Origin of the sequence: Bacillus cereus group sp. BfR-BA-01310, assembly GCF_022664325.1 — a bacterium.
GTDB classification, from domain to species: domain Bacteria; phylum Bacillota; class Bacilli; order Bacillales; family Bacillaceae_G; genus Bacillus_A; species Bacillus_A paramycoides.
Window position 1 is genome coordinate 56,380 of the sequence record NZ_JAKUHD010000003.1, and the last position, 57,671, is coordinate 114,050.

The following is a 57,671-nucleotide window of genomic DNA, read 5'->3' on the forward strand; positions in this document are numbered from 1 at the left end:
CGGAAACGAAAGGGAAAACATTGTTTAATATTTGGTTTTTCTTATTACGTTATATAATTCCAGTAACTGTAATTATCGTATTTTTAAATGCGATAGGCGTATTTAAAATGTTTGCATAATAAAAAGACGGAGAAATCTCCGTCTTTTTATTATGTTGTAGGTGTATTTAATAAACGATTATATGCTTTATAAGCTGTGACAACCGCGATAAATGATCCAATTAAAAATAATACTGAGCCGCCGAATGTAAATAGTCGGCCGATGTATGTTTCTCTAGCTTCTTCTATTTCTTCTTGTAATTGTGTATTCATATTTATCCCCCCGCAAAATATAGGCATTTAGTTGTAGTCTATGTGAAATGCCTATAAAGTGTGAAGTGGTAGTAAAAAAACTCGGTATGCACCGAGTTTTTTATAATCCAATATAAGGAGATGGATCAACTGCATTTGTTTTACCGACATTCCATTCTCCAAGGTGAAGTTCGAAGTGTAAATGCTGTCCGTATGATTGACCGGTATTCCCCATAAATCCAAGTTGATCGCCTTGTTTTACAGTTTGTCCATTCGATACGGAACGGCTACTCATATGTGCATATACTGTCGTATATGTTTTTCCGTTTATACGGTGAGATAAGTACACAACGTTTCCGTAACTAGATGATAATTCTGAACGGATAACGACACCATCTGCAGCGGCAATAATTGGAACCGTTCCCGAAGCAGCGATGTCAATTCCTTTATGGTTATCTAAAGAACGTGCGCCAAATCCAGAAGTTTTCGATCCAGCCGCTGGTTTAATAAATCCACCGACATTTGTATCGTGTGGTGTTGGGGCAGCTTGAGCAGATGTAGTAGCTTGTTTCTGAGCTTCTTCAGCCTTACGTGCCTCTTCAGCCTTACGAGCTTCTTCTGCACGTTTTTCTTCTTCAATTGCTTTTTGAACAGCTTGACGCTGGTTTTCTAAAATACCTTTTGACTCTTCTAATCCTTCAATCTCGGAATCTACTTTTGCTACTTTCGTATGTAGATCGTTAATAAGAGTTTGTTGCTGTTGTTGGTTATTTTGTAACTCTTGTTGTTTATGCTCTAATTTTTGTTCAGCTTCTTTCAGTTGTTGCTCTTTTTTCTCAACAGCCTCTTTTTCTGTTGTCACAGCATTTTGATCAGTTGTTTGTTTTTTCACAATATCTGTATCGTTGTTTAAAATTAAACTTACGGAGTACATATTATCAATTAAATCAGCAATATTTGCAGAACTTGTTAATACTTCTGTAATGATATTTGTGCGAGGTTTTTCTTGCATAGATTGTAGTCGTTGTTTAATAACTTCCTGACGTGTATCTATGTTCGTTTGTAATTGCTCTATATGTTTCTTTTTTTCAATAATAACTTGCTGTGTTTTGCTAATTTCTTTTTTTGTATCGTTTAATTCAGCTTCGTTTTTATTAATAGAAGTAGTTAATTCATCGATTTTCTTTTGTAATTCCTGGATTTCTTTTTCTATTTGTTCTTTCTCAGCTGATTTATTTTGTAAGTCATTTTGTTTGCCTTCTAATTCAGATTGAATATTAGATAATTTATTTTCATTCGTTTCAGCGTATACGGGTGAAAGTAACGGGGAAACGAAAATCGTTCCAGCTGCTAAAACACTAAATGCTGCAAATTTCTTTTTCATTGTTGTCTTGCTCCTTTCCCTATGAATGTATATATCATAAGAAGAAGAAAGGTGTCTATCGTTGTAATCATAATGTAAAGAAAACTTTATAAAATTGCTAAGTTTTGTCGGAATTTAGTATTGTTTGTCGTGGTGCTTTAATATTTTTATGAATGCAAAAGATGAGGTGCGCTCTATTTTTTAGTGGGAAATAAAGGATATAATATTGGTTTTTTACATAGTGAAATATTATTTTAAAAGTCCATAAAACACTGGTGAGGAATCGTTCTCATGTGAGGTTTTCTGACATGGGTTTTGTTTTTGTCAAGAAAATTATTTGTATTCGTGCAAACTTATTTTGTTGTCAGATTTTAATTTTTGATTTATGATTTTTAACAGGGACAAAATGTAGTGAATTGTCGAATAATATGTAATACTCTTAATTTCTTAGTTTCATAGAACAAGAGAAGGGTAGAGTGAATGCATCAAAGAGGGGGTTGCGGCAAGTATGAAAAGGATAGGACTTGCATGGCAAATTTTAATAGGACTTGCGCTTGGTATTGCAGTTGGGGCGATTTTCTTTGGCAATCCGGCAGTGGTAGATTATTTAAAACCAATTGGTGATATTTTCATCCGATTAATTAAGATGATTGTTGTACCGATTGTTGTAGCAAGTATTGTTGTTGGGGTTGCTGGTGTTGGCGATGTTAAGAAGTTAGGCCGACTAGGCGGAAAAACACTTATTTACTTTGAAGTTATTACAACAATTGCAATTGCTGTTGGTCTATTAATAGCGAACATTTTCCAACCTGGAAAAGGCGTTGATATGGATAAATTGACGAAAACAGATATTTCCAAATATACAGCTACAACAGAACAAGTACAAAGTCATTCGTTTGCGGATACGTTTGTAAATATTGTTCCAACAAATATTATGAAATCATTAGCTGAAGGTGATATGCTTGCTATTATCTTCTTCTCAGTATTATTTGGTTTAGGTGTAGCAGCAATTGGTGAACGTGGTAAACCAGTTCTACAATTTTTCCAAGGTGTAGCAGACGCAATGTTTTACGTAACGAACCAAGTTATGAAGTTTGCACCATTTGGTGTATTCGCATTAATTGGTGTTACAGTTTCTACATTCGGTTTAGCTTCATTAATTCCATTAGGAAAATTACTAATTGTAGTATACGGAGCAATGATCTTCTTCGTTGTAGTTGTATTAGGACTTACAGCGAAAATATTCGGTATTAATATTTTCCAATTCTTTAAAATTTTAAAAGACGAGCTTATTCTTGCGTATTCTACTGCGAGCTCAGAAACGGTTTTACCTAAAATTATGGAAAAAATGGAGAAATTCGGTTGTCCGAAAGCAATTACATCTTTCGTTATTCCGACAGGTTATTCATTTAACTTAGATGGATCAACTTTATATCAAGCAATTGCGGCAATTTTCTTAGCGCAAATGTACGGTATTGATTTATCCATTACACAACAAATTACATTATTACTTGTACTAATGGTTACATCAAAAGGTATCGCGGGTGTACCAGGCGTATCATTCGTTGTATTATTAGCGACACTTGGTACAGTAGGTATTCCAGCTGAAGGTTTAGCATTTATTGCAGGTATTGACCGTATTCTAGATATGGCTCGTACAGCAGTTAACGTTGTAGGTAACTCTTTAGCAGCTGTAGTTATGTCTAAATGGGAAGGCCAATATGACGCTGAAAAAGGACAAGCTTATTTAAAAGAGATTTCTGAAAAGGGTCAAGCGGCTTAATTATGATTTATAAAGCTCTCACATAATATGTGAGAGCTTTTCTGTATATAGACGAGGTGAGGGAGTTATGAAACGCAAGTACGGTGATGGTTCTACGTGGAAGCGATTAATAGAGAAGACATACACAGTAAAACAAGTTGAAGCAGGTATATTAGGTATACTAGACATAAAAAAGGTGAGAGAGCCTAGTTATAAAGAATACAATAGTAAAGAACTTTGCATTGCAGGTGATGAGTATACATGGATGCAATATTTTATAAACGGGAAAAACTTTGCAATTACAGCTATGTTAGACGATCAAAAAAAATTAGTGCAGTATTATATCGACGTGACGAAAGAATATAAAATAGACGAGCGTGGTTTACCTTATTTTGATGATTTATATTTAGATGTAGTATTGTTACCGAACGGTGAGATTTATGTATTGGATGAAGACGAGTTAGAGGATGCCTATAGTATGGGTGATATTACTAAGGAAGAATATGAATTAGCTTGGCATATAACAAAATGGATTGTAGCAGCGATAAAAAAGGGAGAATTTTATTGGATTTCAATAATAGATAAAGAGATTGAAAAGTTAAAATGATTGATGTATTCACGTTTTTGTATAATTACCAAAAAAATCTATACAAAAAATAATTGACTTTTGTTTTGTAAGCGAGTAAAGTTAGGAAAGAAATTATTATTAAAAAATAAATATGAAACCTTCTTATAAAGAGAGGCGGAGGGACTGGCCCTACGATGCCTCGGCAGCGGACTCGATTTTAGAGTGCTGTGCCAAATCCAGCAAGCATGTGCTTGAAAGATGAGAAGAGTGTTTCTTATAGATGTATAAGACCTCTTCTCGTTGGAAGAGGTCTTTTGTTGTTCATTAGAAAAGGTTGAAAACTAGGGAGAGATGATACTTTGAAAGAAACGAGAGGAAATGGTTTAGCATTATTACCACTTGGAATATTTTTGGCGCTATTTATTGGTTCTGGAATTATTACAGGTGATTTCTATAAATTGCCGATACTTGTAGTGATTTCAATTGCTGTAGGAATTGCTTTAGCGATGAATCGTAAAGAAAGCTTTAATGTGAAAGTGGAACGATTTGCAAAAGGTGCAGGAAATCCGGATATTATGATTATGGTATTAATCTTTGTACTTGCAGGGGCGTTTTCTGAAACAGCAAAAGGAATGGGCGGAGTTGATTCTACAGTTAACTTAGCGTTATCTATTTTACCGCAAGGGTTTATCGTTGCTGGAATTTTTGTTATAGGGGCATTTATTTCATTAGCGATGGGAACTTCAATGGGAACTATTGCCGCATTAGCGCCAATTGCTGTAGGTATTAGTGGGCAAACTGATATCTCAATTGCACTAACGATGGCGACTGTTGTTGGTGGTGCGATGTTTGGTGATAATTTATCATTTATTTCTGATACAACAATTGCAGCTGTAAGGTCGCAAGGAACAGAAATGAAAGATAAGTTTAAAACGAACTTTTTAATTGTATTGCCAGCTGCAATCATTACAATTGTACTATTAGTAATGATTACTTTAGGAAGTGATACAGAAATTAAAGCTCATACATTTGATTGGGTGAAGATTTTACCATATGCAGGTGTACTTGTTACAGCATTACTTGGCTGGAATGTACTTATCGTGTTAACAGGCGGAACTGTACTATCTGGTGTTATCGGTCTCATAGATGGAAGTTATACGTTAGAGAGTTTCTTTAAAAGTGTAACGACTGGAATGGGCAGTATGATGGAATTAGTATTACTTGCAATTTTAATCGGTGGTATGGTTGAACTTATCCAGTATAATGGTGGTATTCAATATTTAATGAATCTTTTAACGCGTAATATTCGTTCGAAAAAAGGAGCAGAGTTTGGAATTGCTGGTTTAGTGAGTATGACAAATATGTGTACAGCAAATAATACAATCTCTATCATTTTTACAGGTCCGCTTGCGAAGAACATTGCGGATCAATATGAAATTGATCCACGTAAATCAGCGAGTGTATTAGATCTTTTCTCCTGCTGTGTACAAGGATTAATTCCGTACGGTGCTCAAATGTTAACAGCGGCAGGATTTGCTGCATTATCTCCAATTGAATTGTTACCTTATGCATTTTATCCAATATTAGTTGGAGTATGTGGCATCATTTCGATTTTAATTGGTTTCCCGCGTTTTTCGAAGGGTGCGGAGAAAAAAGAGTATCATAAAACAGCGTAATTAACTATGAATTTTATTAGTAGCAACTGAAGCCGTTCAGAGAGCATTCTCTGAACGGCTTTTTATGTGTAATAAAGTGAAGTTTTAATTGGTGGTGGGGATTCAGCACCTATATCTACTGATTATTAGTCCTCATCAATCGGGCATTAACGGGATAAAAGTGTTTATCAACTTGTCTTATGTTGTTGAGAGGAATATCTATTTTACAAAAGGCTGAATTCAACTCGGTCTTAAGTCTGAGTCGAAAACAGTTCTTAAGCTCGTTATGGAAAAATGAAAAAATAGTTAAGATAAGAGTATCAAATCGAAGGGAGGCAAGCACAAGATGAAACAATTTCTAGCGTTTATCGCGGCCGGCATTTTGGCTTTAATTGCTCTTGGTAGTCTTGCTGGTATTGTAGGATTCGCAATCGGAGCAGGAGTTGTGTACTGGAGCTATAAATCATTTGTGCGAGCACAATCATTTTTTGGAAAGTTAGCTTGGGGTATTGTTGGTTTAATCGGCTTGTCCATCGCCCTTTCTCATTCCCCAGCATTAATCGGTATCGTAGCATTAGTAGTTTTATACTACGGATACCGTGAGTGGAAAAAAGAAAAAAATGTAGTTGTTGATTCTGCTCCAGAAAGTTCTAAACCATATAGCAACTTTGAAGATGAGTGGAACAAGTTAATGAAAAACTAATACAAAATAAATCAAATTATAAAGTAGAAGAGAGGAAGATTATAATGAAACAATCTTTATTCGGACGTGTACGCGATGCAATTTTAGCTGATTTTCATAATGTGCTAGATGAGAAAGAAAGAAAAAATCCAATTGCTATGTTAAACCAATATTTACGCGATAGTGAGCGTGAAATAACGAAAATTGAGAAGTTAATTCAGCGTCATAAAACATTAAAATCTAACTTTGCTCGTGAGCTTGAGCAAGCACGTTATTTCGTTAATAAAAGATCAAAGCAAGCTATCATCGCACAAGAAGCAGGAGAATTACAATTACATGAACGTGCACTAGAAGAAGTTGCTTATTATGAAGGGCAAGTAACTCGCTTAGAAGAAATGTATGCAGGTGTTGTAGAACAAATTGATGAATTAGAACGCCGTCTTGCTGACATGAAAAATAAATTAAAAGAAATGAACGCAAAACGTATGGAACTCATGGCACGTGAAAATATGGCACATGCAAACCGCCGTATGAATACTGCTATGCATAAAATGGATGAAAATAATCCGTTCTTACGATTTGAAGAAATTGAAGATCACATTCGTGACTTAGAGATTCGTATAAATGAAGAGCATGAGCGCGACACATTTGATATGAAAATTGCAAAACTTGAGCGTGAAATGAAAGAAAAAAGTGAAGTATCGTTAACGAAAGAAGTAACAAAATAATTGTAGTATATAATAAAACAGGCTTATGATATAGTGATAGGAGAAAAGGTGTTGGAAAGCAATGCCTTTTCTTCTATGTATATGTGACAAGGAGGGGGGGAGCTGAAATGAAGAAGCAATTTTCAAAAACACAATTAATGGGGATGCTCCTCATCATATTTGGATTCGGTCTATTTCTTGATATGGTACTTGGACATTTTGAACCAGGTGGTCTAATTTTTGCATTTATTATGATTATGTTTGGAAGACATTATCGAAAGAAGAATCGTTATGTAAGAGGAAATGTATTTTTATTTGTCGGCGGTATTGTATTTTTATTCTTCTTATTTTCATCAGCAGCATTCGTACTTGTTGTATTTGCTTGTTTAGCTTTAATTGGTTATCAACTGATTCAACAAGGACATCGGCAAAAAGCAATGAAAGTTGAAATTAAAGAAAAGGGATATATAGATGAAGAAAAACAAATATATCGTACAGAACCGTATATAAAAAATATGTTCGTAGGTAATGTACGAATGATGGATCATATTTATGAACTTGAGGATATTAACGTCCAATATGGTGCTTGTGATGTCGAGATTGATTTAACAACCGCGATGGTTCCAGAGGGAGAAACGGTAATTGTTATTCGGGGAGTCATTGGTAACATTCGTTTATATGTTCCGTATGACATTGAATTGTCTTTAAATCATTCTGTTATTGTTGGGCGAGTGCTCCTGCCAGGGCACGAAGAAACAGGATTTAACCGTACTGTTACGTTTAGAACGGAACAGTATAAAGAAGCTCCTCGCCGTATCAAAATTATTTCTTCGCTTGTCGTAGGCGATACGGAAGTGAGGAAAGTATAATGAAAAAACAAAAGAATATTTCGTGGATGTATATTCGTTATTCTATGTTGTCCTCTGTGAGTATCGCACTCATCTGTACAATTGTATATGTATGGAAAAGCGAGCAACAAGTTTATGATTTACTATGGAAAGAATCCATTGCTTCTGTTCCAATTGGCTTGTTTATTATGAGTACTAGTCTTCTTATCGGAGGAATTATAGGCTATGCAATCGGTTATTATATAGAGCAGCGTATACAAGGATTAAATACTTTTCTATTTGAGGTAGAGCGAGGGAATTTTCCGAGTGATGTTTCGTTTACTGCGGATGATGAATTTCATGAAGTGGAACGAAAAGTAATCGGTCTTGCTCGTCGATTAGAGGAGCAAGCTGGGCTATTTCAAAAAGTAACGAATGAACGAGCTCATTGGAATGAAGAGATGAGACAAGAAGCGATTTCCCAAGAAAGGCATCGATTGGCGAGGGAGCTACATGATTCTGTAAGTCAGCAGCTTTTTGCAATGTCGATGATGATGTCAGCCATTAATGAACAAGTAGCTGAAATTCCAGACACGACGAAAAAGCAGTTGCAACTTGTTGAGAATATGGTTGTAAATGCACAATCAGAAATGAGAGCATTGCTCCTTCATTTACGCCCAGTGCAGTTAGAAGGTAAGAAACTAACAGAGGGTATAGAAGAATTATTAACAGAACTGTCTAGAAAGCAGCATATGAAAATTGAATGGTTAATTGAACCGATTCAATTAAAAAAAGGTGTAGAAGATCATTTATTCCGTATTGTACAAGAGGCTCTGTCTAATACTTTACGGCATGCAAAGGCAAAGAAAACCGAAGTACGCCTACGCAAAATTGATCAATATGCGATTTTGAAAATTATTGATGATGGTGTTGGTTTTAAAGTTGGGGTTAATAAGGCAGGTTCATACGGTTTAAGATCAATGCAAGAACGAGTTCATGAAATTGGTGGTACATTAAAGGTTCTTAGTTTTCCAAATAAAGGTACGCAAATAGAAGTGAAAGTACCGATTATGATTGAGAGAGGGGGAGAATCATGATAAAAGTATTACTAGTTGATGATCATGAAATGGTTCGAATGGGTGTATCGGCATATTTATCAACGCAGCCAGATATTGAAGTAGTTGGAGAAGCTGAAAATGGAAGAAAAGGTTCAGAGTTAGCTTTGCAATTAAGACCGGATATTATTTTAATGGACCTTGTCATGGATGAGATGGACGGGGTTGAAGCAACGCGTGCAATTATTCAAGAATGGCCAGAAGCGAAAATTGTAGTTGTAACGAGTTTTTTAGATGATGAAAAGTTGTACCCTGTTATTGAGGCGGGAGCGACAAGTTATTTATTAAAAACATCAAGAGCGAGTGATATTGCAGACGCTGTACGAGCTACTTATGATGGGGAAACGGTATTAGAGCCGAAAGTTACTGGCAAAATGATGTCTCGTATGCGTCAAAAGAAAGAACAACCTTTGCATGAAGAGTTAACAGAAAGAGAGTTTGAAATTTTGTTATTAATTGCAGAGGGGAAAAGTAACCAAGAGATTGCAGATGAGTTGTTTATTGCCCTCAAAACAGTAAAGACACATGTGAGTAATATATTAAATAAGCTAAATGTAAGTGACCGTACACAGGCGGTTATTTATGCATTTAGACATCAATTGACGAAATAAGAAGGAGGCTTTGACTATATATGGTCAAAGCTTTTTGTTGACGGTTAATTATGTAAGCGTTATCATTAAGGTGTTAACAGTACATACAAAGGGGAGAGAGTGTATGTTAGTTCAAACGATATTTGGAATGGATAAAACGAAAAAATTAGGTAACTATGTGAATGCGTTGCAAGCACTTTGTGAACAATATGATATTGAAACAGATCGTATTGCAATTATCGAGGCGACGGAAGAATATTATTTATTTCTAGTAAAGCAAGAAGATTGCTATGATGTTGTAAAAGTAGAAACAGTGGATACGAATATTGATTACTATACGAAAGCTTGCAAAGTAAGTAGCTTTAATCATATTTCTTATCAAATGTAAAAAACTCCCGAAACAGGAGTTTTTTTATGATGCTTTCGATTCAGATGAATGATCCGTTAATGGTACTGCTTTTGCACCACTTAGCTTTGCGATAGCAAGACCGATAATAGCCCCAACTAATGCTGGTATTAACCAGCCGATACCTTCATTATATAATGGAATAAACTCGAAATAAGATGTGATAAATGAAACAGGAATATTCCCTTGTTTTAATCCATCAAATACGCTCACAACTGCGGCTCCAATTAAAGCACCTACATAAACAAATCGATATCCACCGAAATATTTATGAAGTAACGATAGTAACACGAGTACAATTGCAATTGGATATACAACAAGTAAAATAGGAACGGAGATTGCGATAATTTTTGTTAAGCCTAAGTTGGCAACTAATAATCCTAACGCGCAAATGATACTTGCTAATGTTTTGTATGAAAATTTTGTTAATAATGTTGAGAAATATTGACTGCATGCAGATACAAGTCCAACACATGTTGTTAAGCAAGCGAGTGAAACGATAAGAGATAGTAGGATCAGACCGTATGGACCGAATAATTGCTGTACGATAACAGTAAGTAGCTGTCCGCCATTTTTTGCGTATCCGAGAGAGATGCTTGTAGCACCGAGCCAGCCAAGTGCACCGTATACAAGTACGAGACCAGTAGCGGCAATAAGTCCCGCTTTTGCTGTTGCAATGGCAATTGACTTACGGTCATTCACACCTTTTGAGCGAATAGCATTTACAACGATAATTCCAAATGCAAGTGCTGAAATGGTATCCATCGTTAAGTATCCTTCCATAAAACCTTTGAAAATTGGAGAAGTTTGATACTCTTGCATTGCTGGTCCTGATTGCCCAAGTGGTGAAAATACACTTTTGACAAATAACAAGAAAATAGAGAATAGTAAAATAGGTGTTAATATATTTCCGATACGATCGACGAGCTTAGAAGGATTTAAACTAAGCCAAAATACGATAGCAAAGAAGATGACCGTGTATAAAAATAGTGCTAGGCTGCTAGAGCGAATAGTTTCTGGTAAGAAAGAACTAACTCCCATTTCATAAGCGACGTTAGCGACACGTGGAATTCCCATAGATGGACCGATTGCAATGTATACAACTACAGTAAAGAAAATTCCGAATAATGGGTGAACATGACTTGCAAGTTGTTGCATTCCATTTCCTGATAAAGAAATAGCGATAACAGTTAGTAACGGCAAACCGACCCCTGTTAGTAAAAAGCCAAACATTGCTGGCCAAAAGTTTTCACCAGCATTTTGTCCAAGCATAGGAGGGAAAATTAAATTTCCTGCCCCAAAAAATAAAGAAAATAGCATAAGACCTGTGAAAAAAATATGTTTTTTTGATACAGTGTTCATTGTTTTTCCTCCTTTTTGTAAATTCATTGTAAGAACACAAAAAACTCGTCCCTGAAGAAAGGGACGAGTTATATTTACCCGCGATACCACCCTAATTTATACATGTAGAAATATATCTATATGTATACGGCTTTGCAACGTACAACATGATACGTGTTCCTTGTAACGGGGGACGGCCGGTAAGAACTTACTTCAGCATTCGGTTCTACTTCTCGGAGATGATTTTCGGTTACGAACTGAGCATTGGCTTTCAGCAAAATGCCAACTCTCTGGGGAACAGCCCTATAACGTACTCGTTCTCGTCAATGAATTTTTATTCAAGTATTCTGACAGTATTTTCACATGTTTTTTTTAGAAAGTCAACATATTTTTTGGGAAATATATTTTCATGTAGAAATATAGCGGATAATATAAGGTTTAATGTTATTTGTAAAAATGGTGTAAAACATTATAGAGAATTGTAAAGTTTATGGAGAAAATCGATATTTATAGGAGTAAAGAAGGAATCATTTGAATTTGCAGAGAATAATACAACAATCCACTTGCTGGAAAGAACAAACCAAAAGAGGTGACTGAAATGTTTGCGATGGGAGTATTATTTGGCATTATTGCTATATGTGGTTTTATATGGTTATATTATTCGCGTTCGTTTAAACAAGCAGAAGTTTTACTCTTTCAAAAAGGTAGTTTGTTGACAAATCAGTCTAGATATTTAGTATGTCCGAAGTGTGGAAGTGCACAGGCCAGAAGTGGAGGATATCAAGAGTGTTGCAAAATTAGATTATGAAAGAAGGAAGCCTCACATTATTTTTGTGAGGCTTCCTTCCTTACAATTTCAAAGCACTCCAAATTGTCCAACGATCTCTTTCGATAATAGGAGAGCGGTTTTGTAATGCTGTTTGAATATGATGTAGAAGTCGAGAAAGTTCATTATCCGTTAATTCGTGCAGTATGGATCGACCTGTTCGAGGGGATAAATCTTGTAGTAATGCTTCTACAGAATCGTGAATTTTTCGTACTTCCCATTGTGTTTGAATGGGGAACGATTGAAGAGAATGCTTTTGTAATAAGTGCTGAATAGTAGTGGTTTTTGGTCTTCTTTTCGCTTCTGTTTCAATGAGTTTTGGGAAGACGGAGAAAAAATATCCACGAATGTGTTCAGGGCTTCCTGGAATTATGCAATCTTCAATGGTTCGATCTTGTAGAATAAGCATACCGTCTTTTTTTAATATGCGAGAAGCTGCGCTTAAAAATGTAGGAATGTCTTGTAAATGATGGATCACTGCACGTGAAATGACAATATCGAATGTTTCATCAGGGAACGGGATATTATGTGCATCACCGTGAATAAATGAAATGTTTGGGAAGCTGCTACAATTCTCCTTTGCGGCTTGTAATATTTCTTTTGAAAAATCAAGTCCAATTACGTTTGTAGCCCCCATAAGTGCAAGTTCTTTTGTATAAATACCACCGCCACACCCTATATCAATTATTCGTTTGTTTTGTACATCTACAATATTGTTTATCGCTTCCCGCCATGAAATATGTGCGTTACGATTTGCATATGTGTAGTTATTATTTGCATCATGAAAATTAATGGACATTGTAAAATCCTCCCTTCAGTGTATAGTATAGCTCATTTTATATCATGTCACGTTTTTGTTTCTTATATGAAGGTTATAAGGGTTTCTTATTAGAAAAGAGGGATCGATTTGAAAGGGAATTATCTAATGGTTTTATGTGTAATTTTACTCGCATCGTGTGGTCAAGCCGAGCAAAAGAAAGAAACAAAACAAGTAGAGGAGACAGTGAATGAAGTGAAAGAACCATTACAGGTAACTGTTATACAAAAAGGTAAAGAAGAAAAAAATTTAAAGAAAATGGATGCGGAGTTAGTGGTAGACATTATAACCAAAGCAGAAAAACAAGAAATAACAGGTAGCTTTGGCGACCCGGAATATGAAATACAAATTAGTAGAAATGGGAAAATAGAAACATATTATGCATGGTTAAGAGGAGAAGATCGCCGGGGATGGATTCAATATAAGAAAGATATGTACATGCTTACCGAAAAAGAAACGCAACAGCTTTTATCTTTATTCCCAAATGTTTCAGATCAAAAAGAAGATGATACGAAGATAGATAATTTAACGGAAGTGACCAAAAAAGATATGCAGATTACCGCATTCCATATTAAAGCAGATGAGCAGAAAATGAATTATAAGGTCCGGTATACAATTTCGCAATCACTATACAATAAGCTGGAGAAGGAACAAGAATATTATTTGCAATTAATCTTCCCGGAAAAAGTTCAAAAATTAGTTGGAGCAAAAGAGAGTAAAATCATTTCAGCTGAAAAAGTAAAAGAAGGATATAAGCAGTATGAAGTGAATATTACTGTTCCAATAAAAGAAGCTTCATTATCACAATTAAAATCATTAGAAACATATTATGATAATTATGATTTACAAATATTAAATAGTAAAAAAGAAAAACTAGGGGTGTTTCAAAATATCATCCAAATTGTAAAAGATTATGGTGAAAAAATGAATTTACAAAGATAAAGTGAAACTGTAATCAGTGGGAGTCTTACTGTCTGTTTATGCGGGGGAAATTAGAAATTTTATTAGTTTGTAAATAATACAAGCAATATGGACTTTCCTAGGAAATGATAATAGAGGGGGCAAAGGCCCCCTCTATTATTTTGCTTTTGCAGATGGCTCATTCATTGATTTTCGGGTAATAAGAAAAGAAATCATAAGAGCGGAAAGAATAATAAGAGCTATAAATAAGTGATTTGGCAACCAATCTAATAATAATAAGTAGCTAACTGTATAAAAAATAAGAGTTGAAGCTAAGAAAGAAAGGGCACCTATTATGAGAGATTGTAATTTCATTTGTTTCTACCTCCTTTCACTTATATTTTCGGCTAAAAATGGATGATATAAACATTATTTCTAAGAAAAGAGAAAAATATGTCATAATAGAGAAAAGGATAGACTTTGATGAGAGTGTATGACTCATTAAGGTGATGTAAAGGAGAGGAATATGAAAAATAATAAAAAAGGATTATGGGGAATTATCGTCGCAATAGGGTTATTTTTACTATCAAAGTTAAAATGGATATTTGCGATTTTTAAGCTAGCAAAATTTTCAACCGTATTTAGTATGTTCTTATCACTTGGTGCATACGCAGTTATATATGGTTGGAAGTTTGGAGTAGCGCTCGTTTATTTGTTGTTTGTTCATGAGATGGGGCATTTATGGGCAGCGAGAAGAAAAGGAATCCCTACATCACCAGCGATCTTCATTCCATTTATGGGAGCTCTTATTGGGATGAAAGAGATGCCGAAAAATGCAAAAGATGAAGCTTATATTGCATATATGGGACCTCTTTTCGGATTGCTTTCATTTTTACCGGCCATTCCACTTTATATGGTAACGAAAGAGCCGTTTTGGGCGCTAATTATTTTACTTGGAAGTATGATTAATTTCTTTAACTTAATTCCAGTTTCCCCACTAGATGGCGGACGAATTATTTCAGTTGTAAGTACGAAAATTTGGGGAGCAGGGCTTGTTTTACTACTCGGCTATTCTATTTACTTCAAAAGTATTTTTGGGGGATTTATTTTTATTATCGGCTGTATGGAACTATATAGAGTAATAAAGAGAGATGAGCCGATTAAGGAATTAGGATATAAAATAGATGGAATGAAGGAATATGTTGCTAGGCTTGAAGAGGAACTAAAGGAAACTGGTGCGGTACATCGAACGATTTATATGATTCACCATGAGATGAATGTATTAAGACAAAGAGAGAAAGAATTAAAAACGGGAGAATTTCAAAAAATCGAAGTGTTAGAGTACCTTTTACCAAAGTTTGAGCCACTTGATTATGTCCCATATGAAGATGAAAAAGATGAGTATACAATTCGTATAAGAGAAGCATTTGAAGTGTCGGAAAGAAAATTAAATGAATGGGAAATAGAAAAGAGACAACAAGAAAATTATTATAAAGTCGATACGAAAACGAAATGGACAGTATTTGCTTGTTATATCGGATTAATGGCTATACTTGGTTATACAGCTTATGAAGGGTATGTTGTTTTACAAGAGCACTTGCCAAGGAGAAGTGTGTAGAAAATAGTGTCGAAATGATAGGAAGAATTTATAAAGGAATATGCATTGTTCATATATTTTTCACAAAAACACCATGTTAATAGTGATTAAAATCACAATATGTATTATACAATTCAGTTAAACTAAAAACAGTTAAGGAAATAGAGGAGAGGGATACAATGTTAAGTGCAAAAACAATTGAAATCGTAAAGTCAACAGTACCATTATTACAAGAAAAAGGCGTTGAAATTACAACGAGATTTTATCAAATTTTATTCTCGGAACATCCGGAGTTATTAAATATTTTCAACCATACAAATCAGAAAAAGGGAAGACAACAACAAGCGTTGGCAAATGCTGTTTATGCAGCTGCGATGTACATTGATAATTTAGAAGCTATTATTCCAGTTGTAAAACAAATCGGTCATAAACATAGAAGTTTAGGCATTAAAGCGGAGCATTATCCGATTGTAGGTACATGCTTACTACAAGCGATTAAAGAGGTTGCAGGCGCGCCAGACGAAGTTTTAAATGCATGGGGAGAAGCATATGGTGTCATCGCTGACGCATTCATTAGCATTGAAGCTGGGATGTATGAAGAAGCTGCACATAAAGAAGGTGGATGGAAAGATTTCCGCAACTTTGTGATTGTTAAAAAAGTGAAGGAAAGCGATGTTATTACGTCATTTTATTTAAAACCTGAAGATGGAGGGAAAGTTTCTTCATTCATCCCAGGACAATATGTAACGATTCAAATAAATATTAAAGGTGAAACATATACACATAATCGTCAATATAGCTTGTCTGACGCTCCTGGAAAAGAATATTATCGTATTAGTGTAAAGAAAGAAAAAGGTGTAGATACACCAGACGGTAAAGTATCTAATTACTTACATGATCATGTAGGAGAAGGGGATATTTTACCAGTAAGTGCACCAGCGGGAGATTTCGTATTAAATATGGATTCAACTGTACCTGTTGTACTAATTAGTGGTGGAGTAGGTATTACACCGATGATGAGTATGTTAAATACGTTAATTGAACAAGACTCAAAACGTAAAGTATGTTTTGTTCATGCAGCGATAAATAGTAACACACATGCAATGAAAGAACACGTTAAGGCAGTAGACAATGAATACGAACAAGTTAAAGCATATACTTGCTATTCTGCACCAACTGAAAAAGATTTAGAAATGAAGAACTTTGATAAAGAAGGCTTTATCGAAAGTGCATGGTTACAGTCTATTATTCCAACAACAGAAGCAGAATTTTATTTCTGTGGTCCAGTGCCATTCATGAAACATATTAATGCTGTATTAATCGAGTTAGGCGTTAAACCAGAGAACATTCATTATGAATTTTTCGGTCCAGCAGCAAGCTTACAATAGGTGAAATTTGAACAAACAAAAAACGAGGCGTTACTTTGCCTCGTTTTTTGTTTGTTCTCTTAATAATCGATTTACTGTTTCACGGCGTATTCCTATTAGTTGACCAATTTCAGTTTGCGTTAATATTTCATATATAGGAATGTCACCTAAATATAGTGTGAACCACTCTTGTAAACGATGAAGACGTTCTTTCGGAGAGACGGTTGTCAATTGATCAATACGTTGTTGCATCATTCTTAATTTTGATTGCAATTGCATAGCGATGTCAGCATAGGATTCAGGATTCGCCTGAAGTTTATCGTACCATTCACCACTAATAATAGGTTCAACTTCTGTTTTTATTAAAGCGATAGCTGTACCGTGATATTCCTTCGGTGAAATTAAAGAATGGTGAGGTATCGTTTCACCCGGAACGATAATGTTGAACAAAAATGGTGTTCCGTCTTCTTGTAGCCTTACCACTTTTAATAAACCTGTTTTTATAAAATATAAAGGACCGTCCTCGCCTTGACGGAATAGTACATCTCCTTTGTGTAAAATCAATGTTAGCCCCCCATTTAAACATTTCTATATCTTCTATTTTAGCGTATATGTATAAAGACAATATGCTTTTTAAACAGCAATTTCATTGACGAAATGTATGCTATTACAGTAGTATACTATTTAGTGTGTAATAGTACTAGCAATGAATACGCTGTAGGGGGTTTAGTATATTGTTAGATGCGATGAAGATGACGGATATGAAAATTCCGGCGAATGCCATCATTCATGTAGAAGAGATGAAAGGTGGAGTCGTTTTATCCGTTGAAATAGACGGCCAAATTATTTATACGATGGCTTATGATGAAGAAACAGATAGTTATGCTGAACTATATGATCGAAACGATAAGAGGGCGTGCCAAGTACATGAAGACTTTATGGGATGGTCACTTCTTCACTAAAAAGGTGTCAATATGACATCTTTTTTTATTGAATCGATAGAATATACAAAGAAATGAAATATAAGGATAAAATTTGTAATAAATGATTTTGCATTGTTAGCACTTTGTAACTGTAAGAAAGCTGTTTTTTCGCTATCATAAAGATAACAGTCGCAGCTATAGGAGTGATCAACTTGAAGAAAGTACATATTTCAAATTTTATGCTATTAAGTGTTTGTGTAGTTTTATTTGTTCTCCTAGGAGCCTTTTTATATTCATGTGTATAAGAAAAAACGCATTCTAGAAAGAACGCGTTATAAAAGTGAGGTAATGATTAATCTAGTTCCAAGAATTATTAATGTGATACGTAATAAATTAATTACGGCATTACCGCTTAATTTTGTATTAATATAAGCCCCGATTTTTCCGCCAATCCATGCGCCAGGAATAAGAATTAATGCATACATCCAGCTGACATTTCCAAGAGAAATATGAGTTAAAGAACTTACAATTGCTGATAGAAATACGATAAACATTGAAGTGGCTACAGCAATGTGTGCTGGGAATGCAAAAAGGAGCATCATTGCTGGAACAAGCAAGGCGCCACCACCAATTCCGAATAAACCAGATATAAATCCAACTATAAAGGCAATAAAGATAGCGAGAAACGGTGGGAATTGATAGTGTACAGTATTTCCTTCGTTATCTGTAAAAGAACGCTTAATTACAGTCATATTTGATAAGGAAAGAGGTTTTAATTTGTCTCGTAGCATAAGAAGAATGGAGACGAATATAAGGAAAATCCCAAAGTATAAAGAAAATGTATCTTGGTTTAAAAATTTGTTCGCCCATGATCCGATAATACCACCAGGGCCACTCCCGATAAATAAAATAAGTCCACTTTTATAATCTACCCGTTTATGTTTCATATAAGTAAGGGTAGAAGACAGCCCTGTAAAAACGACTGTTACCATAGAAGTTCCCACTGCGAGTTGTGGTGATAAACTGTGCAATCCAATTAATAACGGAACGATAATAATTCCGCCCCCAAGTCCGACTAGGCTCCCGACTGTCCCCGCGATTAATCCGATGAAAAGTAACATGATGTATTCCAAAATTGCCAACTCCTCTATATAACTTATCCAACAATCATTATACACGCTTTTTAATAAGAAATAGGCTTGTTCACAAAAAAGTCGCCTTCCTAGAAAAATAAGGAAGACGACTTTTGATTAAAAGATTAAGTGTAATAAGTAGTAAAATAACGCAGCTAAAGAAGCTGAAATAGGAAGTGTAATCACCCAAGTAATTAACATGCGTTTTGCAGTTCCCCATTTTACACCTTTCACACGATGAGAAGCACCAACCCCTAAAATAGAAGAAGAGATAACGTGCGTCGTACTAACCGGTAAGTGAATGAATGTTGCACCGAAAATAACAAGTGATGATGATAAATCAGCAGCTACACCATTTACAGGACGAATTTTCATAATTTGTCCACCGACAGTTTTAATAATTTTCCATCCACCGACAGAAGTACCGAGCCCCATTGCAATTGCACAACATAACTGTACCCAGAACGGGATGTCGCTAGAAGTATGATAGTTATTGGCCATAAGAGCCATCGTAATGATTCCCATTGCTTTTTGTGCATCATTCGTACCGTGTGTATAGGCTTGTAATGCTGCAGTGAAGATCTGGAATATACGGAAGTTTTTGTTCGTTTTCGTTAAGTTAAAGTTTTTAAAGACCACTTTAAAAATACTGTATACGATATAACCAATAACAAAAGCGATAATCGGTGAAATGATTAAAGCTTCAAGAATTTTTATGAACCCTTTAAAGTTTAATGAGCTAAAACCAGCAGCAGCAATTGCAGCACCAGCGATTGCTCCAATGATTGCATGCGAAGAACTACTTGGAATACCGTAGTACCAAGTAATCAAATTCCAAGCTATTGCTGCAAGCAAAGCAGCTAAAATTACAAGGGAACCATTTGGCAAGGCAAATGGGTCAACGATATCTTTTGTAATCGTTTTTGCTACACCTGTAAATGTCATTGCACCTAAAAAGTTCATAATAGCTGCCATAATAATTGCATGTCTAGGCTTTAGAGCTTTCGTTGAAACAGCCGTTGCAATAGCGTTTGCTGTATCGTGAAATCCATTGATAAAGTCAAAAGCTAAAGCGCAAATGACTACTAAAACGGTCAGTATCAAGAGTGTATCCATGATCAAACTCCTTACGCGTTCTTCATAATAATTGTTTCTAATACGTTTGCAACGCTTTGACAGCTATCAGCCACTTCTTCAAGCTCTTCGTAAATCTCTTTAAATTGAATAATCTTAATCGGATCTTTTTCACGAGAGAATAGGTGCTTAATCGCATGACGGCGAATATCATCACATTGTGACTCGTAATCCTTAATTTTAATCGCATTTGTACGAATGTCGACTAATTTTTTGTTAGACAGAAGTTCAACAGAGTTTGCAATCTCAATCGCACATTGATTAATTGCTTCAACGAATTTAATCATGTATTCATCAGCTTCTGTAATAGAATACATTTCGAATAGACCAGCACTGTGATCTAATCCGTCTAATACATCATCCATACTCATTGCAAGCTGTAGGATGTCCTCACGTTCAATAGGAGTAATAAACGCTTTGTTTAGCTCCATAATGATTTCGTGAATAAATGAGTCACCTTTTGACTCATACTCTTTCATGCGCATAGAAAATTCTTTTAAATCGCTAGCATTTTTAATTTTATACTCCACGAAAAACTGCGCGCCTTCTTTTAAATTTTCGGAAACATTCATTAGCATTTCAGAAAATTTATCTTTTTTTGATTTAAAGACCATTATTGTTACCCCCACAAAAGTAATATATGTAAAATATATTGGCTAGTCAATTCTAACAAAAAACTGTCGTTTTTTAAAACATTTTATCGAAAAGTTTACAAAAACTTAACATAACTCACATTGTTGTATTAATAATATTAATACTTAATAATGAATATCTTACTTGTAGAATGTCCTTTTCTTGCAAAAAGTATGAATGTTAAAGAAAAGCTTTACACTATAGGAACGACTACGTTATTATAATAAATTTAAAAGGAGGTATATTCTTCCTTTTAAAAAGAAGAGTGTAAACAAATGAAGGAAGTGAACGAATGAAATTGAAGAACACTCACTTTAAAAAAATGCTTGAATGGTTCAACCAGAGGAAGAAACTGCGCAATTCATTAATTGTATTGGGGAGTTTACTCGTTACTCTATTTGTTGCTGTGAATATAATAATTTCCATTCAAGACATATCTGAATTAAAACAAGCTGTTCCACAACCGACTTTAATTTACGATGCCAATAATGAAGTTGCAACCAAATTAGCCTCTTCTAAAACAGAAGGAGTTAAAAGGAAAGATATTCCTGACATCATGGTTCAGGCAATTGTTGCAGTAGAGGATAAGGAATTTTTTAGTCATCATGGCATTTATTATAGTGGAATTATTAGTGCGGTTTTCAAAAATATTACAGCGGGTGAAGTTGTAGCGGGGGGAAGTACAATTACGCAACAACTTGCGAAAAATGTATTTTTAACGCAAGACCGTACATTCTCACGTAAAATTAAAGAATATTTTTTAACTAAAAAAATTGAACGTACTTATACGAAAGATGAAATTATTGAAATGTACATGAATCAAATTTATTTTGGCGAAGGTGCTTGGGGTATAAAAAGAGCAGCTAAATCTTATTTTGATAAAGAGGTAAAAGACTTAACAATATCAGAGGCTGCAACGATTGCGGGATTAATTAAAGCGCCGTCTGCGTATTCACCTTATAAAAACTTTAATAAATCAATTGAAAGACGTAATGTCGTATTAAGTTTAATGAAAGAGCAAGGGTATATTTCTGAAGAACAGTATAGTAAGGAGAAAGAAGCAGGTCTAGTATTAAAGCGTGGTGTAGATGATAAATATAAGGGGAAATATTCTCAATATGTAGACTATATTGTTAGAGAAGCGATGGACAAGTACGAATTGACACAAAATGAAATTTTAGCAGGTGGTTATCGTATTTATACAGAGCTTGACCCGAAAAAACAACAAGCTGTAGAAGATGTTGTGAATAATGATAACTATTTTAAAGATAGTGGATCAGACCAGCTTATGCAAACTGGAGTCGTCCTTATGAATCCAAAAACAGGCGGTGTTCCAGCTTTAGTTGGGGGCAGAGGTCCTTATCAATTTTTACAGTTTAATCATGCGACGCAATTAAAAAGGCAACCAGGATCAACATTAAAGCCTCTTGCTGTGTATGTACCAGCCTTAGAGGAAGGATATGAAGTGTACGATGTCTTAAAAGATGAACCGTTTAATATTAAAGAATATAAACCACAAAATAGTGATCATACTTTTCACGGTAATGTGACCATGTATGAAGCGGTAGCAAAATCGTATAACGTTTCAGCTGTTTGGCTGTTAGAGCAAATCGGATTAGATAAAGGATTAAAATCTTTAGAACGCTTTGGTATTCCATTAGAGCCTGAAGACCGTACGTATCCGATCGCTTTAGGAGGTATGCATATGGGGACTTCTCCATTTGTCATGGCTCAAGCGTATAGTACATTTGCAAACGATGGTGTCCAAATAGAAGCCCATGCGATTAGAGAGATACAAAATGCTGAAGGTGAAACAATTGGGAAATGGTATAAGAAAGAAACACGTGTGACGAGCGAGAAAATTGCTCAAAAGATGACATACTTATTAAAAGGTGTTGTCGAAAAAGGAACAGGTGAAAAAGCGAAAGTTAATAATATTGATACAGCCGGAAAAACAGGAACTACTCAGCTTGTAAATGGACCAAGTGCTGGTGCAAAGGATTCATGGTTTGTTGGATATACACCGGATTTAGTAGGCGCGATTTGGGTAGGGTATGATAAAACTGATAGTGAGCATTATGTGCCAGGGGGCAGCCAAATTACAACGACAATGTTCCGGGATATTATGAAAAAAGCGAACGGAAACCCTGCTCAAAAAGCATTTCAGTTATCGTTAATATCGGAGGCGGACTATACAAAACAATTAAAAACGATTGAGGAAGAAAAGCGAAGAAAAGAAGAGGAACAACAAAGAAAAGAACAGAAACAAGAGTGGATTGATAAAGTGAAAGAGTGGATTCCATCATTTTGGTAAAAGAAAGAGGCGAATAACGAGATTCGCCTCTTTTTTGTGGTAAAAGCCCGGTTGGCTAATCATCAGTGAGGATGGGGAAAATCCCTACTGATTAAAATTCCACTTTATTTGTTGAGCGCAACATTGGTACTGCCGAAGGATTGAGAATCATACGTGACGGTTATTATTCCTTTACTAATGGGTTCATATGGTAATTCTTCTTCGTAACTTCCAGTATTTTTATTATGGATAGAAAGTGTTATTTCATCAACGTCTTTATTTTTATATTGATCTTTAATCGTTTCGGCAATTTGAAGTAGGTGTTCATAACTAGAAGCCTCTGTAATAAGCATTCCTTTTATAACCTTTTTTTCATTCTGTGTGGAAGAGGAATAAGGAACGTTGTTTTGCTTTGTATACAGTAGTTCGTATGGAACTGTTTTGCTATCTGCTTTTGATATAGCTGAATATTTTAGAGTTGAAAAAAATCCTATGCATAAAATTATGCATATCATAAGAGCAATCCAAAAACGTGTCAGTGATATAACTCTCATTTTCATCCCTCTTTCATATCTTTGTCTTCATTATTTATCATACAAAATGAGGATTAAGCTAGAGTAAATTTGAGGTAAAGAAACGTAAAGAAAGAGCACTTATCCTCCCAAATAAGTGCTCCTTTTTATCAAAAGAGAGATTTAACTTACAATCAAAATAATACAGATTACTATAAATCAACTATGCTTGGTTTTTCAAAAATAAGGTTAAAAACTAAAAGTTAGTAACTTCGGAAGACAGAAAGTATAGCTGTTGTTTCCCCTGTGTTAGGAATAGAAATAGTATTTACTGTAGGCAGTAAGACTTCGATTGTTGAGGGCTAATAATCAATGGGGGATGAACACCCCCCATTGATTAAAGGTTCACTTTATCGAAACTTCAATTATCTCTTTTTGGCAATAATGGAATGGATATAGTAAAAGTTGTCCCACTTTGATCACTAGAAACTTTTAATGTGCCATTATGGTTTTGAATAATTTTCTTTGTTACTGATAATCCGAGTCCGGTTCCTGAATCCTTTGTAGAGAAGAATGGATCAAATATATATTCTTGAATAGCTGGAGGAATACCGGTTCCGTTATCTTTGAAAGTAATACGAACAAAATTATCTAAGCGATAACTAGTGATTTGAATAGAAAGAGTCTTTTCCCCTTGAGCATCGACAGCATTTTGAAATAAGTTTAAAAAAACTTGTACGAGTTCATGACGATCAATATTGACGAGTACATCATCTAATTCGGTAGAAAAATTATAATCAATAGAAATGTTGTGTAAAAAAACTTCACTAGCGAGTAGTTGTTGAATATACTCGCGTAAAAATGTATTGATGGGAAACGGCTCTCTAGTAAATTCACGCGTTTTTGAAATAGCTAAAAATTTTGTAATAATGCTATTTGCACGATCTAATTCAGGGATGAGTAGACTTTTAAACAACTCTTTATTGGATGGAGAAACGCTCTCTTGTAAAAATTGCAAGTATCCACGTACCGTTGTAAGGGGATTTCGTACTTCATGTGCAATCCCAGCTGCTATTCGTCCAGCTAAGGAAAACTTTTCGGCATCCCGTTCTGTATTTAAATAATGGAATACACTAATAACCCTGAAAATATCTCCATTATAATCGCGAATAATGCGGTTATTTACGATACCATAATTTTTGTCTAAAACTTCTTCATTATATATTTCAGTTCCCGTTTTTAACGTTTCAATAGCTTTAATTTTTTCTTCAGGCAAGTTTAATAATTGTTGAATTGGTTTTCCAATTATAGAATTTCGTACTACACCCAAATCATCTGCTGCAGCTTGGTTACATAATGTAATGTTACCTTTACTATCAATAAAAGTGACGTGATGCGAAAAAGCATCGAAAATATGAACAAAATGTTTTTCGAGTTGTTCAAATAAGAACAATGAATCGCAAGTAAGATGAAATTTAGGCTCTTTATCTTCTTTTTGTATGTGCTGAATAGAATGAGACGTTCTCGTTTTTTTTATTTGTAAACCAATATGTGGATTTTTATATGTGAAATGATGTGGTAATTGATTCACAAGCTCTTCATAAAACCGTACTTTATTTTCTAATTCTTTTATTCGATTTTCATGAGATAAAATAGTGTCGTCTTGAAGCATAAATAAATAACTCCTCAATTTAAAAATTCTTCCATCTAGTATATCATATTTTTATACGGATACTCTTAAAGAAAGAGCTACTTTATGAAATTGGTCGGATAGGGTTTTGGTGAAGTAAATAGAATGAGTTTAAGATGAAGTTGGGAAGGGAGGAATTCGTTTGCTTTATATTGGAGTGACGGGATGGGGAGATCACGATTCTTTATATATTAATCCTTATGAAAATAGAAATAAATTGCGAACTTATAGTGGGGATTTTCCAATCGTGGAAGTGGATAGCTCATTTTATGCGATACAACCTGCACGAAATTATACAAAATGGGCGATGGAAACGCCAAAAGATTTTTCTTTTATAGTAAAAGCTTATCAAGGGATGACAGGACATATGAAAGGTGAAATTCCTTTTTCTACGTTTGAAGAGATGTTTGATGTTTATAAACAATCGATTTTGCCGTTAAAAGATGCAAATAAATTAAAAATGATTTTATTCCAATATCCGCCATGGTTTGATTGTAAAAAGAAAAATGTAGATTTACTTCGATATACGAAAGAAAAAATGGAAGGCTTCCCGTGTGCAATAGAGTTTCGAAATCAAACATGGTTTTATCCGGAAATGAGAGATAAGACGTTACAGTTTTTAGAACGGGAAAAATGGATTCATACAATTTGTGACGAACCACAGGCGGGAATAGGATCAGTGCCACTCATATTAGAAGCAACGAACTCAGATATGGCATTAATACGTTTTCATGGCCGGAATGTTCATGGGTGGCTGGACAAAGGAGAAAATTGGAGAGCAGTTCGTTGTTTGTATCGCTACAAAAATAATGAGTTGGAAGAATGGGTAGAACGATTAGAGCAATTGAAAAAAAAGGCTAAGGACATATACGTATTGTTTAACAATAATTCGGGTGGGGATGCGGCGGACAATGCGAAACAGTTGATGGAAATGATGAGTATTACATATGGTGAGCCAAAACCAGAGCAATTAAATTTATTTGAATAAATTCAAACAAGAAAAGCACTGTACAAACAGGGGGAATGTACAGTGCTTTTCTATATGAAAAAGAGGGGTAACAATGTTACTGAGCGTTTGGTTGATTCATCAATTGTTGGCTTCGTAATAAATGATAATGGTTATCATTATCATAGTCAATAGTTTTTCGAAAAATAAATAAAAAACTTTTAATATTTATTTTTTGAAAATAAAAAAGAACAGCGATTAATGCTGTTCTTTTCCATTGACGAATTGTTGTAAATCAAAAGGCGTTATCGCTTGGATAAATTCCTTTGAGATAAGTGTTTGAACAAGAGTGCTTTCAGAAATTGTAGCACCTGTTTTCTTTTGATAAGCTTTCTTTAATAAATCAAGTTTTTCAGCCGTTTCTTTCGGTAATTCAATTGTTAATGTGTTCATAATTTCTCCCCCTTACTATTAGAGTACCACTACAGTATAGGAGAGACAAGAAAAGAGAATATGAAACATAAAAAAGGTTACCAAATTTATAAATGGTAACCTTTTTTATGTATAAGAGTTATTAAGCAATACCGATATACTTTAAAGTTTTTGATGGAGTACTGTGATCAAAGAAGTGTTGTAAAAATGCAATATCAACACCTGATTTATATGCACAATAGCCCCAAGTTTTTCGAAGTGTATGTGAGCTAATCCCTTCTAATCCAACTTCTTTTGCAGCTTTGTTTAAAATGTACCATGCATGTTGTCTCGTAATAGACTTTGTTCCTTTTTGAGACTTTAATAATGGTTCATTGCGTTTCCAAGTTTTACGTTCTTTCATGTAGTCTTCGATTGCGTGCTGTAAGTCTTCATTTACAGCAAACCATTTATGTTTTTTTACTTTTTCATTGTAAAATAAAATGGAATGGCGAACATTTTCATTTTCATCGATTACATCACTGACTTTTAATTGTAAGATTTCACTTACTTTTAAGCCAGAATTTACAGCTAATACGAATAATAAGCCATCACGTTTCGAAGATTGTAAAAGTATATTTTTGATAGTTTCTAATTGTTTTTCGTTTTGAATAGGTTGTCCTGCTTGTTTCATTTCACGCACTCTCCTCTTTTATGTGTGTAAAGGAAAGGATTAACTTGTTTCTTACTATAAAGGGAGAGTGTGAATTTCATGTGAACTCCTAGTGAAATTAAGACAAATTATTTGACTTCTTTTACTTTTTGTAAATTAAAATAAAATACAACGCTATTAGTAGTATTATACACACCGTATTCGGCGTGATGGAGATCTAAAATGTTTTTTACAATAGATAACCCAAGGCCGGTACCTCCAGTATGACGGCTACGAGAAGCGTCTAAACGGTAGAAGCGATCCCAAATCTTTTCAAGGCTTTCTTCTGGAATAGGATTACCTGTGTTTTCGATTTCAATTTTCACTTTATCTTCCGTTTCTACAACAGAGACGTGTATTTTTTCTCCATCTGGAGTATATCGAATTGCATTACTAAGTAAGTTCACAACTACCTGCTCAATACGACTACGATTCGCTTTAACAAATAGAGAAGCGTCGGCATGGACGTCCACTTGCAAATGTTTTTCCTCCATGCTAAATGATAATTTTGCATAGACTTGTTGAATTAATTCGCCGATCGAGAACGTCGACATGTCTAGTTTGTACGTACCTGATTCTAGTTTTGCTAATTCTAACATTTCTACAATAAGCCTATTCATATTTTCTGTTTCTTCCAAAATAACATCTGTGTAATATGTCGTATCTTTACTTACGCCATCTTTAATACCTTCAGCGAAGCTACGAATAACACTGAGTGGTGTTTTTAATTCATGAGACACACCAGAAATGAATTCTTTTCTCGTTTTTTCCAATTGGCGTTCGCGTTCAATATCTTGTTGTAATTTTGTATTTGCAACATTTAATCGATCAATTCGGTCTTTTAAGTTTACAGAAAGTGTATTAATACTACTTGATAATCCACCAATTTCGTCGTCTGCTGCAACAGGTAATTTCTCGCTAAAATCAAAGTTAGCCATTTTTTTTGTGACACGATTTATCTTAATTAATGGTTTAACAATGATTTTTGAGTAGTAAAAGGATAACAAAATAATAACGAGAAATACGATAATTAAGGCATAGACGTAATAATCTTTTAAAACAAGCATTGCTTCATTAACGGGTTGTAAAGAGGCGATTGCAAAAGCGTACTCTTTAATTTCTTTATCTTCTATAATTGGTTTTACGAAGACACTATTTTGTATATTCTCCCCACTATCTAATATATACGTGTTTAATTGATTTGAATTAGTAGTGCCTTGTCTAATAGTCCATGCAAAATATTGAACAGCTTGTAATGTTTCAAAATCATTTGCAAGACGAACCTCAGCTTTGGAAGGAAGATGTAATTTAGAAATCACGCCAGTAAACTGGACATTATACGTAGGTTTAGACCTGTTTGTAAGTTTATTTTGAGATGGATTACCACTAATTGATTGGAAATCTGCATTAAAGTTTGAGTTTTGCCATTTATTATAATTAACTACCAGCTGTAGTGGTGTGATTGTATTACCTCGTAGGATACCACTTACTTCAATCAGTTGATTTTCTCTTAAGCCCAAATTTTCGAATTTGTTATATTCTTCAGGTGTTAAAATATTATTGAGCGGGATGGAATAGGTTCTATTATCTTGCGTATTAATAAAATCAATGTAGTAATTTTTTTCACTTTTTATAATTCCATCAGAATCTAAAAATTGGATGTCAGCATTTGTTTTATCATGGAATTCTTGTTTTAGCTTTCTAATTTCTTCAAAAGTTTTGCCGCTTTTTTCATAATTATCTACGAACTTTTCAAAAGCGGTTTGAACCGTTTTTACTTTTTTATTGATATAAAACTTCTCTAAAAATAGAGATTGTCCAAGGAAAAAAAGGAGAAATATGATTGTAAATAATGTTGATGTTAATAAAAATAGTTTAAAAACGATGCTTCTGTTTTTCACTGTTTCACCTCGTATGAAAATACTGTAATATAAATGATTTCTTAATTATAACAAACGTTACAAAAAAGTAGAGGGGGAAATCTGTCTCTTTCTAAAGTAGTTTTTTATAGAAAGTCACATAAAGTAGGAGGTATAGTGACTATCGAAGTTTCCCTAACATAAAAAAGAACTCGCCAGACGTATGACAAGTTCTTTAATATACTATTGCTGAATTGCTGCATCTAAAGCGATTTCAATCATTTCGTTAAATGTAGTTTGACGCTCTTCAGATGTTGTTTCTTCACCAGTGAAGATATGGTCGCTTACTGTTAATACAGATAATGCATTTACACCATATTTAGCTGCTAATGTGTAAAGAGCAGTCGTTTCCATCTCTACTGCTAATACACCGTATTCTCCCAACTTTTTAACCATCTCCATGCTTTCACGGTAAAATACGTCTGCTGTTAAAACGTTACCAACACGAACGTGTAAGCCTTTTTCTGTTCCAGCATCATAAGCTTTTTTTAAAAGATCGAAGTTTGCAGCTGGTGCAAAATCAAATCCTGGGAATGTTAAGCGGTTCATATTAGAATCTGTACAAGCTGTCATTGCGATAATAACGTCACGTACTTTCACATCTTTTTGAATTGCACCACAAGTTCCAACGCGGATTAAATTTTTTACTCCGTAGCTTTGGATTAATTCGTTTACATAAATAGAAATAGAAGGAACACCCATACCTGTACCTTGAACAGATACACGCTTTCCTTTATAAGTTCCAGTGAAACCTAACATGCCACGCACGTTGTTATAGCAAGTAACGTCCTCTAAAAATGTTTCAGCGATATATTTTGCACGTAATGGATCACCAGGTAATAGAATAGATTCAGCAATTTCGCCTTGTTTTGCTTCAATATGTACACTCATGAAAAGTCCTCCTTATTATGTATTGATAGAAATCAATATCATTTGCATTATACACTACGAATCCTGTCAATTAAAATCTTTTTATTATTTGTAATATGTACAAAATAGAAGGATTTCATAAATCATAATCTAGAATATATAATAAGAAGTTTTGTATGGAAAGAGACTTTAAAAATGGTAGGTGATGTTTTGAAAAATCTTGTCATTGGGCTTATCGCATTAGTACTTATTGTGGCAGGAGGATTTTACATAAAAAAATATCAAGAAACAGTAGAAACGACAGGAGATGTTCAGGAAGTAAAATGGGATGTGGAAAATAAAAAGGGAAATGAAAAAGTCGACATTTCGTTTCAATTGCTAAATAAAAAGAATAATGAAGTTCGTGGTGTGAATGATCAAATTCGAGCAGTTATTGTGGATGAACAGTTGAAAAATATACAACAAATGAAGCCTACCTTTGCTGGGAATGGATCATATAAGCTATCTTCAGAAGTAGCGAAAGGTGAAGGGTACACAATATTTTTGTATGAAGACGAAAATAAGTCTATGGAATCATTTTCTAAGCAAGATTTTGGAGAAGGAAAAAAGGATAAGAGTAAGGACAACAATAAAAAGAAACTTCCAATCGATACTGTACTTACAAAAAAAATAGGAGAGTACCAAGTTTCTCTCTTATTTGGTGCATTGCATCCGAATGAGGCAGTAACATTAACATTTCAGTTTCAAGCAAAAAAAGGAGAAAAGCTAAAATTAAATTCAGGAAGAGGAGAAGTCGACTCTCTATATATCGTTGATGAAACGAGGGAACATTTTTTATATGCCATTCCTGTTGATACGGATGAGCAATTACAATATCGTATTACATTTCCAGAAGAAGGAACATATAAAATGTGGGGAAATTTCTATATAAATGGTAAGAAGTATGAAAAGGAGTTTACTGTACAAGTTCAAAAACGAAAAAACAGCTAAGTATTTAGCTGTTTTTTCGTTTTCCTATTAATTTTGTTACAGAGAGCATAGTAATTGGTAAAGAATGATTCTTTCGAAATGCTAAATATTTTCCGCTCCATGCTGGCTTATATTTTTCTTTAAAATGTCGTAATCCACTGAAACTATACGTATAACGGACATTATTAAAGATTGCTGCGGCAACTCGTTCAGACCAGAATGATTGCGTTGATAAACCAACATTTGAGAGTGGTGCCATACCGATATTAAAGGAATGGTATTCATTTTCTTTTGCCCAGTGGAATAAGTGGATGAAGATTGCATCCATAATACCACTAGGAGCATCTGGATAATAACGCATTAAATCAACAGATAATATTCCGCTTTGATATACTGGCATAAAGGTTGTAAAGGCAACAATTTTCCCTTCTGCGTCAGATAATGTGGCAATAGGAGCACGACTAATATACTCACGATCGAAGTACCCAAGTGAAAAACCTTTCTCTTTTTTTCCGTCGAGCCAAGCATCAGACACTTTTTTTAATTCTTCGTATAATTCGTCTGAGAATGGTGGCTGATGAATAGAGAATGTATAACCTTCTCGTTCAAAACGGTTGAAAGTAGCTCGCATACCCGCACGTTTTTTTCCGGTTATAGTAAACGTATTTAAATCAACGACAGCTTCCTCACCAAGTTTAAAGAAGTTATAACCGAAATCGTGATACAAACTCATCCATTTACTTTCGATTTGATAGAATACGCAAATATATCCAAATCGATCTGCTTCAGCTAAAAACTCTTGCAACACAGTACGGTAGGAGGATGAATCACCAATTGGATCGCCTAGTACAACAAGACGTTTTCCAGTGATTGAAAAGAGAAGAAGTGCTTTCCCGTCACTACTAAAGAAGAACTGCTTATCTCCTAAAAAACCTAAATGACTAAGTACATTTCCACCATGTTCATCTAAAAAGTTTTGTAACCTTTTATCATTGGCCGGTTGCCCGGGAAATTCACTACGGTAACGATTGGCAATTAGTGAGCCTATAAGTAAAAAGGTGGGAACGAAGAATGCAGCTGCTAATGCGCTTCGTTGAACTTGTGTAATATTCCGAACGACAAAATCAGGTTTGAACGCTTCTTTTGCACCTGCAAATAAAATACCTAGGTTTTTATATAAATATAACGTTAGCAATAAGAATAGAAAAACTTTTACGATATCAGAAAGAGAGACTTCCATTTTCTCGCGTACAAATCTTTTGCGAAGCATATATAATACAGCAAGTACGATTAATAAAATAAAGGTTTCTTCAATATCAATTCCTTTTAGGGTATTAAAGATTGCTGCTCCAATTAAAGAAACAATCGTCATATAATAAGAACGCTTTGTTCCATAATATATTCCTCGCGAAAGAATAAGGAGGAGAATACCAAATGTTAATGACAAGCTAAAAGAAAATTGAATAAGATGCTTTGGAGCTAAAATATGTAAGGCGTGAGCTCGATTTATGCTTGTTGGTAGAATAGTTGATAAAATAACCATTAAGCCAGCAAATGCTGTTAAAGCGGCGGATGCCCATGAACCTAATTTCCCTAAAAAATCACGTTGTAAAGTCCAAATCACACCAGTTGTTTCTAAAGCAGGTGCAATAAATGGTTTATCTTCAATCTTTTTAATGGCTGCTCCTGTCATTTCAAAGGCTGCAAAAATGAGACCAAGGCAGAATGGTAATATGTAATAGACAAGGCGATACAACAACATAGCAGGTAGTAATACGCCTGTATCAATGCCATATTGTCCTAGTCCAGTTAAGAAGACAAGATCGAACGATCCAAGGCCACCAGGCACAAGACTTACGACACCGGCTAAAGCCGCAATTACATAAACACCTAAAAACTTTTGAAAGTCGATATCAATTCCAAACAATATTAATATGACATACATAACGATGCCAGCAGATACCCACTCGACTAATGAAACTAATGAATATAAAACAGTTGGATTTTTCTCTTCTTCTTCATCCTCTTGTCCTTCTGTCTGTTTTGTTTTTCTATTTTTAATTTTAGAAAACCCAATATATATAGGAACGAAAAGAGCAAAGAAGATAAGAACAGGCCATAACCACGGTTTTTCGTGCAGAATAAACCTTGTATCTAATATTCCGATGAGACCGAGGAATGAAAGAATAGCTAATCCGTTAATAAATGCAGTTGTCATCCATGCAATGCTTTTAATAAGTTTCCCATTCTCTTTTATATGCGGACGATATAGCATTGTACGTACACCAGCTCCAACAAGACCGCCAAAACCGATAAATCCATTTAAAGTGTTAGCAATCCATGAGATGCGGAAAATCTTTTGTACAGGTATATCTGCTTTTAGGTAACGAAGCATAACAAAGTCATAAAAGAACATTGTTGATACGGCAAATGCACCGAGTGTAATTGCTAAAAAGACTCCTCCAGTTGGAATGTTTTTAATTGTTTGGATCGCTTCTAAAAAAGAAATACCTGCTAATTCTTTTTTAGCCTGAAAGAATACAATTGTTAAGACAACAAATGGGAAGACGATTTTCCCAATCTGTAAGAAACGTTTCCATGAAAACGACATAAATACAACTCTCCTTGTGTAAGAAAACTGAGACAATAATATTATTATGACAAACTTCAAGAAAAATAAAAAGGTAATTTCCTGTATATGAAAGCTATTTTTTATATAGGTTATATTTAAAAGAATATTCCGTTTATCAGAAAATTGAGTTAGAATAAAGTGGAACTTTAATCAGTGTTGGTTTTGTTCATCCCCTACTGATTATTAGTCCACACCAATCGGGCTTTTACGGGCAGTTGGACTCCCACCTAACTTCCTCGTAGTAGCCGAATTTTGAGGTAGGAGTCTTACTGCTCAAATAGCGAGATAAAGCAAAAGAAGGAAAAGAGGGAAAGTAGATGATTATAATAGGTTATGCAGGATATGAATTAGAGAAAGCAAAACCTAATACATCAGAAGATTTTTTTAATAGATCTGAAGTGACATATATACTAAATGATCAAGAAAAAACCTTTTCTGTCTTATATGTTCGATATTTTGAAGAAGTTTTACAAGAAATTACTCCGTTTGAAGGAAATCCAGTTTATAAAGTAGAAGAACAAGACGTATATTTACGAGATATTGTAGCCATCGCTTGTTTAGTGAAAAATAAAGAGCTTCGTGTACAAAAGCGTTTGTATCTCAATGAGGTAACAGACTTTCAAAGATATTTTGACGAGGAAACAGTGGGGAAAGTACAAGAAATATTGGCTGAATTACATAAAAATAAAAGAGTAGAAATAGCGTAGAATGGCAAAGGAGAGAGAAGAAATGTCTAATTCGATGGTTGAAAATCAAACAGAACAAGTTTCTATATTTTTAGAAGATGTAATTTCCTTGATAACTAATTATGTGAACTATCATACGTTACCTTCTTTAGTGGAGGAGACACCAGCGGGAAACGAACGATATTATAAAGGATTATTAGCATCAATAAGAAGACTTCTTGTTTTTTGTGAAGAAGGGCTTGATGCATGTTTTGTTTTGTTGAATAGCCAGCCATTTCGAAAGACCGCAGCTGAAAAAGTTTTGTATAAGATTTATCATCAAGTAATTGCAGAGTTTTTTTCACCAAAGAATGATCATTGGTATGAAAATAGTCGTTCTGCTTATACAGGGAAAAATTCTATTGTTTTTCAGCAAACACCCCCTGCATCCATAGAACAAGTGATGAAGGACTTAGAAGGCAAGTTTCAGGCGATGCGTGAAGAACTAGAATATTATGAGACAGATTACCAAACGAAGATGTTACACAAATACTAATTAAGGTCAAGGAAAAGGAGCTAAAGTCACTTAGCTTCTTTTCTTTTTGTCCAGTTATATAAGGGGTTTTAATTGAATATAGTTAAAGTGGATAGCATCAAGGAGGTGTGACATGAGTCAGCAAGGTGTATTTACAGATTACTTTCATGAAGTAGAAAGCTGGTGTGAAAGTGTTCTTCACGTATTAGATAGCCGCGCAATGGAAGTGTATGATGTCCATATGCTTGCTTATAAAATTCAAACGTTATTAGAACGTATGAAAGAGCACGAATACGATACAGATGCCGAATTTATGTATGAAATAAGTGATGATGTAGAACATATTCAGCACCATTTACAGGAAGTGTTTATGCAGGAAGAGGAGGAATATGAATTATATGAAAGAGGGGATAGTGAACGGGCTGTTCCGATTGGTGGGCATACACTCCCGCCATTACCTTATCCGTATAATGCGTTGGAACCGTATATTTCACGAGAAATTATGATGTTACACCATGACAAACATCATCGTAGTTATGTGGAAGGTTTAAATAAAGCGGAGAAGATGATGGAAGAAGCGAGAAAAACAAATAAATTTGATCTAATAAAGCATTGGGAAAGAGAAGCTGCTTTTCATGGATCAGGTCATTATTTACACACAATATTTTGGGGCAATATGAAAAAAGATGGTGGTGGAAGCCCAAGAGGTGCTCTTTCACAACAGATTGAGCAAGACTTTGGAAGCTTTTTACGTTTTCAAAAACATTTTACAGAAGCAGCTTCTAAAGTGGAAGGTTCAGGGTGGGCAATTCTTGTATGGGTACCCCGCTCAGGAAGGTTAGAAATTTTACAGAGCACGCTTCATCAATTATTTACACAATGGGATACGATACCACTCCTTGTACTTGATGTTTGGGAACATGCGTATTATTTACAATATCAAAATCGAAAAGATGAATATATTAAAAACTGGTGGAATGTTGTAAATTGGTCCGATGTAGAAAAGAGATTTGAAAGTGCAAAACAAATTGAATGGACACCGTATTAGACGCATATCTCATGCGTCTTTTTTATTGGAATTGGAAGGGAGATTTCGTTCATATTTTAAAAGGCCAAGCATACACTTGTACAAAAAGTGCCAAAAGGACGTGGGGGGAAATATGAGACGAATTTGTATAATCATTACGCTAATTATAATGTACGCAAGCGTCGTGCCGATTCCTACATATGCAGAGATGAACAGTAGTGTCAGTGCTCGTAACGCAGTATTAATGGAACAGCATTCTGGCCGTGTACTGTATGGAAAATTAGAACATGAGCCACAAAAAATTGCTAGTATAACAAAAATCATGACAGCATTGTTAGCTGCTGAATCAGGAAAAATGAAAGAATTGGTATCGGTTAGTAATGAAGCGGTACGGGTAGAAGGGTCGGCCATTTATTTAAAACCTGGACAAAAAGTAAAGTTAGAAGATTTAGTTTACGGATTAATGCTCAGATCTGGTAATGATGCAGCGCAAGTAATTGCTGAAAATGTTGGAGGGAGTATAGACGGGTTCGTATATTTAATGAATGAAAAGGCGAAAGAAATCGGAATGAAAGATACTCACTTCTCAAACCCACATGGCTTGGATGGGGATGGATCGCATTATTCGTCAGCGTATGATATGGCATTATTAACGAAATATGCCATGGGGAACGAGACTTTTAAGAAAATCTTTGGAACAAAAACATATAAATCAGATTCTTGGGATTATCCGTGGAAAAATAAACATAAACTCGTGACATCTTATTATGAATTTGCAACAGGGGGGAAAACAGGTTTTACAAAAAAAGCGGGGCGGACGCTTGTCACGACAGCTTCAAAAGATGGGCTGGATTTAATTGTGGTAACTTTGAGTGCTTCTAGCGATTGGAACGATCATATGAACCTGTTTGATAAAGGCTTTGAACGCTATAAGCAAACAAAAGTTTTAGGGCAAGGAGCACTTGCCGAAATAAATGAAAAGAAGTATGCCAATCATGTTTACACGAAAAATAGTTTTTCCGTACCTTTAACTGAAGAGGAAAGGAAGAATGTGTTATTAAAAGTTGAACTTGATAAAAGTGTAAAACCTTCGGATGGAGTGAAAATTGGGAAAACGGAAATTTTTGTTGGTAATGAGAAAGTTGGAGAACGTAATTTGTTTTATAGTAAGCGGAAGTTAGTAGCTACGACGGGAATGTATTGGAATAATGTAAAAGAAATCTTTTCTTACATGATAGGTGTTGGTACAGATGGTTAATCTCGTTTGGGTAGCGATGGCAGTTATAGGGATTGTATATGCCATGATAAATGGAACGATGGAAGAGGTGAATAAAGCCGTTTTTGAAGGGTCAAAAGATGCGGTTACGATATGTATTGGACTTATTAGTGTTTTAGTATTTTGGCTCGGTTTAATGAAAATTGCAGAAGAAGCGGGATTGTTAAAAAAGTTAGTTTCACTTTTTATGCCGATAGTCAAAAGATTGTTTCCAGAAATACCGAAGGATCATCCGTCAATGGGATTCATTTTATCAAATATGATGGCAAACTTTTTTGGATTAGGAAATGCAGCAACACCTCTGGGCATTAAAGCAATGGAGCAACTCAAAGAGTTAAACGGTGGGAAGGATTCTGCAAGTCGTTCTATGGTGACGTTCCTAGCCTTAAATACATCAGCAATTACATTAATTCCGACCACTGTAATTTCAATTCGAATGACTTATGAATCAGCAAACCCTACAGAAATCGTTGGCGTAACATTCATTGCACAAGTGTTATCGATGATCGGGGCAATTTGGATTGACCGCTATTTTTACCGGAGAAGGAGTAGAAAGGGGCGGAAAAAATGAGCATTGTAAATACAATTTCATTATGGGTAATCCCTTGTGTAATCGGTTTTATCCTTTTATATGGTACGATAAAAAAAGTTCCAACGTATGAATCGTTCGTTGAGGGAGGAAAAGAAGGGATTCAAATTGCAGTTTCAATTTTGCCGTTTATGGTTGGAATGCTTGTATCTATTTCTATTTTCCGGGCATCAGGTGCTTTAGATGCAATGATATCGGTAATGAAGCCGATGTTAGATTTTATTCATGTACCAGCAGAAATCGTCCCACTGGCACTTATACGTCCGATTTCGGGCTCTGCTGGTTTAAGTATAACGACCGATTTGATCGCTACATATGGACCAGACTCGTTTATTGGGAGATTAGCTTCTACGATGCAAGGTAGCACAGATACGACTTTTTATATTTTAACGGTATACTTTGGGGCTGTTGGTATTAGAAAAATGGGAGATGCACTAAAAGTAGGACTGTTTGCAGATTTAATCGGGATTATTTGCTCAATTGTGTTTGTTTCTTTATTGTTTCATTAATGGTATTCATTTTTTACGCTACTTCGCTTATAATACGTATACGACCACTATTAAGGTGTAGCTTAATAGTGGTTTTTTTATGCGGTATTTTTGACAAAATGATGAACTTTTATTGTGAGCAATATGAAAAAGTGTAAACAATAATAAAGGGTGAAAACGTGTATTGGCCTTTATACGTTTATTATCATCGCTATGTTGTTAAGGCAAGGCGAAGCAAATGGCGTAAAGCTTAGGTGGTTGCCAAGTCTTTCTAATGAAGGTAAGATAAATTTGAGGTGAAAAAAAGAAATGGAACGATTACAAAAAGTGATTGCGCAAGCAGGTATTGCATCGAGAAGGAAGGCTGAGGAATTAATTCAGCAAGGAAAAGTGAAAGTTAACGGAAAAATAGTGAAGGAGTTAGGAACAAAAGTAACTCCTCAAGATAAAGTAGAAGTAAATAACATCCCTCTTGAAAAAGAAGAACCTGTTTATTTTTTACTATATAAACCAACTGGGGTAATTTCAAGTGTATCAGATGATAAAGGAAGAAATGTTGTAACAGACTTTTTCCCTGAAATTAGACAACGTTTATTCCCAATCGGACGCTTAGATTATGATACGTCTGGCGTATTATTGATGACAAACGATGGGGACTTTGCAAATGTATTAATGCATCCGAGATATAAAGTTGAAAAAACGTATGTTGCGAAAGTTAAAGGGCCATTAACAGGTGAGAAAATTCGCATGTTAGAACGAGGTGTTGCGCTGGAAGACGGGAAAACAGCACCAGCACAAGTGAAAATTATTTCTTGGGACAAGCGTAAAGAGATGGCGATTGTACAATTAACGATTCATGAAGGACGTAACCGTCAAGTACGTCGTATGTTTGAAGCGTTAGATTGTAAAGTCATGAAATTAAAACGTGAACGTTATGCCTTTTTAGAAGTAGGTAGTTTGCGACCTGGTGATGCAAGAGAATTGACACCGCATGAGGTGAAGCAATTACGTGCATTGGCGACTACAAAACCACGATAAGCTATAGATTGAAACTTTCACCAGTGGAATGCTCCGCTGGTGATTTATTCAATAAAACATTTGTAACAAAAGAATACATATATTCATCGAAGAGAGGAGAGAGAATATGAAAAAAAATCGCCTATTATTTCGTGTTATCATTCTGCTCATTTTAAGCGGTGCTGTAGGATTTACACTGTATCAAGGTTTTTTTGCTGATAAAGAGAAAATGCAAATTGGGAAAGAAGCGCCTAACTTTGTCGTGACTGATTTAGAAGGAAAGAAAATTGAACTGAAAGATTTAAAGGGAAAAGGTGTATTTTTAAATTTTTGGGGAACTTGGTGTAAGCCTTGTGAAAAAGAAATGCCGTACATGAATGAGTTATACCCAAAGTATAAAGAAAAAGGCGTTGAAATTATCGCGTTAGATGCAGATGAAACGGATATCGCAGTGAAAAATTTTGTGAACCAATATGGTTTGAAATTCCCGGTTGCAATTGATAAAGGGCAAAAAATCATAGGTACATATGGAGTGGGACCATTACCAACAACCTTTTTAATTGATAAAGAAGGCAAGGTTGTTGAGCAAATTATAGGTGAGCAAACGAAGGAACAACTGGAAGCCTATTTGAAGAAAATTACTCCATAATAAAGAAAGCCTTTACATAAGAGGTGCTTGGTGTATAGCACCTTCGTTTTAAGAATTCTGAGTATTGCGGTAACTTAAAGGTAGAATATACAATAGTACATATAGATACTGGGGTGGTGAGAGTGTTGAAAGAAATTAAGTGTGAATGTGGACATGTTAATCCGATAGGAACCGTTTTTTGTGAAGCTTGTGGGAAACCATTTGAAAGCAATGAAAATGTGAATTTATTGGATATGAGATATGAGGGGAGTGCCCGGAGATCTCTCACACATACGAAAACGATAATCGATAAAATTTGGAGTTTTTTCTCTTCTGTAAAAGTAGGGGTATGGTTAATCGTAATAACTTTAGCTGCATCGGCAATAGGAACTATTTTTCCGCAAGAAATGTACATAACTCCAGGAATCGCACCGGCTGAATATTATGAGAAAGAGTACGGATTTTTAGGGCAATTATACTATCAATTAGGGTTTAATAATTTATATGGATCATGGTGGTACATGATTTTAATTGCTTCCATTGGCATTTCACTCGTTATATGTAGCTTAGACCGTGTAATTCCTCTTTATAAAGCATTAAAAAAACAAGGGGTGAAAAGACACCCAAGCTTTTTAAAGAGACAGAGAGTGTACGGGACTGGTTCGCCACAAGAGGGTGACTTAGAACGAGTTCAAATTAATTTAAAGAAAAGAAATTATAATGTGAAAGTGGAAGACGGGAACGTTTTAGCGGAAAAGGGACGTTTTTCTCGCTGGGGTCCATATGTAAATCATATCGGTCTTATTATTTTTCTATTTGGTGCAATGCTACGTTTTTTACCGAGTATGTATGTAGACGAAGCACTTTGGTTACGCGATGGTGAAACGAAAGAAATACCAGGAACTGATGGTCAATACTATTTGAAAAACGAAAAGTTTATAAAGGAAGTTTATGATAAGAGTAAGGACAAAGAAGTTTTTGATGATGCGATTGATCGTATTGGTGATAAAATGATTGCGAAAAACTTCCAAACGAATGCCGTATTATATAAAGCAGTAGGAGAAACTATAGCAGGTCAAAAACCAAAATTAGAAAAGGTAAAAGAAGCTGAAATTCGGGTGAATGAGCCACTGAAGTTTGATCAATTTGCTGTTTATCAAGTGGATTATAAGGAAAGTGAATTTAAAAGTATGTCCTTCCATTTGCAAAATAAAGCAAATAATCAAAAGTGGGGACCGATTAAAGTGAATTTAGCGAATCCTACAGAAAAATATGATCTAGGAAACGGGTATTCTCTAGAACTATTAAGCTATTTTCCTGATTTTTATTTTGATGAGAATGGAAAGCCGAATACGAAGACAAAATTACCAAACAATCCTGCATTCGTCTTTAAAATGTTTACCCCGGAAACACCAGATGGTGAAGTGAGCTTTGTTGGTATTCGGCAAAATATAGAACCGGATGGAAACAATAAATATAAAATGTCATTTGCAGGTGTGGAAATGCAAAATGCAACAGCACTTACTGTAAGAAAAGATTTAACGCTTTGGATTCTTGGTATTGGTGGATTTATATTTATGGTTGGTGTGATTCAAGGTATGTATTGGAACCATCGCCGTATTTGGATACAACGCGTCAATGATGAGTGGTGGGTTGCAGGTCATACAAATAAAAATTGGTTCGGTTTAAAGAAAGATATTGAAAGAGTTTTAGAAGGAACAGCGATTCCGCAACCGCATGATAAAATAACCGATAAAAAAATTAGTTAAGGTGGGGAAACGATATGGTGCAAATAAGTAGTAATTTTCTGTTTGCCGCTTTCATCTTATATTTAATTGCAACTCTATTTTTTGGCGGAGCAATCAAAGAAAAAGGTCATAGGTGGGCAAATGTAGGTATAACTATAACAATATTAGGGTTTATTGCACAAACAGTATATTTTGTTACAAGGTGGATTGCATCAGGGCATGCGCCAGTTAGTAACTTTTTTGAGTTTGGTACATTTTTCGGTATGATGCTTGTCGGAGCATTTATTGTGATGTATTTTATGTACCGCGTAAGTATAATCGGACTATTTGCATTACCGGTTGCGCTTTTATTAATTGCCTATGCAAGTATGTTCCCGAGGGAGATATCCCCGCTTATTCCATCTTTAAAAAGTAATTGGTTACATATTCACGTGACGACTGCAGCAGCAGGACAAGCGATCTTAGCAATTAGTTTTATTACGGGCGTAATGTATTTATTGAAAAATGTAGATCAATCAACGAGAAGTAAACGTACATTTTGGTTAGAAACGGTAGTTTTCACACTTGTTTGTACTGTTGGATTTATTGCAGTAACAACGGTGTTCTCTAGTATGAAATACGAAGCGAAGTTTCAATGGATTGATAAAAATGAACAACAAGTTGAGATGAAGTATAACCTTCCAGCTTTAGTGGGACCACATGAAGGGAAGTTAATGACAGAAAATAAGTTAGAGCCAACAGTGGAGGTTCCAGCGTTTGTAAATGCGAAAAAATTAAATACTGTTATTTGGTCAGTAATAGTCGGAACACTACTTTATATTGTATTAAGACTTGTTTTGCGCAAACGAGTATCAGCAGCACTGCAGCCGTTAGTAAAGAATACGAATAGTGATTTGTTAGATGAAATTGGGTATCGATCTATTGCAATTGGATTCCCGGTGTTTACATTAGGGGCATTAATCTTTGCAATGATCTGGGCTCAAATAGCGTGGACGCGCTTTTGGGGCTGGGATCCAAAAGAAGTTTGGGCGCTTATTACTTGGCTCTTTTATGCTGCGGTATTACATTTACGTTTATCTAAAGGGTGGCATGGAGAGAAATCCGCTTGGCTTGCAGTAATTGGTTTTGCAATCATTATGTTTAACTTTATTGTAGTAAACTTAATTATCGCGGGTTTACATTCATATGCATAGAGAAATAAAATAGGAGAGTGCATGTCACTTTCCTATTTTATTTTTGTCAACTTTTCTTCTTTTTTGAGAAAAACATGACAAAGTAGCGGTTGATTTTGTAAAATGATGTCGAGGACCAAATATACTGTTCAAAAAAAATACATAGTTTTGGAAAAAAAATGAACAAAATTTATTATTCTTGTGAAGTATAATATGGAAAGTGGAACGTTTAAAGATATGCTTTGTTAAACGAGAATAGGTGCAGCATCATATTGTAGAAGGGTAGGTGTAAACCGTTGCGTTAAAATACGTAACGGGTAGAAATGGAAAATGAATCAAGAATTTTAATTGTAGACGATGAGGATCGTATTCGTCGTTTATTGAAAATGTATTTAGAAAGAGAACAATACACAATTGAAGAAGCAGATAATGGTGATACAGCTTTAGAAATGGCGTTACAAAATGATTATGATCTAATCCTATTAGACATTATGATGCCTGGCAAAGATGGTATTGAAGTGTGTAAAGGAATTCGTGAGAAGAAAGCAACGCCAATTATTATGCTGACAGCAAAAGGTGAGGAAGTAAATAGGGTACAAGGATTTGAAGTTGGAACAGATGATTATATTGTAAAGCCGTTTAGCCCGCGTGAAGTAGTGCTTCGTGTGAAAGCGGTATTACGACGTGCTGTACCAACAACATTCTTTACACAAGATACAACGACGAAAGATGTTACTGTGTTCCCACATTTAACAATTGATAATGATGCACATCGCGTTACAGCGGATGGTAATGAAGTAAACTTAACACCGAAAGAATATGAATTACTATTATTCTTAGCGAAAGCCCCTGATAAGGTATTCGATCGTGAGCAATTGCTAAAAGAAGTATGGCAATATGAATTCTTCGGAGATTTACGTACAGTTGATACACATGTAAAGCGTTTACGTGAGAAGTTAAGTAAAAAATCACCAGATGCAGCGAAAATGATTGTTACGGTTTGGGGCGTAGGTTACAAGTTTGAGGTTGTGAACGACTGATGCTTTGGAGAAGTGTAGTAGGGAAGTTATGGATGACCATATTACTTCTCGTTTCGTTTGTTCTTGGATTTGTTGCTATTTTACTTTCGCAGTTTTTTAGAACGTATTATGTTGATATGAGTGAAGCTAGGCTTCAGAAAGTTGCAACAAGTGTCACAGAGTTAATTGAAGAAGGTGCCGATGTAAAAACGATTGAAAATATCGCGTACAAATTCTCTGATCCACTTTCAAGAATCATTATTGTAGAAGATGGTAAGGAGATTTCTTCTTCTCCGAAACAAGAAGGGTTAGTTACTCTAACGATAGATAATCTAAAAGAAGATAAAGAATTAGCAGCTGTTTTTACAGAAAAAAAAGAAATTAAAAATAACATTAAAAAAGATTCTAATAGTAGAAAGAATAAAAACACTGAAAATGATATTATGATCGTCGGGAAACCAGTGCAGTCAAAAAATCAAAGTGCTGTGTTTGTATATGAATCTTTACAGGTTCCAATACAAGGGATGGAGAGAACAACTGATTTTATTTTCTTATCAGCCGGGATTGCGATTATTTTAACAACTTTCTTTGCATTTTTCTTATCTACTCGAATTACAGCACCGCTCCGTAAAATGCGTGAGGTTGCTTTTGAGGTGGCGCGCGGGAAATTTGATACGAAAGCTCCTATGGTGTCTCAGGACGAAATTGGTGAGCTTGCAACTGCTTTAAATCAAATGGGAAAGCAGTTGAAGTTTAATATGAATGCATTGCAACAAGAAAAAGAGCAGTTAACTAGCATTTTGAGTAGTATGGCTGATGGTGTTATTACGTTAAATCAAGAAGGTGAAGTCGTTGTTATCAACCCACCGGCAGAACATTTCTTACAAGTTTGGCAAGAAGAAAAAGAATTAGAATTGAGTAAAAAATTGCCTTCTGAATTTGTTGAATTATTCCATCTTGTTGTAGAAAGCGAACAACAGCAAGTTGTTGAAATTAATTTGCAAAAAGGTAACTACGTAGTTCTTATGACACCACTTTACAACCAAACGAAAATTCGTGGAGCTGTGGCGGTACTGCGAGATATGACGGAAGAACGTCGTCTTGAGAAGATGCGTCAAGACTTTATTGCGAATGTTTCACATGAACTTCGTACACCGATGGTAATGCTTCAAGGGTATAGTGAAGCAATTTTAGATGATATTGTGCAAACGAAAGAAGAAATTAATGAGTTTGTCCAAATTATTTATGATGAATCTGTTCGTTTAGGTAAACTTGTAAATGAGTTATTAGATTTAGCCCGTATGGAAAGTGGTCATGTAGAGTTACATATAGGTGAAGTAGATATTCATCCATTTGTCGAAAAAATTGGCCGTAAATTCCAAGGGATTGCAAAGGATAAAGAAGTCCAATTAACAGTTGATTTCCAAAGTCCAATTGAACAATACCCGTTTGATGCAGACCGTATGGAACAAGTGTTGACGAATTTAATTGATAATGCAATCCGTCATACGAATGCAGGTGGGCATGTTGCACTTGTAATTGATACGAAAAATAATGGCCTTACTTTCGAAGTGCAAGATTCAGGTGCTGGTATTCCAGAAGAAGATATTCCATTCTTGTTCGATCGATTCTATAAAGCTGATAAAGCGAGAACGCGCGGGAAAAAGGTTGGAACTGGATTAGGGCTTGCGATTGCTAAAAATATTGTTCAAGGCCATGATGGTAAAATTTCTGTATCGAGTGTTGTTGGAGAAGGAACTACATTCTCTGTATATTTACCGAATCGTTTAATTTAGATATACATGTTCTTTAAGGATGATGATTAATAAAAGTTCTACTGTTTTTTATTTTTTTGTAAGTTCAATTAAATAAAGAATAGTAGAGCTTTTTCTATATTGATTAGAACGGAAAATAATAAGAGGGGTGTCGTAATGAAATGAAACTATATACAAAAACAGGAGATCAAGGAAAAACAAGTGTAATAGGTGGTCGAGTGGATAAAGATCATATACGTGTAGAAGCCTATGGCACAATTGATGAGGCGAATTCTCATATCGGATATGCGATGACTAAGTTGCAAGAAGAACGCTTTCGTGACATTTATAATGAACTTGAAAATATTCAACATGAACTATTTGATTGTGGAGGAGATTTAGCGGTAGTTGAGCAAAAAATTCCTTATAAAGTAACGGTAGAAATGGTCGAGTATTTAGAAAGAAGGATTGATTCGTATATAGAAGAAGCACCGACGTTAGAGCGTTTTATTTTACCAGGGGGTAGCGAGGCTTCGGCTACTATCCATATTGCACGTACAGTTATAAGAAGGGCGGAACGCTGCATCGTGTCATTGCAAAAAGAAGGAGAAATAAATGAAATTGTCCTTAAGTATGTAAATAGGTTATCTGACTATTTCTTTGCGATTGCTAGAGTAATAAATGCTCGTTTACAAGTGAAAGATGTGGAATATAACCGCAGTGCAATTGTTTTTCGTGATAAAGAAGAAAAGGAAGTGGAGTAATTCACTTTCTTTTTTGTATACTTTTTTCTGTAATATACCACAATAGAGAAGGTATGATGGTTATTAGAAAACGGAGGATGTATATGAAAGCGTTAAAATGTAGCGTGATGCTATTGAGTATATTATTTTTATCTCAATTACATGTTTACGCTGAAGAAAATCAGTGGATATGGCCTGTTGAGGGGCAGATAAGTGATTATTTTGGGACAAGGCATGGGAAGCACTATGGTATTGATATAGCTGCGCCTATTGGAACACCTGTTGCGGCTATTCAAAATGGTAAGGTGACGAGGTCTTATTTTTCAAGTAGTTATGGGAATGTTGTGTTTATTAAACATGGAGAATACGAGGCTGTTTATGCGCATTTAAATAAGAGATATGTAGTTCAAGGGGATAATATTTCAAAAGGAGAGCTAATTGGAGAGGTCGGTAATACAGGAGAATCGCGAGGCGCGCATTTACATTTAGAAGTGCATCAAGGAAGATGGACGATGGAGAAAAGGAATGCGATGAATCCGTTGCTTGTTTTAAATGAACAAAAAAATCAAGTCGTGTCATCATCATTATATGTCGTACAAAAAGGTGATACTTTAGTCAGCATTGCTCGGAAATTTAGTATGACAGTTGATGAAATTAAAGTGAGAAATGGATTGCAACAAGAGCGAATCTATCCGAATCAACAATTATACGTTGATTAAAAAAAGAGCTAGTCAAACTAGCTCTTTTTTTACCAAAAAATAAAGACACATATAAATCCAGAAATAGCTAAGTAGCTATATAAGTAAAAGACTTTTGTTCTTGTTTTTTCTTTTGTCCGAAACAGTACAATAGTTGGTTCGATTAAACCGATTGTAAGACAAAGTAAGCCAAGAAGCATAAAGCCAATTGAAATAGAATACAGGGCGATTTGTGGTGCTTGAAATGGGATCATCCATTTTAATAAAAATGCAATAAGTGCAGTGTAACAAATGCTGCCAATGTATTTATTCAATGGTGTATTAGAACGGAAACCAGGAAGTTTTTTGAAAAAAGAACGGGAAACAACTTCTGTTTGTAAAGATGTATGTTCCTCAATTATTTTTTGAGCTTCTTTTCCTTTTTGGAAAAGGGATAAAATCCAATTTCGCTCACCTTGGAAAATAAATTGAGAAGTTGTCAAATAGTGATCAACTTTCACTTTATTCCAACTTTTCCATGGATGACGCTCACACAATTTTAATTTACTTTCTGTTTTTTTATCATACTGATAAATACTTATGCCATCTTGATCAAAAGTAGCGTAGTATGTCTCACTTGAGAATGTGCCTAAATCAATTGGACAGTAGAAAAGCAATTCCTTTTTTAAGTAAAAGTATTCTTTTCTTAAGTTTTTTTTCATTGCTTCTCGAATAGAGTGTCTTTTCTCTTTCTTCATGACATTTCCTCCATAATTCAGAAAATGTTCTTATCTTAACAATTCAACATCTTATCACTTTTAACTATATATGACTAGGGGATTCATAAGAGAAATACCGAATTATAAAAAATATGGGTTGTATTGTAAAATATTTTTCAGTCCATTACATATACTTAAAGTAGATAACTTATTTATAATAAGTTACGATTTTTTAGTTCACAATACGATCATGTTGTTGTATAATGAAGGAGAAAATAGAATATCGGTCTATCTTCGGGGCAGGGTGAAAATCCCGACCGGCGGTGATGAACAGTTAATGATGTCGTTCTAAGCCCGCGAGCCGTTAAGGCAGGATTTGGTGTGATTCCAAAGCCGACAGTATAGTCTGGATGGGAGAAGATGGAGGTTCAAGCGTTCAAAAAAGATAAGTATTTGAACGTCTGTTTGATGTGCCTTAAAATTCTCCCTTTGTGTAAATCACAAGGGGTTTTTTCGTTCTATGAAAAAATAGGCATAGCAGAACCTTTCCACTTTCCATGAGAAGATCGATGGAAAAGGAGAGAGAAAGATGAAACAAAAAAACAGTGTAGTGCAGATGGTGAGTGTGGCGATGCTAAGTAGTATTGCATATTTACTGATGATGTTGGACTTCCCATTCCCAGGGCTTCCGCCATTTTTAAAAATTGATTTTAGTGATGTACCAGCTCTAATTGCAGCGATTATTTTTGGTCCGATTGCAGGAGTAATTGTAGAAGCCATTAAAAATGTTTTATACTATGGAATTCAAGGGAGTTTAACGGGAGTGCCAGTTGGAGAAATAGCGAACTTTATAGCGGGATGTTTATTTATAGGTCCGGCAGCATTCTTATTCCGAAAGTATCGTTCAGTAAAAAGTTTAACTACAGGATTAATGTTAGGAACAATTACTATGACGGTTATTATGAGTGTGTTAAACTACTTCATTATTTTACCAGCGTACACTTGGTTTTTAAATTCACCAGCTATGTCTAGTGATGTTATGCGGCAAACTATTATAACGGCTATATTACCGTTTAATATAATTAAAGGAATTGTTGTGACGATTGTATTTGTAGCGTTATTTTCACGCCTGAAAGTATGGGTATTTGCAAAGATGAAAAACGCTTGAAAATATTAAGCCATCGGCAGTATTACTGCTGATGGTTTTTTGTTAAGGGAAATGAAAGAGTGAACAAAAAATCCCCCTCATATTTAGGAGGGGGATCTTTTGAAGTTAATAAAAGACTATTCGAATTTTAAAGCGTCGCCATCAAATGATTCGTCAGCAACTTTAATTGAGTCAGTTGGACAGCCTTCGAATGCATCCATCATATCTTCAACTAATACATCTGGAATTTCAACGATACCTTGGTTATCATCTAATGTTACAAATGCAATACCTTCATCATCATAGTCATAAATGTCTGGTGCAGCAGCTCCGCAAGCACCGCATGCAATACAAGTATCTTTATCAACGATTGTATATTTTGCCATCTTTTTTCCCTCCTGATAATATGTATGTGAAAAGTTCGCCATAAAAATTATAACCTTATTGTAAAACGGTTTTTAAAACTTTTCAACATAAAATTATAATGATAATGCTTATCAATTAGAGTGTCAACTTATTTTTGAATTATTTCATAAGATTTTCAAAATACTTAAATGTTACTACGTTTGATACAATAGAATATATACAAGTATAGAGCGCGAATATGATAAGTTTAATTAGTAACGGTAAACGTGTAATCATACTGAAAAAGAAATTAAGTTAATATTGAAGGGTGGAAGCGGTAATGCAGCTACAATACACTTTATTATATTGTTTAAAACAATTGAATGGTGAAAGAACCGTTTCTTCTATTTATTATTTATTAAAAGGAAAGCGATCTTCGCAAACATTACAAGATGGTAATATGTTCCGAATTTCTTTTTTGTTTGGGATATATAAATCATTAGATAGAGCTGATTATGATCGAGAAGTTTCAAAGTTGTTACAAGCGGAGTTGGTTCAAGCTATACATGAAAATACATACGTGTTAACGACTACTGGTAAAATACAATTAAACAAATGGGAAGATGTATTTGCTTTTCCGACGTATTTACATGGTTTACACTATGGTGAATTAGGTGCAACGTTTTGGAAGAGATTATCATTAATTGTCCAAACTATTTCGAATTTACAACAGGCGAATACGAAATTTATTCCAATTCAACAAGATACAGAAATAATGATGTGGGTGAAACGTTTTCTCACTGGAATTCCATATGTGAGGAGTGAATTGGCTAAAAGATTGTGGAAGGAAATACATGGTCTTTTAGAAAAAAGTAATCCAGTAGAGGCGACAATTGTAACATATCGTTTAACTGGCTATGAACGTATTGGTTGTACTGTACAACAATTAGCGGAAATTACGAAACAAGATGTATTTCGAGTGCATTTTTTATTTTGGGGTACAATTCACTTCTTTATTCAAGAAGTTCGCAATAAAGAAAATGAGTTTCCATTATTAGCTGAAATTATATCTTATCCAAATGAGAGAGCTGATTTGTTTAGCTTGTCGACGAAAAGAACATACAATCTTTGGAGACAAGGGCGTTCTTTAGAAGAAATAGCAACAATTAGGAATTTGAAGGTTGCAACAATAGAAGATCATTTTGTAGAAATTGCTTTACGAGAAAAAGAATTTTCTATTGAGATGTTTATGGGAAAAGACAAAATAGAAAAAGTAACAAAAGTAATTGAAGCATTACAAACACGTAAATTGCGTGTGTTGAAGCAAGCGGTTGGGGAGGAAATCTCTTATTTTGAAGTCCGTCTTGTATTGGCACGGATGGAGGGTATAAATGAAGCTTGAGGAATATTTATATAAGTGGTTTGGATATTCTGAATTTCGTCCGGGACAAAAGGAAGTTATTACGGACCTATTGGAAGGAAAAGATGTTATAGCAATGCTTCCGACTGGAAGGGGGAAGTCCATGTGCTATCAACTTCCGGGGCTTATGCAAGAGGGAACGGTGCTTGTTGTATCACCATTATTATCTTTAATGGAAGACCAAGTTATGCAATTAAAGCATGTTGTGAAAAATCGAGTTATTGCATTTAATAGTTTTCGGACGTTAAGTGAAAAAAGAGAGGCTATGAAAAAGCTAGCTTTTTATAAATTTATTTTTGTATCACCAGAGATGTTGCAGTCGGAATTGTTAATAAGAGAATTGAAGGGAATTCATATTTCATTGTTTGTCGTAGATGAGGCTCATTGTATTTCACAATGGGGCTATGATTTTCGGACGGATTATAAAAAGTTAGATCAAGTAATTGAGAGTATCGGATCTCCAGCGGTACTAGCATTAACGGCGACCGCGACAAAGGATGTACTACGAGATATAGCGGAGAGTTTAAGTCTAAAAAATGTCGCTGAGCATGTATACTCAATTGATCGTCCAAATATTGCGATGGAAGTACAATTTGTGGAGACGATAGAAGAAAAAAAAGAGGCGCTTTTTGAGCATGTAATGTACTTACAAGGACCGGGTATTGTTTATTGTTCAAGTAGGGCATGGACAGAGCGTTTAACTGAGTATTTAAGAGGAAAAGGGGTTACAGGTGTAGCTTTTTATCATGGTGGTATGGAACACGAAGAGCGTATGTTAATTCAACAACAGTTTATGAATGATCAATTGCAGCTTGTAATATGTACAAGTGCTTTTGGGATGGGAGTAAATAAGTCGAATACGAGATATATTATTCATTTTCATTATCCGACAAATGTAGCTTCCTATTTACAAGAAATCGGAAGAGCTGGAAGAGATGGCGACCCGAGTATAGCCATTTTATTATGTAGCCCAATGGATCATGATTTGCCAATTTCAATCATTGAAGATGAATTGCCAAGTAAGTCGCAAATACAATTTTTATTTTCGTTACTACAAGAAAGAATGTTTCAAATGAAAGCATTACCAATAGAAGATGTAGAAGGAATTTGTTATGATGCAGCAGGATTTAGTGAACAATATTGGCGTTTCATCCGCTATCATCTTGAACATCTTGGAATCATACAACAGCGAAATCTTATGCTAGAGAGCTTGTCAGATGAAATAATGTACAGATTAATAGCGGAAGTGGAAGTGAGATTGCGTAATAAATATAGTCAGCTAGAAAATATGAAGTCATGGATACAAGTTCAAGGGTGTAGACGTGAATATTTATTACAACAATTCGGTTATAGAAAAGACCAAGAGTTAAAAAACTGTTGTGATTACTGTGGTATTACAAAAACGGATTATAAAAAAAGACGAGCGCAACAATCAATTTTCGACTATAATTGGGAAACAGAGTTACAAAAGCTTTTCGGCCTAGAAAAGATGGAGGAATGATGAACATTCAAAGGCATAATGTTGAAGATATGAGTCCGAGGGAAATAAGACTGAATCTCTACATAACACAATTAATTATTATTGGTATCGGTTGTTTACTAGCATATATATTATTTCAAGATAAGAAAGAAGTTTATAGTTTGTGGAAATGGGAACCTGTTTCCATACTTGTAATAGGTGGTTTGTTAGCGATTGGTATTGTGTTATTAGATTATATTGCAATGAGAGTGTTTCCAGAGTCTTGGTTTGATGACGGTGGTATTAACGATAGAATGTTTCAAGGAATTTCTGTCATGCATCTACTCGTCATTACGTTTATTATTGGTTTTGCTGAAGAATTTTTATTTAGAGGTGTAATGCAGACTCATTTTGGAATTGTAATAGCGAGTTTCATTTTTGCTGTGTTACATATTCGATATATAACGAAGCCTTTTTTGTTTTGTTTTGTCTGCTTTATTAGTTTTGTTTTTGGTTATGTATTTGAGTGGACAGGAAATTTGTTTATAACAATCTTTGCACACTTTCTTGTTGATTTTATAATGGGGCTTCAATTAAGAAAATAAATGGAAGGTGGTGGTGAACAACATGAGAAAACGAATTCCTGATTTTGAAGAGGAATTAGAAGTTGAGCGAGTGGAAGAAGATGAAGGTTTACCGCCGCGTAGTGAAATTCGTAGAAATAAAGAAAAAAAACCAAAATTTAAAATGAATCACATTTTCGTCCGAGTGTTAACATTTCTATTCATATTGTTACCTATTGGTATTCTATGGTATACAGATAAATATATACAGGTGAAAAGTGATAGTAATAATGCTGGAAAAAGTGCGTTTGAAGTGATTTTCTTTGATTCAGCTAAGACTGAATCAAAGAAGCAGTCTGAGAAAGTAGTCACTCATACTGTGAAAGAGGGAGAAACGTTAGAAAGTATAGCGAAGCAATATTTTTCAGATGAAACTGGGATTGAAGTGATTAAAAAATATAATAATTTACAAGAAGATGAAGTGAAAGTAGGGCAAGAATTAAAAATTCCTATTAAAGATAAGTCCACGAAACAAGAGAGCTAGTAAAATAAGTGATTCATAGCTGGATATAAAAATTATGGACTATACTTTACGAGGAGGGGGAGTAAAAAATATATGTCATGGATTATATTATTAGGTACTCTCATATGCGTTGGTTTTGTATGTCTTCTTGGAATGTATAAAGAAGCGATGCGTAATACGGTGTTGGAACATACCCTAGTATTCGAAGAATTTCCGGAAAGTTTTCAAAAAGTTAATGTTTTTTTTATTTCGGATATTCATAGAAGGATCATTTCTAACTCGCTAATTGAACAAGTAAAAGGAAAAGTAGATTTCGTAATTATTGGCGGCGATTTAGCGGAAAAGGGCGTACCTTTATCGCAAATCTCTTTAAATATTCAAAAACTAAGAGAAGTAGCTCCTGTATATTTTGTGTGGGGAAATAATGATTATGAAATTGAATATCACGAATTAGATGCTTTATTGCTAGAAAATAACGTGAAGGTTTTAGATAATACACGAGTTGTATTTGAATCTGAATCAGGTGAGAAGATTTGCTTACTCGGTGTAGATGACGTTGGATTAGAACGGGATCGTTTAGATTTAGCGTTGGCAGATTGCAAAGAAGAGGGTTTGCGCATTTTAATTAGTCACAACCCTGATATAATAAAAAAAATGTCTGGGAAAGAACGAATTTCGCTCGTGCTAAGTGGGCATACACATGGAGGACAGATTCGATTGTTCCCGTCTAAAAAGCATTTAAAGGGGGGCGTATATAAGCATTCAAATACGACTCTCTTTGTTAGTAATGGGTATGGAACAACTTTGTTCCCTCTTCGTTTTCGGGCACCTTCCCAAACACATATCATTACGCTATGCAGGGGGAAACAATGCCAACTTTAAATGGAAAATATAATATAAAAGCTGTTTCAAATATACTCGGAATTCAGCCGAGCACACTTCGTGCATGGGAAAGACGCTATCATATTATTGCTCCAAAGCGGAATCATGCGGGGCATCGTCTATATACAGAAGAGCATATCAAAATTTTGAAATGGTTAATGGACAAAGTTTCTGAGGGTATGATGATTGGACAAGCAGTTCAGTTATTAGAAGGGAATCGGTTGCAGAATAACGTTCAAAAAGAAAATCTTTATGATAAAGAAGTTGTTTTAGTGGACGATATACTACAAGCTTTGTTAAAATTTGATGAAATTACAACTTCTGCATTATTAAACGAAGCTTTTAGTATATATTCAGCAGAAAAAGTCATTACAAGCATCATCCTTCAAGTGACAAACAAATTGTTAGTTTTAAAAAATAATAATGAGATTACAATGTCACAATTCAAATATGTAGTATCATTCTTGCAAACACGTCTAGGTATGGTTTATCATAATGCGTCACTGCATCCTTCCGCACACAAAGTTTTCGTTTTAGAAAATAATATATTAAAAGGATTTATTTTCGCGACGTATTTACGTTTAAAAGGATATCAAGCGATGTATATTGGGACAAGTTTAGATGAAGAAGGTATTATACTAGCCATTGAACAATTACGACCTAAATATTTGTTTATATCTTTTGATGATGAACGAGAACTTGAGAAGGCAGTGAGATTCATTGATTTGTTGCAGGAAAAAAATAAAAACCTTTCTGTTGGTTTTATAGGGAGAAAAGGTGTTGAAGGTCAATTAAATCTTCAAAATGTCCTAATTGGTAATACAAAAGAAGAATGGGATGGATGGTTAAAATTGTCAGAATAGTTGTTCGGAAAGAACCATCTATTTTCTATTTCATATAATAAAAATTAGATTCAATGGTTACGTAGGGAGGGTATGAGATGAGGCTGGAACGTTTAAATTACAATAAGATAAAAATTTTCCTAACATTTGATGATTTATCTGAACGAGGATTAACGAAAGAAGATTTGTGGAGAAACGCACCGAAAGTACAGCAGCTATTCCGTGATATGATGCAAGAAGCGAATAAAGAATTAGGATTTGAAGCGGATGGTCCGATTGCTGTTGAAGTATTTTCTCTACAAGCGCAAGGGATGGTTGTAATTGTAACAAAAGAAAATCACGAAATGGACACAGAAGATGAGTTCCGTGACGAGTTTATTGAAATGCAAGTGACTCTTGATGAAAGTGAGCATATACTTTACGAGTTTGCTACATTGGATGATGTAATCAATTTGTCAAATCGCTTATATAACCTTGGTGTAACTAGCGGAAAGCTGTATACGTGGGATGGGCGTTTTTATCTTTGGATAGAAGAAGAAGATCAATTTCAATTGCTGAAAGCAGATTTTATAGCTATTTTAGCGGAATACGGAAATTCATCTACAGCAACCATTTACCGCATCATGGAATATGGTAAGGAGTTAATGGATTCTCAAGCAGTTGAACAAATATACAATTACTTTGTGAAAAAACAAAACCTCGGCTAATGTAAAGTAGCTTGAGGTTTTATTTTTATCCTGAAAAGAATAGGGAAATCTAAAGTTTTGAAAACTGAGGGGACAAGAAGAATAGCTGATCTATTTGCAAATACCTAATTAATTTTTCTTGGTTAAATATTTATTTTATCGCACTATATTTTGATGAAATTAAAAAATATTTAAATATTTAAGTATTTTACTTCTCTAAAAGCAATAAAAGGACTATAATAATAGTGAAAACGCTTGCAACGTAAAATAGTTTGTATATATTTGTTAGCGTTTTCTATTGCATTCCAAATTTAACGGTGTATACTAGGCAATGAAGGTTTACTAAACAAGTGAAATTACAGGGGGTTTACTTACTATGGTAGCCGAAAAGGGAACTCAAACGAAAACACAACAACAAAGGGAACAACATTTTGAATTGTTGAATTCAACACAAATTGTTATTAATGAAGCATTAGAAAAATTGGGTTATCCAAACGAAGTATATGAATTATTGAAAGAACCAGTTCGTATGATGACGGTGAAGATTCCAGTTCGTATGGATGACGGGACTGTTAAAATATTTACAGGATATCGTGCACAACATAATGATGCTGTTGGTCCAACGAAAGGTGGAATTCGCTTCCATCCAAATGTAACAGAAAATGAAGTGAAAGCACTTTCAATCTGGATGAGTTTAAAATGTGGTATTGTTGATTTACCATATGGTGGAGGTAAAGGTGGAATTATCTGTGACCCACGTGAAATGTCATTCCGTGAGTTAGAAAGATTAAGCCGTGGTTATGTACGAGCAATTAGCCAAATCGTTGGTCCAACAAAAGATATTCCAGCTCCAGACGTATTTACAAACTCACAAATTATGGCATGGATGATGGATGAGTATAGCCGAATTGATGAATTTAATTCACCAGGATTTATTACAGGTAAACCACTTGTATTAGGTGGATCACACGGACGTGAAACAGCGACAGCGAAAGGTGTAACAATTTGTATTCGTGAAGCTGCGAAAAAACGTGACATTGATATTAAAGGTGCACGCGTTGTTGTTCAAGGATTCGGTAATGCGGGTAGTTTCTTAGCTAAATTTATGCATGATGCAGGCGCGAAAGTAATTGCAATTTCAGATGCTTACGGTGCACTACATGATCCGAACGGATTAGATATTGACTACTTGTTAGATCGTCGCGATAGCTTCGGTACCGTAACAAAACTATTTAATAATACAATTTCAAACAAAGAACTGTTAGAACTTGATTGCGACATTTTAGTGCCAGCTGCAATTGAGAACCAAATTACAGAAGAAAATGCTGATAAGATTAAAGCGAAAATTGTAGTTGAAGCTGCAAATGGTCCAACTACATTAGAAGCAACAAAAATCTTAACAGATCGTGGTATTTTACTTGTTCCAGACGTATTAGCAAGTGCTGGTGGCGTTACAGTATCTTACTTTGAGTGGGTACAAAATAACCAAGGTTACTACTGGACTGAGGAAGAAGTAGAACAACGTTTAGAAAAAGTAATGGTAAGATCATTCGATTCAATTTATGAAACATCACAAGTTCGTAAAGTTAACATGCGCTTAGCTGCGTACATGGTTGGTGTTCGTAAAATGGCTGAGGCTAGTCGCTTCAGAGGCTGGGTATAATATATAATGTTTTGAGAAAACGTGATTTCCTTTCGAGGGAATCGCGTTTTTTGTTGAAGTTACTAGTTAGAGGTGTTGAATAGGAACAATGAAATAATGGATCAAGTAGGTTAATTAGAAGAAAGAGTAAAACAATTAGAAAGGGAGCTAGGAAGAACTAAAAATGCTCAGAGAACTAGTGTCATTCGGATTATTGGAGAGGGTCTATTACATTTTGTTTTTGGAGTGTTTGCTGTAGGGCCGATTATCGCTGTAGAATTTGGAATTATTACGTAGATTGGTGAAAAATAGAATAAAAATAAAAAAGAACGCTTGTTCTGTACGAACAAACGTGCTATACTTTCCTTAGATAAACAAAACGGAAATGATTTTAAGGAGAGATAAATGATGAAAATGACAGTAGACCAAAGATTTATGATGCCAGCAGATGTTGTAGAACGAGTGGAAGTTTTACGAAATAAACATAGTAAGCGTGGTACATTATTACAATCAGT

The 57,671-nt window shown here is 34.9% G+C and carries 60 protein-coding genes, 1 pseudogene, 2 riboswitches and 1 other annotated feature (2 of these 64 only partly in view); of the genes and pseudogenes, 43 read left to right on the forward strand and 18 right to left on the reverse strand.

Features of this window, described 5'->3' with window-relative positions:
* Positions 1 to 119: the end of a sodium-dependent transporter gene (locus MR109_RS08310; RefSeq protein WP_002171081.1), read on the forward strand. The gene continues 1,237 nt to the left of window position 1, outside the view; only the last 119 of its 1,356 coding nucleotides appear in the window; its start codon lies off the left edge, out of view; the stop codon is at positions 117 to 119.
* A gap of 30 nt (positions 120 to 149) precedes the next feature.
* Here MR109_RS08310 and MR109_RS08315 read toward each other — a convergent pair whose 3' ends face one another.
* Both MR109_RS08315 and MR109_RS08320 read right to left on the reverse strand, forming a co-directional pair.
* On the reverse strand, positions 150 to 311 hold the full coding sequence (locus tag MR109_RS08315) for a hypothetical protein (protein ID WP_165615200.1): 162 nt from the start codon (positions 309 to 311) through the stop codon (positions 150 to 152).
* A gap of 100 nt (positions 312 to 411) precedes the next feature.
* A complete protein-coding gene (locus MR109_RS08320; protein WP_098304331.1) occupies positions 412 to 1,674 on the reverse strand; it encodes a murein hydrolase activator EnvC family protein in 1,263 nt (420 codons plus the stop codon).
* A gap of 487 nt (positions 1,675 to 2,161) precedes the next feature.
* Between MR109_RS08320 and gltP the strand changes: the two genes are divergently transcribed.
* The 9 genes from gltP (at position 2,162) to MR109_RS08365 (ending at position 9,947) form a co-directional block, all read left to right on the forward strand.
* Complete coding sequence (gene gltP, locus MR109_RS08325) at positions 2,162 to 3,436, forward strand: glutamate/aspartate:proton symporter GltP (RefSeq protein WP_071721217.1); 1,275 nt, start codon at positions 2,162 to 2,164, stop codon at positions 3,434 to 3,436.
* 67 nt (positions 3,437 to 3,503) lie between these two features.
* Positions 3,504 to 4,022, forward strand: coding sequence for a ribonuclease FAU-1 family protein (locus tag MR109_RS08330; protein WP_242271733.1), 519 nt, complete (start codon positions 3,504 to 3,506; stop codon positions 4,020 to 4,022).
* 120 nt (positions 4,023 to 4,142) lie between these two features.
* A riboswitch (SAM riboswitch) is annotated at positions 4,143 to 4,248 on the forward strand.
* A gap of 94 nt (positions 4,249 to 4,342) precedes the next feature.
* On the forward strand, positions 4,343 to 5,659 hold the full coding sequence (locus tag MR109_RS08335; protein ID WP_242271735.1) for a Na+/H+ antiporter NhaC family protein: 1,317 nt from the start codon (positions 4,343 to 4,345) through the stop codon (positions 5,657 to 5,659).
* A gap of 325 nt (positions 5,660 to 5,984) precedes the next feature.
* Positions 5,985 to 6,341 (forward strand): lmo0954 family membrane protein, encoded by a 357-nt coding sequence (locus MR109_RS08340; protein ID WP_071721211.1) that lies wholly within the window; start codon positions 5,985 to 5,987, stop codon positions 6,339 to 6,341.
* 44 nt (positions 6,342 to 6,385) lie between these two features.
* Positions 6,386 to 7,048 (forward strand): PspA/IM30 family protein, encoded by a 663-nt coding sequence (locus MR109_RS08345; RefSeq protein ID WP_071721209.1) that lies wholly within the window; start codon positions 6,386 to 6,388, stop codon positions 7,046 to 7,048.
* A 107-nt stretch (positions 7,049 to 7,155) separates the two neighbouring features.
* Complete coding sequence (liaF, locus tag MR109_RS08350; protein WP_071721207.1) at positions 7,156 to 7,896, forward strand: cell wall-active antibiotics response protein LiaF; 741 nt, start codon at positions 7,156 to 7,158, stop codon at positions 7,894 to 7,896.
* Positions 7,896 to 8,951, forward strand: coding sequence for a sensor histidine kinase (locus tag MR109_RS08355; RefSeq protein ID WP_071721204.1), 1,056 nt, complete (start codon positions 7,896 to 7,898; stop codon positions 8,949 to 8,951). Before liaF ends, MR109_RS08355 begins: the two co-directional genes overlap by 1 nt.
* Complete coding sequence (locus tag MR109_RS08360) at positions 8,948 to 9,580, forward strand: response regulator (RefSeq protein WP_025147280.1); 633 nt, start codon at positions 8,948 to 8,950, stop codon at positions 9,578 to 9,580. The genes MR109_RS08355 and MR109_RS08360 overlap by 4 nt, the downstream gene beginning before the upstream one ends.
* A gap of 10 nt (positions 9,581 to 9,590) precedes the next feature.
* Positions 9,591 to 9,947: a DUF3992 domain-containing protein gene (locus tag MR109_RS08365; RefSeq protein WP_116500498.1), complete on the forward strand. Its 357-nt coding sequence runs from the start codon at positions 9,591 to 9,593 to the stop codon at positions 9,945 to 9,947.
* A gap of 24 nt (positions 9,948 to 9,971) precedes the next feature.
* Here the strand turns inward: MR109_RS08365 and brnQ3 are convergent, their stop codons facing one another.
* Positions 9,972 to 11,327, reverse strand: a complete 1,356-nt coding sequence (gene brnQ3, locus MR109_RS08370) for a branched-chain amino acid transport system II carrier protein BrnQ3 (RefSeq protein WP_242271743.1) — start codon at positions 11,325 to 11,327, stop codon at positions 9,972 to 9,974.
* A gap of 56 nt (positions 11,328 to 11,383) precedes the next feature.
* Positions 11,384 to 11,642 (reverse strand) — a binding site (T-box leader).
* Between the two features lie 262 nt (positions 11,643 to 11,904).
* Between brnQ3 and MR109_RS08375 the strand changes: the two genes are divergently transcribed.
* Positions 11,905 to 12,114 (forward strand): hypothetical protein, encoded by a 210-nt coding sequence (locus tag MR109_RS08375; RefSeq protein WP_002171093.1) that lies wholly within the window; start codon positions 11,905 to 11,907, stop codon positions 12,112 to 12,114.
* 40 nt (positions 12,115 to 12,154) lie between these two features.
* Here the strand turns inward: MR109_RS08375 and MR109_RS08380 are convergent, their stop codons facing one another.
* Complete coding sequence (locus MR109_RS08380; protein ID WP_242271745.1) at positions 12,155 to 12,931, reverse strand: class I SAM-dependent methyltransferase; 777 nt, start codon at positions 12,929 to 12,931, stop codon at positions 12,155 to 12,157.
* Positions 12,932 to 13,039: 108 nt separating this feature from the next.
* Between MR109_RS08380 and MR109_RS08385 the strand changes: the two genes are divergently transcribed.
* On the forward strand, positions 13,040 to 13,891 hold the full coding sequence (locus tag MR109_RS08385) for a YhfM domain-containing protein (RefSeq protein WP_242271746.1): 852 nt from the start codon (positions 13,040 to 13,042) through the stop codon (positions 13,889 to 13,891).
* Between the two features lie 135 nt (positions 13,892 to 14,026).
* Here MR109_RS08385 and MR109_RS08390 read toward each other — a convergent pair whose 3' ends face one another.
* Positions 14,027 to 14,224 (reverse strand): hypothetical protein, encoded by a 198-nt coding sequence (locus MR109_RS08390; protein ID WP_002171096.1) that lies wholly within the window; start codon positions 14,222 to 14,224, stop codon positions 14,027 to 14,029.
* A gap of 151 nt (positions 14,225 to 14,375) precedes the next feature.
* Here MR109_RS08390 and MR109_RS08395 point away from each other — a divergent pair, with 151 nt between their 5' ends.
* On the forward strand, positions 14,376 to 15,467 hold the full coding sequence (locus tag MR109_RS08395; protein WP_242271747.1) for a site-2 protease family protein: 1,092 nt from the start codon (positions 14,376 to 14,378) through the stop codon (positions 15,465 to 15,467).
* Positions 15,468 to 15,625: 158 nt separating this feature from the next.
* The gene (gene hmpA, locus MR109_RS08400) at positions 15,626 to 16,834 is read left to right on the forward strand and encodes an NO-inducible flavohemoprotein (protein WP_242271749.1); all 1,209 of its coding nucleotides are present in this window, start codon (positions 15,626 to 15,628) and stop codon (positions 16,832 to 16,834) included.
* A gap of 30 nt (positions 16,835 to 16,864) precedes the next feature.
* Here hmpA and MR109_RS08405 read toward each other — a convergent pair whose 3' ends face one another.
* The gene (locus MR109_RS08405; protein ID WP_002171099.1) at positions 16,865 to 17,377 is read right to left on the reverse strand and encodes a Crp/Fnr family transcriptional regulator; all 513 of its coding nucleotides are present in this window, start codon (positions 17,375 to 17,377) and stop codon (positions 16,865 to 16,867) included.
* Positions 17,378 to 17,547: 170 nt separating this feature from the next.
* Between MR109_RS08405 and MR109_RS08410 the strand changes: the two genes are divergently transcribed.
* Entirely contained in the window at positions 17,548 to 17,775 is a 228-nt protein-coding gene (locus MR109_RS08410; RefSeq protein WP_002171100.1) for a hypothetical protein, read from the forward strand.
* A 293-nt stretch (positions 17,776 to 18,068) separates the two neighbouring features.
* Here the strand turns inward: MR109_RS08410 and MR109_RS08415 are convergent, their stop codons facing one another.
* The 3 genes from MR109_RS08415 to MR109_RS08425 all read right to left on the reverse strand — a co-directional run bounded on the left by MR109_RS08415 (position 18,069) and on the right by MR109_RS08425 (position 20,617).
* On the reverse strand, positions 18,069 to 18,869 hold the full coding sequence (locus MR109_RS08415) for a sulfite exporter TauE/SafE family protein (RefSeq protein WP_071721192.1): 801 nt from the start codon (positions 18,867 to 18,869) through the stop codon (positions 18,069 to 18,071).
* A 117-nt stretch (positions 18,870 to 18,986) separates the two neighbouring features.
* On the reverse strand, positions 18,987 to 19,985 hold the full coding sequence (locus MR109_RS08420) for an inorganic phosphate transporter (RefSeq protein WP_048370490.1): 999 nt from the start codon (positions 19,983 to 19,985) through the stop codon (positions 18,987 to 18,989).
* A gap of 11 nt (positions 19,986 to 19,996) precedes the next feature.
* Positions 19,997 to 20,617 (reverse strand): DUF47 domain-containing protein, encoded by a 621-nt coding sequence (locus MR109_RS08425; protein WP_025147269.1) that lies wholly within the window; start codon positions 20,615 to 20,617, stop codon positions 19,997 to 19,999.
* Positions 20,618 to 20,928: 311 nt separating this feature from the next.
* On the opposite strand from MR109_RS08425, the gene MR109_RS08430 reads away from it, so the two are divergent.
* Positions 20,929 to 22,950, forward strand: a complete 2,022-nt coding sequence (locus MR109_RS08430) for a transglycosylase domain-containing protein (protein ID WP_242271750.1) — start codon at positions 20,929 to 20,931, stop codon at positions 22,948 to 22,950.
* 104 nt (positions 22,951 to 23,054) lie between these two features.
* Here MR109_RS08430 and MR109_RS08435 read toward each other — a convergent pair whose 3' ends face one another.
* Complete coding sequence (locus MR109_RS08435; RefSeq protein ID WP_025147267.1) at positions 23,055 to 23,483, reverse strand: hypothetical protein; 429 nt, start codon at positions 23,481 to 23,483, stop codon at positions 23,055 to 23,057.
* 379 nt (positions 23,484 to 23,862) lie between these two features.
* Positions 23,863 to 25,113 (reverse strand): PAS domain-containing sensor histidine kinase, encoded by a 1,251-nt coding sequence (locus tag MR109_RS08440; protein WP_242271752.1) that lies wholly within the window; start codon positions 25,111 to 25,113, stop codon positions 23,863 to 23,865.
* 160 nt (positions 25,114 to 25,273) lie between these two features.
* Here MR109_RS08440 and MR109_RS08445 point away from each other — a divergent pair, with 160 nt between their 5' ends.
* A complete protein-coding gene (locus MR109_RS08445) occupies positions 25,274 to 26,119 on the forward strand; it encodes a DUF72 domain-containing protein (protein ID WP_242271761.1) in 846 nt (281 codons plus the stop codon).
* A gap of 216 nt (positions 26,120 to 26,335) precedes the next feature.
* On the opposite strand, the gene MR109_RS08450 is transcribed toward MR109_RS08445, so the two are convergent.
* From MR109_RS08450 to deoD, 4 genes are all read right to left on the reverse strand, one after another.
* Complete coding sequence (locus MR109_RS08450) at positions 26,336 to 26,530, reverse strand: DUF3924 domain-containing protein (protein ID WP_002171109.1); 195 nt, start codon at positions 26,528 to 26,530, stop codon at positions 26,336 to 26,338.
* Positions 26,531 to 26,651: 121 nt separating this feature from the next.
* Positions 26,652 to 27,182, reverse strand: a complete 531-nt coding sequence (locus MR109_RS08455) for a tyrosine-type recombinase/integrase (protein ID WP_000806236.1) — start codon at positions 27,180 to 27,182, stop codon at positions 26,652 to 26,654.
* A gap of 107 nt (positions 27,183 to 27,289) precedes the next feature.
* Positions 27,290 to 29,101 carry a sensor histidine kinase gene (locus MR109_RS08460; protein WP_071721184.1) on the reverse strand — a complete coding sequence of 604 codons (1,812 nt, stop codon included), beginning with the start codon at positions 29,099 to 29,101 and terminating at the stop codon, positions 27,290 to 27,292.
* A 201-nt stretch (positions 29,102 to 29,302) separates the two neighbouring features.
* Positions 29,303 to 30,010, reverse strand: coding sequence for a purine-nucleoside phosphorylase (gene deoD / locus MR109_RS08465; RefSeq protein ID WP_002171111.1), 708 nt, complete (start codon positions 30,008 to 30,010; stop codon positions 29,303 to 29,305).
* A 174-nt stretch (positions 30,011 to 30,184) separates the two neighbouring features.
* On the opposite strand from deoD, the gene MR109_RS08470 reads away from it, so the two are divergent.
* Positions 30,185 to 30,979: a hypothetical protein gene (locus tag MR109_RS08470; RefSeq protein WP_048370479.1), complete on the forward strand. Its 795-nt coding sequence runs from the start codon at positions 30,185 to 30,187 to the stop codon at positions 30,977 to 30,979.
* 4 nt (positions 30,980 to 30,983) lie between these two features.
* Here the strand turns inward: MR109_RS08470 and mprF are convergent, their stop codons facing one another.
* On the reverse strand, positions 30,984 to 33,569 hold the full coding sequence (mprF, locus tag MR109_RS08475) for a bifunctional lysylphosphatidylglycerol flippase/synthetase MprF (protein ID WP_098472954.1): 2,586 nt from the start codon (positions 33,567 to 33,569) through the stop codon (positions 30,984 to 30,986).
* Between the two features lie 338 nt (positions 33,570 to 33,907).
* Between mprF and MR109_RS08480 the strand changes: the two genes are divergently transcribed.
* The 14 genes from MR109_RS08480 (at position 33,908) to MR109_RS08545 (ending at position 46,970) form a co-directional block, all read left to right on the forward strand.
* Positions 33,908 to 34,297, forward strand: a complete 390-nt coding sequence (locus MR109_RS08480; protein WP_025147261.1) for a hypothetical protein — start codon at positions 33,908 to 33,910, stop codon at positions 34,295 to 34,297.
* A 22-nt stretch (positions 34,298 to 34,319) separates the two neighbouring features.
* Entirely contained in the window at positions 34,320 to 34,811 is a 492-nt protein-coding gene (locus tag MR109_RS08485; RefSeq protein WP_002171115.1) for a YpuI family protein, read from the forward strand.
* A 112-nt stretch (positions 34,812 to 34,923) separates the two neighbouring features.
* Complete coding sequence (locus MR109_RS08490) at positions 34,924 to 35,838, forward strand: superoxide dismutase (RefSeq protein WP_002171116.1); 915 nt, start codon at positions 34,924 to 34,926, stop codon at positions 35,836 to 35,838.
* Between the two features lie 112 nt (positions 35,839 to 35,950).
* On the forward strand, positions 35,951 to 37,075 hold the full coding sequence (locus MR109_RS08495) for a D-alanyl-D-alanine carboxypeptidase family protein (RefSeq protein ID WP_071721181.1): 1,125 nt from the start codon (positions 35,951 to 35,953) through the stop codon (positions 37,073 to 37,075).
* Complete coding sequence (spmA, locus tag MR109_RS08500; protein WP_002117584.1) at positions 37,068 to 37,664, forward strand: spore maturation protein SpmA; 597 nt, start codon at positions 37,068 to 37,070, stop codon at positions 37,662 to 37,664. The genes MR109_RS08495 and spmA overlap by 8 nt, the downstream gene beginning before the upstream one ends.
* Positions 37,661 to 38,191, forward strand: a complete 531-nt coding sequence (gene spmB / locus MR109_RS08505; protein ID WP_002171118.1) for a spore maturation protein SpmB — start codon at positions 37,661 to 37,663, stop codon at positions 38,189 to 38,191. Before spmA ends, spmB begins: the two co-directional genes overlap by 4 nt.
* 288 nt (positions 38,192 to 38,479) lie before the next feature.
* A complete protein-coding gene (gene rluB, locus MR109_RS08510; protein ID WP_002171119.1) occupies positions 38,480 to 39,208 on the forward strand; it encodes a 23S rRNA pseudouridine(2605) synthase RluB in 729 nt (242 codons plus the stop codon).
* A gap of 106 nt (positions 39,209 to 39,314) precedes the next feature.
* On the forward strand, positions 39,315 to 39,836 hold the full coding sequence (gene resA, locus MR109_RS08515) for a thiol-disulfide oxidoreductase ResA (RefSeq protein ID WP_002171120.1): 522 nt from the start codon (positions 39,315 to 39,317) through the stop codon (positions 39,834 to 39,836).
* Positions 39,837 to 39,958: 122 nt separating this feature from the next.
* Positions 39,959 to 41,584, forward strand: coding sequence for a cytochrome c biogenesis protein ResB (resB, locus tag MR109_RS08520; RefSeq protein WP_025147257.1), 1,626 nt, complete (start codon positions 39,959 to 39,961; stop codon positions 41,582 to 41,584).
* A 14-nt stretch (positions 41,585 to 41,598) separates the two neighbouring features.
* The gene (resC, locus tag MR109_RS08525) at positions 41,599 to 42,756 is read left to right on the forward strand and encodes a cytochrome c biogenesis protein ResC (RefSeq protein ID WP_071721179.1); all 1,158 of its coding nucleotides are present in this window, start codon (positions 41,599 to 41,601) and stop codon (positions 42,754 to 42,756) included.
* A 302-nt stretch (positions 42,757 to 43,058) separates the two neighbouring features.
* Positions 43,059 to 43,775: a DNA-binding response regulator ResD gene (gene resD, locus MR109_RS08530; protein ID WP_002171123.1), complete on the forward strand. Its 717-nt coding sequence runs from the start codon at positions 43,059 to 43,061 to the stop codon at positions 43,773 to 43,775.
* The gene (gene resE / locus MR109_RS08535; protein WP_242271763.1) at positions 43,775 to 45,550 is read left to right on the forward strand and encodes a sensor histidine kinase ResE; all 1,776 of its coding nucleotides are present in this window, start codon (positions 43,775 to 43,777) and stop codon (positions 45,548 to 45,550) included. Before resD ends, resE begins: the two co-directional genes overlap by 1 nt.
* A 140-nt stretch (positions 45,551 to 45,690) precedes the next feature.
* The gene (locus MR109_RS08540; RefSeq protein ID WP_025147254.1) at positions 45,691 to 46,272 is read left to right on the forward strand and encodes a cob(I)yrinic acid a,c-diamide adenosyltransferase; all 582 of its coding nucleotides are present in this window, start codon (positions 45,691 to 45,693) and stop codon (positions 46,270 to 46,272) included.
* An 83-nt stretch (positions 46,273 to 46,355) separates the two neighbouring features.
* On the forward strand, positions 46,356 to 46,970 hold the full coding sequence (locus MR109_RS08545; protein WP_071721177.1) for a peptidoglycan DD-metalloendopeptidase family protein: 615 nt from the start codon (positions 46,356 to 46,358) through the stop codon (positions 46,968 to 46,970).
* A gap of 29 nt (positions 46,971 to 46,999) precedes the next feature.
* On the opposite strand, the gene MR109_RS08550 is transcribed toward MR109_RS08545, so the two are convergent.
* Positions 47,000 to 47,686, reverse strand: coding sequence for a hypothetical protein (locus MR109_RS08550; RefSeq protein ID WP_002171127.1), 687 nt, complete (start codon positions 47,684 to 47,686; stop codon positions 47,000 to 47,002).
* A 247-nt stretch (positions 47,687 to 47,933) separates the two neighbouring features.
* Positions 47,934 to 48,073, forward strand: a riboswitch (FMN riboswitch).
* Between the two features lie 163 nt (positions 48,074 to 48,236).
* Here MR109_RS08550 and MR109_RS08555 point away from each other — a divergent pair.
* Positions 48,237 to 48,815: an ECF transporter S component gene (locus MR109_RS08555; protein ID WP_002171128.1), complete on the forward strand. Its 579-nt coding sequence runs from the start codon at positions 48,237 to 48,239 to the stop codon at positions 48,813 to 48,815.
* A 116-nt stretch (positions 48,816 to 48,931) separates the two neighbouring features.
* Here the strand turns inward: MR109_RS08555 and MR109_RS08560 are convergent, their stop codons facing one another.
* On the reverse strand, positions 48,932 to 49,180 hold the full coding sequence (locus tag MR109_RS08560; protein ID WP_002171129.1) for a ferredoxin: 249 nt from the start codon (positions 49,178 to 49,180) through the stop codon (positions 48,932 to 48,934).
* A gap of 299 nt (positions 49,181 to 49,479) precedes the next feature.
* On the opposite strand from MR109_RS08560, the gene MR109_RS08565 reads away from it, so the two are divergent.
* The 10 genes and pseudogenes from MR109_RS08565 to MR109_RS08610 all read left to right on the forward strand — a co-directional run.
* Positions 49,480 to 50,541: a YpbB family protein gene (locus MR109_RS08565; protein WP_002171130.1), complete on the forward strand. Its 1,062-nt coding sequence runs from the start codon at positions 49,480 to 49,482 to the stop codon at positions 50,539 to 50,541.
* Entirely contained in the window at positions 50,531 to 52,060 is a 1,530-nt protein-coding gene (locus MR109_RS08570) for a RecQ family ATP-dependent DNA helicase (protein ID WP_098472959.1), read from the forward strand. The genes MR109_RS08565 and MR109_RS08570 overlap by 11 nt, the downstream gene beginning before the upstream one ends.
* Positions 52,060 to 52,623, forward strand: coding sequence for a CPBP family intramembrane glutamic endopeptidase (locus tag MR109_RS08575; protein WP_242271766.1), 564 nt, complete (start codon positions 52,060 to 52,062; stop codon positions 52,621 to 52,623). The genes MR109_RS08570 and MR109_RS08575 overlap by 1 nt, the downstream gene beginning before the upstream one ends.
* Positions 52,624 to 52,645: 22 nt before the next feature.
* Positions 52,646 to 53,125, forward strand: a complete 480-nt coding sequence (locus MR109_RS08580; protein ID WP_048370456.1) for a LysM peptidoglycan-binding domain-containing protein — start codon at positions 52,646 to 52,648, stop codon at positions 53,123 to 53,125.
* A gap of 72 nt (positions 53,126 to 53,197) precedes the next feature.
* On the forward strand, positions 53,198 to 53,986 hold the full coding sequence (locus tag MR109_RS08585; RefSeq protein WP_242271768.1) for a metallophosphoesterase: 789 nt from the start codon (positions 53,198 to 53,200) through the stop codon (positions 53,984 to 53,986).
* Positions 53,974 to 54,849, forward strand: a complete 876-nt coding sequence (locus tag MR109_RS08590; protein ID WP_242271769.1) for a MerR family transcriptional regulator — start codon at positions 53,974 to 53,976, stop codon at positions 54,847 to 54,849. Before MR109_RS08585 ends, MR109_RS08590 begins: the two co-directional genes overlap by 13 nt.
* Positions 54,850 to 54,926: 77 nt before the next feature.
* Entirely contained in the window at positions 54,927 to 55,535 is a 609-nt protein-coding gene (locus tag MR109_RS08595; RefSeq protein ID WP_098472963.1) for a genetic competence negative regulator, read from the forward strand.
* A 355-nt stretch (positions 55,536 to 55,890) separates the two neighbouring features.
* Positions 55,891 to 57,177 (forward strand): NAD-specific glutamate dehydrogenase, encoded by a 1,287-nt coding sequence (gene gudB, locus MR109_RS08600; protein ID WP_002171137.1) that lies wholly within the window; start codon positions 55,891 to 55,893, stop codon positions 57,175 to 57,177.
* 96 nt (positions 57,178 to 57,273) lie between these two features.
* A pseudogene (locus MR109_RS08605) lies at positions 57,274 to 57,453 on the forward strand (hypothetical protein).
* A gap of 108 nt (positions 57,454 to 57,561) precedes the next feature.
* A protein-coding gene (locus MR109_RS08610; protein WP_242271770.1) for a DUF3961 domain-containing protein crosses the window boundary here: on the forward strand, positions 57,562 to 57,671 show its 5' portion. It continues 127 nt past the right edge of the window; only the first 110 of its 237 coding nucleotides appear in the window; the start codon lies at positions 57,562 to 57,564; its stop codon lies beyond the right edge, outside the window.

Bases quoted from the DNA above. Each gene is read 5' to 3' on its own strand.
- MR109_RS08565 (WP_002171130.1), top strand. From the start codon at position 49,480: ATGCAGCTACAATACACTTTATTATATTGTTTAAAACAATTGAATGGT.
- MR109_RS08590 (WP_242271769.1), top strand. From the start codon at position 53,974: ATGCCAACTTTAAATGGAAAATATAATATAAAAGCTGTTTCAAATATA.
- MR109_RS08555 (WP_002171128.1), top strand. From the start codon at position 48,237: ATGAAACAAAAAAACAGTGTAGTGCAGATGGTGAGTGTGGCGATGCTA.
- MR109_RS08345 (WP_071721209.1), top strand. From the start codon at position 6,386: ATGAAACAATCTTTATTCGGACGTGTACGCGATGCAATTTTAGCTGAT.
- MR109_RS08330 (WP_242271733.1), top strand. From the start codon at position 3,504: ATGAAACGCAAGTACGGTGATGGTTCTACGTGGAAGCGATTAATAGAG.
- MR109_RS08380 (WP_242271745.1), bottom strand. From the start codon at position 12,931: ATGTCCATTAATTTTCATGATGCAAATAATAACTACACATATGCAAAT.
- MR109_RS08360 (WP_025147280.1), top strand. From the start codon at position 8,948: ATGATAAAAGTATTACTAGTTGATGATCATGAAATGGTTCGAATGGGT.
- brnQ3 (WP_242271743.1), bottom strand. From the start codon at position 11,327: ATGAACACTGTATCAAAAAAACATATTTTTTTCACAGGTCTTATGCTA.
- MR109_RS08490 (WP_002171116.1), top strand. From the start codon at position 34,924: ATGAGTCAGCAAGGTGTATTTACAGATTACTTTCATGAAGTAGAAAGC.
- MR109_RS08455 (WP_000806236.1), bottom strand. From the start codon at position 27,182: ATGAAACAAGCAGGACAACCTATTCAAAACGAAAAACAATTAGAAACT.
- MR109_RS08585 (WP_242271768.1), top strand. From the start codon at position 53,198: ATGTCATGGATTATATTATTAGGTACTCTCATATGCGTTGGTTTTGTA.
- MR109_RS08315 (WP_165615200.1), bottom strand. From the start codon at position 311: ATGAATACACAATTACAAGAAGAAATAGAAGAAGCTAGAGAAACATAC.
- hmpA (WP_242271749.1), top strand. From the start codon at position 15,626: ATGTTAAGTGCAAAAACAATTGAAATCGTAAAGTCAACAGTACCATTA.
- resD (WP_002171123.1), top strand. From the start codon at position 43,059: ATGGAAAATGAATCAAGAATTTTAATTGTAGACGATGAGGATCGTATT.
- MR109_RS08480 (WP_025147261.1), top strand. From the start codon at position 33,908: ATGATTATAATAGGTTATGCAGGATATGAATTAGAGAAAGCAAAACCT.
- MR109_RS08545 (WP_071721177.1), top strand. From the start codon at position 46,356: ATGAAAGCGTTAAAATGTAGCGTGATGCTATTGAGTATATTATTTTTA.
- liaF (WP_071721207.1), top strand. From the start codon at position 7,156: ATGAAGAAGCAATTTTCAAAAACACAATTAATGGGGATGCTCCTCATC.
- MR109_RS08470 (WP_048370479.1), top strand. From the start codon at position 30,185: ATGGTAGGTGATGTTTTGAAAAATCTTGTCATTGGGCTTATCGCATTA.
- resE (WP_242271763.1), top strand. From the start codon at position 43,775: ATGCTTTGGAGAAGTGTAGTAGGGAAGTTATGGATGACCATATTACTT.
- resC (WP_071721179.1), top strand. From the start codon at position 41,599: ATGGTGCAAATAAGTAGTAATTTTCTGTTTGCCGCTTTCATCTTATAT.
- MR109_RS08395 (WP_242271747.1), top strand. From the start codon at position 14,376: ATGAAAAATAATAAAAAAGGATTATGGGGAATTATCGTCGCAATAGGG.
- MR109_RS08580 (WP_048370456.1), top strand. From the start codon at position 52,646: ATGAGAAAACGAATTCCTGATTTTGAAGAGGAATTAGAAGTTGAGCGA.
- MR109_RS08550 (WP_002171127.1), bottom strand. From the start codon at position 47,686: ATGAAGAAAGAGAAAAGACACTCTATTCGAGAAGCAATGAAAAAAAAC.
- MR109_RS08450 (WP_002171109.1), bottom strand. From the start codon at position 26,530: ATGAACACATTAACAATTGAATTACCGAAAGAAACGGCTGAAAAACTT.
- MR109_RS08495 (WP_071721181.1), top strand. From the start codon at position 35,951: ATGAGACGAATTTGTATAATCATTACGCTAATTATAATGTACGCAAGC.
- resA (WP_002171120.1), top strand. From the start codon at position 39,315: ATGAAAAAAAATCGCCTATTATTTCGTGTTATCATTCTGCTCATTTTA.
- spmB (WP_002171118.1), top strand. From the start codon at position 37,661: ATGAGCATTGTAAATACAATTTCATTATGGGTAATCCCTTGTGTAATC.
- MR109_RS08375 (WP_002171093.1), top strand. From the start codon at position 11,905: ATGTTTGCGATGGGAGTATTATTTGGCATTATTGCTATATGTGGTTTT.
- MR109_RS08425 (WP_025147269.1), bottom strand. From the start codon at position 20,617: ATGGTCTTTAAATCAAAAAAAGATAAATTTTCTGAAATGCTAATGAAT.
- MR109_RS08595 (WP_098472963.1), top strand. From the start codon at position 54,927: ATGAGGCTGGAACGTTTAAATTACAATAAGATAAAAATTTTCCTAACA.
- MR109_RS08560 (WP_002171129.1), bottom strand. From the start codon at position 49,180: ATGGCAAAATATACAATCGTTGATAAAGATACTTGTATTGCATGCGGT.
- MR109_RS08435 (WP_025147267.1), bottom strand. From the start codon at position 23,483: ATGAGAGTTATATCACTGACACGTTTTTGGATTGCTCTTATGATATGC.
- MR109_RS08355 (WP_071721204.1), top strand. From the start codon at position 7,896: ATGAAAAAACAAAAGAATATTTCGTGGATGTATATTCGTTATTCTATG.
- MR109_RS08430 (WP_242271750.1), top strand. From the start codon at position 20,929: ATGAAATTGAAGAACACTCACTTTAAAAAAATGCTTGAATGGTTCAAC.
- MR109_RS08570 (WP_098472959.1), top strand. From the start codon at position 50,531: ATGAAGCTTGAGGAATATTTATATAAGTGGTTTGGATATTCTGAATTT.
- MR109_RS08420 (WP_048370490.1), bottom strand. From the start codon at position 19,985: ATGGATACACTCTTGATACTGACCGTTTTAGTAGTCATTTGCGCTTTA.
- MR109_RS08575 (WP_242271766.1), top strand. From the start codon at position 52,060: ATGAACATTCAAAGGCATAATGTTGAAGATATGAGTCCGAGGGAAATA.
- rluB (WP_002171119.1), top strand. From the start codon at position 38,480: ATGGAACGATTACAAAAAGTGATTGCGCAAGCAGGTATTGCATCGAGA.
- MR109_RS08340 (WP_071721211.1), top strand. From the start codon at position 5,985: ATGAAACAATTTCTAGCGTTTATCGCGGCCGGCATTTTGGCTTTAATT.
- gltP (WP_071721217.1), top strand. From the start codon at position 2,162: ATGAAAAGGATAGGACTTGCATGGCAAATTTTAATAGGACTTGCGCTT.
- MR109_RS08390 (WP_002171096.1), bottom strand. From the start codon at position 14,224: ATGAAATTACAATCTCTCATAATAGGTGCCCTTTCTTTCTTAGCTTCA.
- gudB (WP_002171137.1), top strand. From the start codon at position 55,891: ATGGTAGCCGAAAAGGGAACTCAAACGAAAACACAACAACAAAGGGAA.
- MR109_RS08440 (WP_242271752.1), bottom strand. From the start codon at position 25,113: ATGCTTCAAGACGACACTATTTTATCTCATGAAAATCGAATAAAAGAA.
- MR109_RS08320 (WP_098304331.1), bottom strand. From the start codon at position 1,674: ATGAAAAAGAAATTTGCAGCATTTAGTGTTTTAGCAGCTGGAACGATT.
- MR109_RS08485 (WP_002171115.1), top strand. From the start codon at position 34,320: ATGTCTAATTCGATGGTTGAAAATCAAACAGAACAAGTTTCTATATTT.
- mprF (WP_098472954.1), bottom strand. From the start codon at position 33,569: ATGTCGTTTTCATGGAAACGTTTCTTACAGATTGGGAAAATCGTCTTC.
- deoD (WP_002171111.1), bottom strand. From the start codon at position 30,010: ATGAGTGTACATATTGAAGCAAAACAAGGCGAAATTGCTGAATCTATT.
- spmA (WP_002117584.1), top strand. From the start codon at position 37,068: ATGGTTAATCTCGTTTGGGTAGCGATGGCAGTTATAGGGATTGTATAT.
- MR109_RS08540 (WP_025147254.1), top strand. From the start codon at position 45,691: ATGAAACTATATACAAAAACAGGAGATCAAGGAAAAACAAGTGTAATA.